Genomic DNA, 56,779 nt, shown 5'->3' with positions numbered 1-56,779 from the left:
CGCGTCAACGGTTCGTCCTCGACACGTCGCTGTTCATTACCGAGGAGATCCGTCGCGACGACGACGAATCGCTCGAGGACGCCGTGGTCCGCCTGCTCGATCTCGTCGCGACCGCGCGGCTCGAACTCAACATTTCCTGTTACGTGCCGCCGTCGATCCACGACGAACTCGCGACGATGCTGCGCGATCGAGACATCGACGAGGCGGTGTTCTCGCGGCTCGACACGTGGGTCGTTCGCAAGAGTCCCGACCGGTACGGCGTCAGGATTCCGGCGAACATCGTCTACAACTTCATCGACGAGATGAGCGACCGCGTGGACCGCGGCCTCCGCGTCTCGGAGAAGGCGATCCGCGAGGTCGAACAGCTCGATCCCGAATCGCTCGCCGGTGGCTCGAACGCCGACGACGGGCGCGAGGAGTACATGACCGACGCCGATCGCATTCTCTCGGACATGCGTGACAAGTACCGTCGGGCGCTCCGGCGGGGCGTGCTCGACTCTCGCGAGGACTTTGACCTGCTGGTTCTCGCTCGAGAGTTAGACGCCGGTGTCGTCACCGAGGATCGGGGCATCATCTCCTGGGCCGACGAGTTCGGCCTCCGGTACGTCCGCGGGGGGCAGTTTCCGACGCTACTCGAGGAGTACCTGCGGGCGACCGGCGTTGAAGACGACGACTGAGAACGGTTACGGGTCACCAGACCAGCCACTCGAGCGCGCAGACGATGGCGGCCAGAAAGACGTGTTCGCCGTCGACGACGAAGCCGTAGTAGAGCGGGCCGCGATCGGGGGTCGCGAAGGGCACGTAGGCGCAAACGTAGGCGTTCATCGCGAGGACGACGAGGAACTCGCGCGGTATCGTGCCCGTCGCCGCGAGGGCGACGACCGCGACGGCGACGGCGACTGTTGCCACCAGCGACCCCACCCGCGTCGCTCGCGGACCGAACAGGTTCGGAACCGTCGGGATGTCTTCTTCGCGGTCGCCCTCGATGTCTTTCACGTCGAATACCACCGCGGCGATGGTGATCATGACCGTCACGTAGGCGAACAGGAACAGGATCTCGAGCGAAGCGAGCCGATCGTAGTAGTAGCCGACGCCGAGCGGGATCGCGCCCCACGCGAGGCCGACGACGAGGTTCTTCACGAGGAAGGTCCGTTTGACGCCGCCGAGGGAGTAGATCAGTGCGACCGCGAGCGGGAGGAACAGGTACGCGGCCCCCGAGAGGTCGAGCGCGACGGCGATCCCGATCGCGGCGACGTAGAGGACGATCCCCGCCGTCAGCCAGAGGCGGCCGTACCGCTTCGTAAACGCCGCGCGCCGCGGGACGTTTCGCTCGTCTTCCTCGAGATCGGTGAACCGATTGACGGTGTAGACGAACATCGTCACCGCGAAGACGATGAACAGCGGCAGGGGCTCGAGCGGGAGGTCCGCGAGGAGTATCGTCGTGACGGCCACGCTGACCGTCGCCAGCGAGATAAAGAGGTTGCTGTGAACCAGAAACCGCAGCACGGCCGTTATCGACGACAGCCACCCCGACTGTCGACGAGTTGCGGTAGGGTTGGTCACAGGGCGGCCTCTACGCGTCGGTAGGGAGAGGCGAGCATTGAATGCTCTGCTGGCGGTCGGTGCTCGAGTCAGCGTCGAACTGTTCGGCTCCCGGCGCTCGAGGCCAGTATAACTCTCCTATACCGTGTCTCGTGTTTGCAGCCTATATGCTCGAGTCCGAGGCGTTCCGCAGTCTCTCTCGAACGGACGGTCGATGATGGCATTGAAGATCGACCACTCGTGACGCCGCTGCGGCGTCGGGTTCGGACGCGTGATTGTCTCTTCCCCACTTCACTTGAAAACCCACACAAACGTAGCGAACGAGAACACGCTACGGGATTAACATCGGTCGTGTCGTTGATACACGTCGATGGATACCCGGTGCCGAGTGGAAACTGGCAGGATTTAAGCAAGGTCGGAACGCCCGTTTGAATGGTATGAAATTACACGAGTACCAGGCGAAGCAGGTCTTCGCCGATGCCGGGGTACCGACGCCGGACTCGCAGCTCGCGTCCGACGTCGACGGCGTCGTCGCCGCGGCCGAGGAAATCGGCTATCCAGTCGCGGTCAAGGCACAGGTACAGGTCGGCGGCCGGGGGAAAGCCGGCGGGATCAAACTCGTTGACGACGCGGACGAGGCCCGCGAGGCGGCCGAGTCCATCCTCGGAATGGATCTGAAGGGGTATCACGTGGATCGCGTCCTCGTCGAGGAAGCGGTCGACTTCACGAACGAACTCTACGTCGGGATCACGATGGACCGCGGCGAGGGCAAACCCGTCGCGATGGTCTCGACCAAGGGCGGGGTCAATATCGAGGAGGTCGCCGAGGAGGATCCCGAGGCGATCGCCCGCGAACACATCGATCCCTCCTTCGGGATGCACCCCTATCAGGCCCGCAAGGCCGTCTACGACGCCGGCGTCGATCAGTCCGTCGCGCGTGACGTCTCGAGCGTTCTCACGACCCTCTATCAGCTCTGGGACGACAAGGACGGCGCTGACGCCGAGATCAACCCGCTGATGGTCACCAGCGACAACGAGGTCATTGCGGCCGACGCCGTGATGAACATCGACGAGGACGCGCTGTTCCGCCAGCCCGAACTCGCCGAGATGGAGGAGGCGGCCGCCGGCGGCGACGAACTCGAGCAGAAGGCCGACGAGTACGGCTTCGACTACGTCCGTCTCGACGGCAACGTCGGCATCATCGGCAACGGTGCCGGACTCGTGATGACGACGCTGGATCTGGTCGACCACTACGGCGGCAAGCCCGCCAACTTCCTGGACGTCGGCGGCGGCGCGAAGGCTGCCCGCATCGCGAACGCGCTCGATATGGTGTTCTCCGACGACAACGTCGATTCGGTCGTCTTCAACATCTTCGGCGGCATCACGCGCGGCGACGAGGTCGCCCGCGGGATCAACGAGGCCTTGGAGCAGTTCGACGAGATCCCCAAGCCGGTCGTCGTCCGACTGGCCGGGACCAACTGGGAGGAAGGCATGGAGATTCTGAACGAGGACCTCGTGACGGTCGAACAGACCCTCGAGGACGCGGTCCAACGTGCTGTCGAGTACGCTGGGGAGGTGAACGACCAATGAGTGTACTAGTCGACGACGACACGCGCGTCGTGGTACAGGGCATCACCGGCGGGGAAGGCAAGTTCCACGCCGAACAGATGATGGAGTATGGCACCAACGTCGTCGCCGGCGCGGTTCCCGGCAAAGGCGGCCAGGAGACCGCAGGCGTGCCGGTCTACGACACGGTTCACGAAGCAGTCGACGAGGAGAACGCGGATACGTCCGTCATCTTCGTCCCGCCGGCGTTCGCCGGCGACGCCGTCTTCGAGTCGCTCGATTCGGGTCTCGACCTCGCAGTCGCGATCACGGAGGGCATCCCGACCCAGGACATGGCGCGAGTCAACAAGCGCCTCTCCGAGACGGATACCCGCCTCATCGGTCCGAACTGTCCCGGCCTCATCACGCCCGGCGAGGCCAAACTCGGCATTCTCCCCGGCAACATCTTCTCCGAGGGGAACGTCGGGCTGGTCTCCCGCTCGGGCACCCTGACCTACCAGGTCGTCGACAGCCTGACCAATCGCGGCATCGGTCAGACCACCGCCATCGGTATCGGCGGCGACCCGATTATCGGGACGGACTTCGTCGACGCCCTCGAACTCTTCGAGGACGATCCCGAGACCGACGCCATCGTCATGTGCGGCGAAATCGGCGGCGAGGACGAAGAGGAAGCCGCCGCGTTCATCGACGACTACGTCGACACGCCGGTCGCCGGCTTCATCGCCGGCCGCACCGCGCCACCGGGCAAGCGGATGGGCCACGCCGGTGCGATCGTCTCCGGCTCCGGGACCGGGACCGCCGAGAGCAAGATCAACGCGCTCAACGACGCCGGCGTCCCCGTCGGCGACACCCCCGAGGAAGTCGCCGACCACATCGAAGGTTTCCTCGACTAACGCCGCGGTCTCACTCTCGAGTCGACCCGTGACTGACGCAGCGGGCCGTTTCTCTCCTATTCTCTCGTTTCGGCGACTCGAGCCGACTCGCTTCTCGAGTGACGAGTAGCGTCGCCGTTACCGGCACGGTACGGTCGCCCCGTCGCTCTCCCGCAGCATGATCATGGGCGCGTCATCCGTCAGTGTCTCATATGCCAGTCTGGCTGGAGTGCGACAGCTGCGGGAACGAGCATACGATTCCGGAGCGGGTCGACGATCCCGGCGGTGGAACGTGCTGTCCCGAGTGCGGTGAGCGCCCGTACACGGTTCGGCGGGCCGACATCGTGTGGCACCCGGATCCGTAACGTCTCGAGCGCACCACAGTCGAGCGCACAGAAACGGTCTCCGACAGAACAGTCGAGTCCAGGGAGATCAAACGCCCAAAACGGTCAAGCACCAAAACAGGCGAGAACGCAGGAACGAACGCGTCTCAGTCGTACGGGTATTGCCGTGACCGATTTCGGGGACAGTTAGAAGAGCCCACCAAGGATACCGCGGATTTTGGACAGGAGACCGGCGGAGCCGCCGTTCGTTTCCGCGTGATCCGAAGCGGACTCGCTGTCATCTCTGCCGGTGGCGGGTTCGGACGCGGTGTCGTCCTCCTCGAGATCGGAACTTACGTCGTCGCGCCGGTTCGCGTCGGCGTCGACGCTCGAGTCCGATATCGTCTCGGAACCGTCGTCGGAGATGATCTCGGGTGCCGACGATGTGTCGGATTCGGGTTTCCCCTCGGTATCGTTCGGGGAGGCGGATTCGTCGACGTCGCCGTCAGTGTGGTCCGTGATCGGCTCGGCCGCGTCGGATTGCTCGACAGCAGCCGTATCGTCGGTCGCGTCGTCGATCACGTCAGCAGCCGTATCGTCGGTCGCGTCGTCGATCACGTCAGCAGCCGTATCATCGGCCGCGTCGTCGGTCACGTCAGCAGCCGTATCATCGGCCGCGTCGTCGGTCACGTCAGCAGCCGTATCGTCGGCCGCGTCGTCGGTTGCGTCGGTTGATTCCCAGTCAGGTGTCGCGTCTGCGTTCTCCTCGAGTCGGCCTTCGTCGCCCGTCTCGACGCCGTCCGTCCTCGCGTCGTCTGCGGGGTCGATCCAGAGGAACTCCCCGTCGGTCTCCTTCGACCGGCCGGTGAGCAGGAGATCCGCGAGCTCGTCGTCGTCGGCCAGCAGGTCCGCATCGACCGTCGCGTCGGGCTCGGGGTCCGGCTCGTCCGCGCTTGCGATGATATCGTCCGGGCTCTCGTCCGCGAGAATGTCGTCGGCCCCGTTCTCATCGCCGGCGTCCGTCCGAAGCTGGTCGAAGACGTCGGCGGCCGTCTGATCTTCGACGGCGTCGGACCCGTCCCCGTCGTCGGTCTCGACTCGTTGGTCGCCCCCTGAATCCCCGTCCGACTCGATCTCCCCGAAGAGATCATCGACGCTCGAGCCCACCTCGAACCCGCCGTCGGCCGACTGCGTGTCTGTCGTACTATCAGTCATGAAATCCTTCTGTGCTAGTCGATTATCACGCGACTTTAATTTTTGGAATTTTTTCAGTCACGTGAATTGAGATTGATGACGTATTAGTGTGCTGGCCATCGGCGCGGATCGACGCCCGTGGATGTTGACAATCGACCAGTTGAACGCCGTCGAAGCCGTTGATTCGGCAAACTGTCGATTGAGGGGACTGGGTCGCGGTTCCACCACTCGTCGACAGCCAGTGAGAGTCCGGCACAAGTCCTATTAGTCGGGACGATGAATGCGATGCGTTACCATGACCGGAATCGAGTACGACGACTTTCTGGACCTCGGGTACGAGCCCGCGGCAACGGAACTGATCTGTGAATTCGCGATCGAACCAGCCGCGGACATGTCGATGGAGGCGGCGGCGAGCCGCGTCGCTTCCGAGTCCTCGAACGGAACCTGGGCGGCGCTGCACGTCGACGAGGACGAACTGACGGATCTCGGCGCGGTGGCCTGTGGGATCGACGGCGACGCGGTCACCGTTTCCTACCCCGCGGCGCTGTTCGAGGCTGGCAGCATGCCCCAGATCCTCTCGTGTATCGCCGGGAACATTCTCGGGATGAAGGCCGTCGACTCGATCCGGCTCGAGGACTGTCACTGGCCGGAGTCGATCGTGAGCGGCTTTCCGGGGCCGCAGTTCGGGACGAGCGTCGCCCGGGAGAAACTCGATGCGGGCGACCGGCCGGTGCTGGCGACGGTACCGAAACCGAAGGTCGGTCTCTCGACCGCGGCCCACGCCCGCATCGGCGAGGAGGCCTGGCGCGGCGGCATCGATCTGCTGAAAGACGACGAGAACCTCACCGATCAGGACTTCAACCCCTTCCGAGACCGACTCACGGAGAGTCTCGCCGCCCGCGATCGTGCACAGGAGGAGACGGGCGAGCGCAAGGACTATCTCGTGAACGTGACCGCGGAGACGTCCGAAATGCTCGAGCGCGTCGATCTCGTGGCGGAACACGGCGGCGGGTTCGTCATGGTTGACGTGATCACCGCCGGCTGGGCAGCCGTCCAGTCGGTACGGGAGCGATGCGAGGATCACGGGCTGGCGATCCATGCCCACCGCGCGATGCACGCCGCCTTCGACCGGCTGGACCACCACGGCGTCTCGATGCGCGTCATCGCCCAGATCGCCCGTCTCTGCGGCGTCGATCACATTCACACCGGTACTGCGGGGCTGGGAAAACTCGCGAACGAGGACACGCCGGGGATCAACGAGTGGCTCACGGGCGACTGTCACGGCCTACAGCCCGTGCTTCCGGTCGCCTCCGGTGGTCTTCACCCCGGCGTCGTCGACCAGTTGCTCGAGGCCCTCGGAACGGACATCATCGTCCAGGCCGGCGGCGGTGTTCACGGCCACCCCGACGGCACCCACGCGGGCGCGAAAGCGCTCCGTCAGTCAGTCGACGCCTCGATGGCGGGCGCCAGTCTCGAGGCCTACGCCGACGACCACGCGGAGCTGGCGACGGCGCTCGAGAAGTGGGGTGCTGAGACACCGCGGTGACGCTATAGTAGCCACCGAAAGTCATTGCACGCCCGATCGACCGACAGCTTTCCGATCAGTGTGTGAACCGTTTCAGTGGCTACTATCGTTCTATCCCCGGTCACGCGTCGCTTCGACCGATTACTTCTCATAATCTCAGAGAACTAGACATTCGTCTAGAAGTAAGATAAATATTTATAAATTTGATCGTAATATTCGCTAATGGCATATAGACAATCACGTCGAAGTGACCGTCCGTCGCCGGTGACAGTCCTCACCACGGTGGCGGCTGCCCTGATCGCCGGGGCGGCCCTCGGCGGCGCGTTACACGCGACCGGAAACCTCCGAACGGTGGCCGGCGTGTACGGCCTCGAGGGCGTCGTCAACGAGTGGACGCTGGTTTTCGGTCACAGCCTCGTTGCGGGCGGGCCGTTCGTCGCCATCGTCACGCGACTCTCGAGGGGTCGACATGTCCCGAGTCCCCTCGCGGAGAGCCACCGAAGCCCGTTTCTCTGTGCCTGCGTGGGCCTCTCGTACGGCGCCGTACTTTGGGCCGCCATCGTCGCCTATACGGCCCCATTCGTGTTCGGTTTCGTTACCGGGGACACCTATCCCGTTCCCTTCCACCACTGGGGGAGTTTTTACGCTCTGTTGCTGTTCGGCGCCGTCTTCGGGGCGTGGTACCCGCTGCTCCGGTCGTTCTTCGACGAGCGACGCTGAGCGTACTCTCCGAATGAATTCGATCTTCTTGGGTCGGAGTGCGCTTCACTCGGATAGCGATGTCCGGTCGACGAAGTCGACGATGTGCTCGGCGATTTCCTCGCCGGCGTCCTCCTGCAGGAAGTGGGCCGCCTCGTCGATCCAGACATCGGGCTGTTCGGTCGCAGTCGGGATGTGGTGTCGGAGTGGATCACGGTCGTGGGACGTGATCGGATCCTCCTTCGCGAACAGGACGAACGCCGGTTTCTCCCACTCGCCCAGACGCTCTCTGGTTTCGTCGAACAGTTCCGCGCTGGGATCGTCGGGCGACGTGGGAACGAGGCCGGGGAACGTCCGCGCGGCGGCCATGTATCGCTCGTCGGGGAACGGCGCGCGGTAGGCGTCGACCACGTCCTCGGAGAGGTCGCGGTAGCAACCGTTTCGGACGAGCCTCCCGATATCGAGGTCGTCAGCTGTCGCCACCATTTCGGCGAACTCGTGCCACCTGTCGCTCATCTCCTGTGACCCGTTCGGGACGCCGGTGTTCATCGGCACCAGACGCGCGAACCGTTCGGGCTCGTGGGTCGCGAGTGGGAGTCCAAGGACGCCACCCCAGTCTTGGCAGACGAGCGTGATGTTCGTCAGGTCGAGTTCCTCGACGAACGTCTTCAGCGCGTCGTAATGCATCTCGACGGAGTACTCGTCTCGATCCTCGTACCGGTCGGAGCGTCCACAACCGATCAGATCGGGGACGATTACGCGGCCGCGCTCGGCCAGCGTGGGCATCATCTTCCGATACAGGAACGACCACGTGGGTTCGCCGTGCAGACAGAGGAACGTTTCCTCGGCTTCGTCGCCGTCTGCACTGCCGCCGGTTTCCACGTACGCCATCCGTAACTCGCCGACGTCGACGTACTGCGGTTCGTAGTCGAAATCCGGCACGTCCTCGAATCGCTCCGCTGGAACACGAACGACCATACGCTGTGATATTACATACCACTATTCAAAGGTTGGGGAATCGATGTAAACGCTGTAAGCATTGTTCGGAACGATGGTTTCGACCGTAAACTCCACTCGGCCACGCGCCGAATTTACCCGACGCTGACTGATCGAGGAGTACCCGACAACAGCCACGACTATCCAAAACCATTATAACTCCGTCAACCCCGTCTAGAGGTGTGGTTTACGAGACTGGAAACGAGACGGTCGACGATGCACTCGAGCGGGTGCTGGCCGGCGAGCGCCTCGACCGGACCGACGGGCTTGCGCTGATCGCCCAGCCGGTCGAGGCGCTCGCGGAGGCCGGCGCGGCCGTGCGCGATCACTTCGGCGACGGCACGGTCGACGCCTGCTCGATCGTCAACGCGAAGGCGGGCAACTGCGCCGAGGATTGTGGCTTCTGTGCGCAGTCGGTCCACTTCGACACCGGCATCGACACCTACGGCTTCCTCGGCCCCGAGAAGATCCTCGAGGCGGCCAAACGAGCCGAACGCGACGGTGCCCAGCGCTTCGGGATCGTGGTCGCCGAGAAGGGCGTCTCGAAGGAACACCGCCCCGAAGAGTGGGCGGCGGTCCTCGAGTCGATCCGACTCGTCCGCGACGAGTGCGACCTCGAGGTCGACGCCTCGCTTGGCATTCTCACCGAGGAGGAGGCCGCAATCCTCGCCGCGGAGGGGATCAATCACTACAATCACAACATCGAGACCTCCCCGAACTACTTCCCCGAAATCGTCGGCTCCCACAGCTTCGAGGACCGCGTGAAGACCCTCGAGGTCGCCAAGGCGGCCGGAATGGATCTCTGTGCCGGCGTCATCCTCGGCATGGGCGAGACGCCGACCGACCGGGTCGAAGCGGCTATCGCCCTGCAGGACATCGGCGTCTCCTCGCTCCCGGTGAACGTTCTCAACCCCGTTGCGGGAACGCCGCTGGCCAAACAGGGTGTCGACATCAGCACGTCGGAGATCGTCGAGACGGTCGCGGTGTACAAGCTGCTCCACCCCCACGCGCGGGTTCGCTTGACCGGCGGCCGCGAGGTAAATCTCGAGCCGGACGAACAGCATCTGCCCCTCGAGGCCGGCGCTGACGGCATCCTCACGGGCGATTACCTCACGACCGAGGGCCAATCGCCCGGCGACGACATCGAAATTATCGAGCGTGCGGGGCTCGAGCCCAACCGGGACACGAACGATTTCGACCCAGAGGAGGTAAAGGCACGCCACAGCGGGGCCGCCGAATCGTCGACTGAAACGGCGAGTACAGGCACAGAACCGAGCGATGACTGACGACACACGATTCAAGATCAAACCTATGGACGACATCACGTTTGCGGTACTCGGAACCGGTGGTATCGGCCGACGAGCACTCGAAATGAGCCAGCACAAGGACGCGCTGACGCCCGTTGCGGCGTGTGATCGCCACGGCGTCGCGTTCGACTTCGACGGCCTCGACGTTGATGAACTGCTGGCGGCGACGGAGGGCAATATTGACAACGAAGTCGCAACCGACGGTGGCGCAGCTACTGCCGAAGGCGGCGTCAAACAACACGGCGAGGACAAGGGCGTCGTCGCCTCGAGCCAGGCCCGACCCAGCGAGGATCCGATTCAGGAGAGTATCGATCACGGAGACCGAATCGACGCCGTCCTGCTCGCGCTGCCGAACTACGAACACGACTTCATCCCGCGGACGGCCGACCGCTTCGCCGAGGGCGGCTACTCCGGGGTTATGATCGACGTGCTCAAGCGTTCCCGCGTGATCGACATGCTCGACGACCGCAGCGATGAGTTCGCCGAGGCCGGCATCACGTTCATCTGTGGCGCCGGCGCGACGCCCGGCCTCTTGACCAGCGCGGCCGCACTCGCCGCCCAGTCGTTCGTCGAGGTCACCGATGTCGACATCCACTGGGGCGTCGGCCTCAAATCGGGCTACGAGGATAACCGCGGCACCGTCCGCGAGGATATTGCCCACCTTCCCGAGTACGATATCGAGACCGCCCGGACCCTTTCCGACGAGGAGATCGAGGCGATCATCGACGACCACGACGGCGTCATCGAGTTCGAAGACATGGAACACGCCGACGACGTGTTGCTCGAGCGCGCCGGCGTCTGCGACGCCGCGGACGTCACCGTTGGCGGGATCCTCGACGCGCGAAACGACGAGAAGCCGACGACGACGACGGTTCGCGTGACCGGGACGACCTTCGACGGCGAGACGGCGACCAACACCTTCCAGCTCGGCGACGAGACGAGCATGGAGGCGAACGTTAACGGACCCGCGCTTGGCTACCTGAAAGCCGGCGTGCGACGGAACCGTGCGGGCGAGTACGGCGTCCTCGGTCCCGCCGAACTGATGCCGGGGTTCTGATCGATAGCGAGTGAATCGTCTTTTCATGGGATACGAGTCATGATGATCCGGAGCCCGTCACGTATCGGCCGTCTCGAGGACCGTCTCGGCCGAATTCACCGACCGATCGGAACCGTGAGAGTCAAACCGTGGCGCTGAGTTCGTTTAGCCGAATGGCCGACCGCGGGTTCGACCTCGAGGACCGACTCGAGACGCTCGAAACAAACGATTTGAAACGCGCCCTCTCGCCCGTCGATCGGGTCGCCGAGCGGGGCTATTTCGCCCAACCGTCGGGCGACGAGTTGCCCGTGCTCGAGGCGGGTGAGGCGCTGGTCTTCGCCTCCAACAACTACCTCGGGCTGACCGACGACCAGCGCGTCCAGGACGCGGCCCGGCAGGCCGCCGCGACCGTCGGCACGGGTGCCGGCGCGAGCCGGCTTGTCACCGGCGACACGATGGTCCATCGCGATCTCGAGCGGTTGCTCGCCGAGACCAAGCGCACCGACCGCGCGCTCGCCTTTTCCTCGGGCTACGCCGCGAATGTCGGGACGATCACCGCGCTCGAGCCGGATGTCGTCTTCTCGGATGAGTTAAACCACGCGAGTATCATCGACGCCTGTCGGCTCGCGGACGCCGAGACAGTCGTTTACGACCACTGCGACGTCGAGAGCCTGCGATCGATGCTCGAGGAGCGAGCCGATCGAGCGAGCCGTGACGGTCGCAAACCGGCCGACGAATCGTGGCTGATCGTCACCGATTCGGTGTTCAGCATGGACGGCACCGTCGCGCCGCTGCAGGCGATCTGTGACGCCGCCGAGGCGTTCGGCGCGTGGGTGATGGTCGACGAGGCCCACGCGACCGGGCTGTACGCACACGGCGGTGGCGTCGTGCAGGCCGAAGGGCTCGAGGACCGGGTCCAGATCCAGATGGGGACGCTCTCCAAGGCACTGGCCAGTCAGGGCGGGTACGTCGCCGGTAGTACGGAACTGATCGAGTGTCTGTGCAACGACGCGCGCTCGTTCGTTTTCTCGACCGGTCTCGCGCCGCCGGCCGCCGCGGCCGCGAGCGAGGCGCTGCACGTCGCTCGACACGGCGACGCACGCGAGCGGCTCTGGGAGAACGTCGCCCACCTTCGCGACGGCCTCGAGTCGATGGGGTTCGCGGTCCGGGGTGACTCCCAGATCCTCCCGGTGGTCGTCGGCGACCGCGCGGACGCGATGGCCCTCGCCGAGGGGATCCGCGAACGTGATGTCGTCGCGCCGGCGATCCGGCCGCCCACGGTCCCGGCGGGAACCAGTCGGATCCGCGTCGCTCCGATGGCGACCCACGACCGTGACGATATCATCGACTGCCTCGAGGCGTTCCGCGCGGCGGGCGAGGAGGTGGGGCTGCTGTGACCGCGACGAAGCCGATCGCCGTCGTCGGAACCGGGACGGGGGTCGGGAAGACGGTTATTACGGCCGGACTCACACGCCTGCTCCGTGAGGCGGGACACGATGCGCGGGCCATCAAACCCGCCCAGACCGGTCACCCGCCGGACGACGATGCGGGATTCGTCGCCGCGGCCTGTGGGGACTCGGAAGCCGCGATCTGCCCGCGCTATCTCGAACCGGCGCTGGCACCCAGAGTCGCCGCCGACGTCGCCGACGAGGGCCTCGAGTACGAGACGATCCGGGCGGCGTGCGAGCGCGAGATCGAGGAAACGTCGGTTCCGATCGTCGAAGGAATCGGCGGCCTGCGGGTTCCGCTGGCCGGTGATCGGGACGTGATCGATCTGGTCGCCGACCTCGAGGCCGCGGCGGTCGTCGTCACGCGCTCGGGGCTTGGGACACTGAACCATACCGCGCTCTCGATCGACGCCCTCGAGGCCCACGGAATCGACGTCTGCGGCGTTATCGTCAACGAATACGCCGGCGAGACGATGGCGGAGCGGACGAATCCCGCCGAACTCAAGCGGATGACCGGCTATCCGGTGGAGACGGTCCCGTCGCTCGACGCGGATGCGAGCGACGGCGATAGTGAACCAAGTATCCTCGCTGCCGGCGTCGGCGATGCACTGTCACCGGCGTTCCGCAATCGACTCCCGATAGAAGACTGCTGATCGAACCGTGTGATCAGGCCGACGGTACCGGTCGCTCCTCGTTGGCCGTCGTGGACTCGTAATCGGACGAAATGTCAGTGCCTGCCGCGTCGAGTTCGACCAGATAGGAGACCACTTCGGATTTCCGGTGCTCCACCTCGAGATGGACCCGAAGACCGGTTTTGTCGTCGTACGTTTCCGCACAGAGCGGGCAGCTGTGTGGTTTTGTCACTCGTGGGTCACCATGAGGAACTCTCGTCGTTCACCACTGTAATAGTGTCGATCAATTTATGTATAGATATATTCGCGGCGAATAAAACCGATTCATCAGCATCCGTCGTGTTGTCTTCCGTGCCACAGTACGACTTCAGTCCCTCAGAACCGGCGTTGCCAACGAGCGTCGAGAGACGAGCCCCGCTCAGAAGAAGTCATTCAATCCCGACTGATCTTCGTCCGGTTCGTCGTCCGCTAAGGAGGTCTCCGATGCCGACTCGGTGTCGGTCCCGTCGTCCGACTCCGTCGCTGTGAGCGCCTGTTGCTCGTTCGACTCGTCGCCGTCGTCTCCGGCCTCGGTATCGGCAGTGGCCACAGTACTCCCGTCACTCGAGCGCTCGGCCTCGAAGAAGGCGTTACCCGAGTGTTCGACCGCGGCGTCGGCTTTTAGCTCCGCGGCGTCCTCCACGATCGATTGGACCTTGTTGGTGTCCTTCCCGCTGCCGGTAACGAACGAGACCTCCGACTCGTCGAGATCGTAGGCCGCCGCCATCCGAACGGTCAGATCGCGGTTCTTGCAGTGGTGGGTCATCGCCGAGAGGAAAGGAAGGATGTCCCGGCGAACCGTCGCGACGCTCGCGCCCTCCCGTTCGGCGATGCGTTCGGCGATCGAATCGCGGGTGTTTCGCGTTCCTTTGGTTCGACCGAGTTTCGACCAGTAGCTCGGCGGGCCGTATCGGGTCCACCCGCCTTTGTCGCCGCGCCGCGAGGCGGCGACGCCTGCGGTCATGTTGTCGGTCGCGTAGCGCCAGTAGGAGTAGTCCTGCGTCGCGCGCACCCGACCGAGCCACCGGTCGGCGTTCGAGAGGAATCCGTAGGCGTCGGCCAGTTCCGCACCCTCGTAGTCCTTCGGAACATTGTCCTCGATCCAGTTGAGCAGTTCGTCGGGCGTCTCGTCGACATCGTAAGAGGCTCGCAGCGCTCCCTCCGCGTCTTTTTCCTTGATGAGTTCGTCGAGGAAGTCGAAGATGCCCTCGGTGGTGTCGCGCTCGCTTGTCACCACGTCGTCGACGGTCAGTCGCTCGGCCTCCTCGGCGACCGCCTGCAAGTCGTTGACCGCCGAGCGAAGGTCGCCGCTCGTCGATTCGGCGATCTTCTCGAGGGCCTCCTCCTCGAACTCGACGCCTTCGCGCCGGCAGATGTCCCGTAGCACGGGGACAATCGAGCGCTTCGAGACGTCCCGGAACTCGATCGTCTCGCAGGCGTTGCGCAACGACTGGCTCATGTCGTAGAACTCGTTGGCCACGAGGACGATCGGCTGGTTCGCGTCCTTGACGACGCGCGTGACTTCTCGAGAGCCGCCGTAGTCGGCGTTGCCGTGGAAGTTGTCCGCCTCGTCGAGGATGACGAGCCGTCGACCCGCCTCGCCAGCGGTGAGCGTCCCGCTCTTGGCGGCTTCGCCGGCTATTTTCTCGATGACGTCGGCTCCCCGGCTGTCGCTGGCGTTGAGTTCCATGACGGGCCAGCCCATATCGCTGGCCAGCGCGTGGGCGGCGGAGGTCTTCCCGACGCCCGGGCTGCCGTGAACGATCACCGACTTGCGGTGGTCGTCCCAGCTCTCGGCCCACTCCTCGAGTTTGTCGCGGGCCTTGTTGTTACCGCGTACCTCCGACAGCGTCGTCGGGCGGTACGTCTCCGTCCAGTCGGTCATTGGATACCGGTTGGTGCGAGTCGCGTTTAGGGATTGCGGACGCTACTCTTCGGTGACCGTCTTCAAGTCGAGACGAGGCGTAACGTCCTCGTATGTATCATCGCTCGAGATGATAGTATCCCCGTTGGATTCGACGAGGTGAAGCGCGTCGAACGGTGTGAACCCGTGGTCTTCCACGTACGTCGCCGCCGTAACGACCGTCTCTGCGTCACCGCATACCTCGACGAGGTTGGCGGCGTTCGAGACGACGCGCTCGGTATCACGTTCCTCGCGGTAGGCGACCATCAGGAGTTCGATGAGCGAGAATTGTGACGTCCACAACTCATCCCGGTGTTCTCGGTACACCGACTGGGCGACCTCTCCGAGCCAGTCGTCGTCTTTGATGAGTGCGAGGAGGAAACCCGTTTCCGCGTACATTCAGCGTCCCGCCTCGTCCAGCGCCGCGTCGCGTGCCTCCTCCCGAAGCTCGTCAGCCGTCTTTTCGACATCGTCGAACTCGTCACGGAGCGCCTCGAGCGGGTTCTCTGCGATCGGAATCAACTTGATTCCGTCGTGAAGCTCGACGATTTGGTAGTGGTCGCCGTATCGCTCTCGCAGCCCTTTCGGGAGTGTCAGACGACCCCGGTCGTCCAGTGTCGCATCGGACATACGCGAACGTACTGTGGGCGGAAATAAGAATTTCCCCTCATTTGATGTCTACCCACGCACGTGGTCGGACGAACGGCCAATAGTGGGTTTATCGCTCCGTAGTAATCCGATCAGTGAACGGAACCGTCGAATCGGGACAGCCGATCTGCGCGCTGTGCCGGTGAGCGTTGTACCCCACCTCTAAGCGACTGGCCCCGCTGTGTTTCGATGATGGCGGCGTTCATCGACCTCGTCACACGATCGCTCCGCGAGGCGACGCGAAGCGAGTTCGACCGGCGCGTCGACGAGCAGGCCGGCCGTCTCAGTGACGCCCTTCGGGCGGGACGACTCGACAACCCCAGCTTCGGGCTCGGCATCGAACTCGAGGCCTACGTGGTCGACGAGGAACACCGACTCGCTCGAGTCCCGGACCCCCTGTTCGAGAGCCGCTGTGAGAAGGAGCTCGGCCGACACAACGTCGAACTCCACACCGATCCGAACTCGTTCGACGGCGACGGAATCGAAACGCAGGCGGCGACGCTCCGGCGTGACTATCGAGCCGTTCGACGCGCCGCGGACCGCGACGGGCTCGAGATCGTGCTGGATGCGATGTGGACGACTCCGCCGCCGGATGGCAGTGACGACTACCTCACGGCCGCTCGCGAGAGTGAGGGGATGACGATCGCCGACAACATGACGCGGTCGCCGCGATACTGTGCGATCGACAACGACATTCTGGCGCGAGCCGGCGGATCGGTCACCCTCTCGGTTCCGGGCGTCGAGCGCGCGTTTCCGTCGATCCTCTTCGAGTCGTTGGCAACCTCGATCCAGCCCCACGTCCAGATTCCCGACGTCGAGGCGTTTCCGCGCTACTACAACACCGCAATCCGGACGCTCGGTCCGGTGCTCGCGCTCGCGACGAACTCGCCGCTGCTCCCCCCGGATCTGTACGAGATCGATGATCCGTCCCGCTTGCTCGAGGAAACGTATCACGAACTTCGGATTCCGGTGTTCGAGCAATCCGTCAATCACGGGTGGGAGAAGGTTCGCTTCCCGAACGGAATCCAGCGGACGGTCGACACCGTCGACCGGCTCGTCGCCGACGAGACGTGTGCGCCGTTTCTCCGCGAGTGGCTCGAAGACGGGGCTCGCGAGACGTTCGCGGACCAGTTCTGGGAACTCGATCACAAGCGGGGAACGTACTGGCGGTGGCTCCGCGCCGTCATCGGCGGGCAACCGGTCGAGCGGGGAGACCACTGGTCGGTTCGCATCGAATACCGACCGCTTCCCACGCAGCCGACCATCGCGGAGAACATCGGCTTCCAGGTCCTAGTCGCGGGGCTCGTCCACGGGCTGTGTACGGCCGACCATCCGCTCTCGAGCCTCGATCGAGACATCGCCGAACGAAGCTTTTACGCCGCCGTCGAGGACGGGATCGATGCCGAGATGGCGTGGGTTACTGCGGACGGTGATCGAACGACCGATCTGACTGTAATCTACGACGAACTCTTCGAGTTCGCTCGTCGCGGCCTCCGCGAGCAGGGAGTTTCGTCGGCAACTATCGAGGACTACGTCGGGCCGATCGAGGCACGCTGGACCGATCGGATGACTCCGAGTCGATGGAAACTGGCCCGCGTCGCGGACTATCTCGACGCTGGCGAACGATTTGACGACGCCGTGTACGAAATGCAAGCCGACTACATCCGCCGAGCCGCGACCGACGAGCCGCTCGTCCGGTGGTCCTGAATCGAGAGACGACCAGCGCTTCAGCCCAGCAAATTTTGTCGGTGCGTACTGCAAGCGAACGCGTCGCAATCGGATGGCGTCTCACTCCGCCTCCGCCCTGTCACCCCCTCCCGTAGACGAGAACGGACCGCTCGGACGTATCGTCGTCGGATTCGATCCGAATAGGGAACTCGTGATCGTTCGCAATGACGGGCGTTTCGTACCCCGTCGAGAGGACCGTCCGCTCGCCGGCATCGAGTGACACCGACCGCCGTTCGACCAGTTCCGCGCTGGTACCGACGAGGAGCTCGAGTTCCTGCGTGCCGGCGGCCCCACCGGTGTTTTCGACCGTCACGCTCACCTCGAGGAACTCGCCGGAGTCGATGGGCGTGTTCGTCTCGAGCGGACCGATCGTGAACGTCGCGTCGCCGCTGGTATCGCCGTCGTCGCTGCTTCTATCGTCGCCGCCGTCGGGCTCGATCTCGCTGAGACACTCGCTGGCGCGCGGATTCTCGTGGGTCGCGGACACCCGCTGGTAGTCCGCTTTCCGTGTCGTCAGCGACGAGAGGACGGTGCCGGTACTGCCGTAGTCCGGCACCTCGACGGTAATCTCGTCGGCCCCGGCGTGCACGTTCGATCCGTCCGCAATCTCGAAAACGACCGTTCCCGAGAACGGGGCGTCGACGTCCTCGCCGAAGGTGATGCCGTCCTCGAGGATGGTGTCGCCGTACAGGCCATCGTCGGCGTAGAATCCCGTGCTCGCGAAGGCGACGTCGCCGGCCTCGAACGTGCCGGAAACCGTCGCTCGAGAACAGGAGTCGAACGTCACGTTTCGTTCCGTCTCGCCGTTCGAGTCGTCACTCTCGTTCTCGGTGTCGTCGTCCGAATTCTCGTCTCCCGTGTCCGTCTCGCCGTCGGAACTATCGTTCTCCGCGTCGCTGTCAGCTGCCGAACCGTCGGCTCCTCCCTCGGTCCCGTTCGTCTCCGAGCCGGTCCCGGAATCCAGACGGTCGGAGCCGTCGTTCGTTCCGTTCCCGCCGTCCGTTTCGTTGCCGTTTAGGTCGAGACAGCCCGTCAGTCCAACTCCGAGTCCCGCGGAGGCGATGAGTGTTCGACGGTCCATATCTGGACCAGTCCGCCCCGCACCATAAAATGTAGGAGAAGTGTTATGTCCGATTACAGTCATCGGCCCGGACGTAACGGGTCGGATTGACATGTAACCCGCTCAAGGCGAAAATCGTCGTCGAGTGCTCAGCCCGAAGACTCCTCGGCCTCCGGAACGGCCTCACTGACGGTTACGCTCGAGACGCGAGTTCCTTCGACGGCTTCGACCGTTACCTCGTAGCCGTCAGCCTGTATCGCGTCGTCGACCTCGGGCGGGCGACCGAGACGGCTCAACACCAGCCCGCCGATGGTGTCGAACGCGTCGCTTTCGAACGTCGTTCCGAGAGTTTCGTTCACCACGTCCAGCGGGACGCCACCGTCCATCTCGTAGCGGCCGTCGGCGAGTTCCTCGATCGAGGGCTCGATCGACGCCACGTCGAACTCGTCTTGAATCTCCCCGACGACCTCTTCGATGACGTCTTCGATCGTCAAGATTCCCTCGAAGGCACCCCACTCGTCGATAACGACGGCCAACTGGACGTTTTGCCGGCGGAAATCCGCGAGTACCTCGTCGATCCGGCGCGTTTCGGGGACGATGATGACGTCTCGAGCGAGATCACGCGCGGTCGGCTCGTCGGCCGAGTCCTCGCCCGACTGACCACCGTTTCCGTCCGCGGCCTCGATCGCTTTGAGCACGTCTTTCGCGTGGACGAAGCCGATGACCGGTTCATCGGTCGTCTCGTCGACGACGGGGAACCGAGTGTAGTTCCCGCTCGCAGCAATGCCTCGGAGTTCCGAGAGGGGCATCCCGGCGCGAACTGTGACGACATCCGGCCGAGGGACCATCACTTCGCGCGCGATCGTATCGCCCAGATCGAAGACGGCCTCGATCATCTCGACCTCGTCGGTGTCGACGGCTCCCTGGTCTCCCGACTGCGAGACGATGCGCATAATCTCTTTTGGCGTGTGGCTCTCGTCGCGCTCGGAGGCCGGCGCGACGCCGATGAGTCGCGTAAAGAAGTTCGCCGTCCCGTTGAATACGATGATTCCTGGGATGAAGATGTAGTAGAAGAACTTCATCGGCGCGGCGACGAGCAGTGCGATCCGCTCGGCGTCCGCGATGGCGAGCGTCTTCGGGGCCAACTCACCGAAGACGACGTGCAGGAACGTGATGATACCGAACCCGATCGCGATGGAAACCAGATGAAGCGTGCCAGCGGGAAGCACCGGCCCCAGTACGGGCTCGAGCAGCGAGGCGATGGCCGGTTCGCCGACCCACCCCAGTCCCAGTGAGGCGAGCGTGATTCCCAACTGGGTTGTCGCAAGGTAGTCGTCCAGGTTCTCTTCGGCCTCCTGGACGAGCTTCGCCGAGGACCGTCCCTCTTCGACGAGCGTCTCGATCTGGGTCGGCCGGATCCGGACATACGCGAACTCCGCGGCGACGAAAAAACCGTTCAGGAAGACCAGGAAGAACGCAAAGAGGAGTCGCCCGAACGAGAACGCGAGATCCACCGCTACCATCGGTTCCACCCCGGCGGCTGTGAGCGACGCGGAGGGGTCGCTATCGCCTCGAGTCCCTTCTGCGCCCGACTTCCGATTTGATGGATCCGAACCGTCGATCCGACGGGACAACAACCATCGCTCGGCGGCGAAGACGAGACGGCAGTCCCGCCGCCGGTGAAGACGACCATACAGTCAGTTGGCACACGAGTTACAAAACCGTGGCGCTGGCGATCGGCGAGAGCGTGCGATCCACAGCGTGCTCGAGCGGTTTTCGGCGATCGGTCGACCGTCCCGACGCTGGCCAGCAGTCGGATCCGCTCGCCGGTCGGGTCCCGGAGCCGATAACTACCCGGAACTCGAAGCCGGTCCATGAACGTCGCGATCGTCACCGTCGGCGACGAGATACTCGCGGGATCGACGACCAACACCAACGCGTCGTGGCTGGCCGAGCGGATCACCGAGCGCGGCAGCAGCGTCGATCGGATCCTGACGATTCCCGACGACCGCGAACTCATCGCGGAGTACGTCGCCCGGTGGAGCGACGCGTTCGACGCCGTGATCGTCACCGGCGGCATCGGCGGGACGCCCGACGACGTGACCGTCGAAGCCGTCGCCGATGGCTTAGAGCGCGAGTTCGTCGTCCACGGCGAGATCAAGGAGCGACTGGTCGAGAAAGCGGCCGCGTTCCGGGACGAAAATCCGGAGATGGTCGAGGAGTACGATCTGCAACTCGATATCGACGCGGCGGCCTCGATTCCCGAGGGCGCGACGCCGATCGTCGTCGACGAGGGGTGGGCTCCCGGCTGCATCGTCGAGAACGTCTACGTCCTCGCCGGCATCCCCGACGAGATGAAAGCCATGTTCGAATCGGTCGCCGACGAGTTCCAGGGTGATGCAGTCGCCCGCACAATCTACACGCCGGCCCCCGAGGGATCGCTCCACGAGGCCCTCGAGGGGGTCACCGAGCGATTCGACGTCGCCGTCGGAAGCTATCCGCGCAGCGAGAACCGGCCCGGCCGGATCCGCGTCTCGAGTACTGACCTCGAGACGGTCGAGGCCGCGATCGGGTGGCTTCGGGAGCACGTCGAGACGACCGAGCCGCCGTCGGCCGATGGAGACGTAACGGATTGACGGACGACGAGGCTTCTTTTACGGACAATCTACAGTGCAATCTCTATCTCTGACCGCCTCTCTCCGAGAGACTGAACTGGAACTAGCATACCTCCGACTACGGAAACAGTCCATTTGTTACGACGAGCAGCTAAAAGCATATATATTCGATAGAATCGATAGAAAATACTTGGTAGAGAACGGAGGACGACATCCAAAATGCGACTGACGACACCGGGAGGACTCATAACCCGTGCGACGCTTGCAGCGGCTACCAGTGTCGCAGTGCTCGCCGGTAGTCTTACCGTCGTACTGGTGATCGCGATCACCAGTGGGATGGTGTTCTCCGCGTATGCATCCGATCTGCTGGGTTTCACTCACATTACCCTTCCCAGTGTGGTATGGCCGGTCGTCTGGTCGCTCTGTGGCCTCTGTGCGATCGTTTTGTTCATTCGATCGATTACAAGCGCCGTTCGAACCGGACGCGCCGATTTACTCCATCGAACGACACCTCTCTCGAAGACAGCGGTGGACGAACCGTCGAACATCGAATCTGCAGTTGGTCGTCTCGCGAGGCAAATAGATGTCCCAAAACCGCCGATACGAGTCGATCCGACGGCGACGCCGCTCGCATTCACGACGTCCCGACCGGACGACCCGATTGTCAGAACCAGTCACGACGCGACACCGGTTATCGTCGTCTCGGAGGGTCTCATCGAGCCGCTATCGGAGTCAGAGCTATCGGCAGTCCTCGCACACGAACTCGCCCATATTTCCAACGACGATCGTCGACTACTCACGGTGGTACTCGTCCCCCTCATCGCTGCCGAGACGCTTACACCGGACGAAGGGAGTACGTCAAACGTCTTCGAAGTCTGTGGGCACATCCTCAGTGTTATCGCATTGATCGGAGTCGGTGTCTTCTCCCGCGGTCGGGAACTGGCCGCCGACCGCGCCGCTGCGAAGCTGACCGGCGATCCGGCTGCACTTGCGACTGCGCTCGAGAAACTCGACGAAGCAGCGTCTGCCAAACCGACAGCGGATCTTCGCGACCACGCTCGATCGACAAATGCGATCACTATTCTTCCGACTGTTGGTGATGGGCCCACCAGTACCGGTCTTCGTTCGACACATCCGCCGCTCGAGACGCGCCTCGAACAGCTTCGCTCGCTGGCAGCCGACTGATATGACGAGACGATAGTGACTGATCCGAGCGTCACTGTCGATCCGTGTCACAGGCAGTCCGCGGTCACGCTGATCGGTGGTCCTCGACGATCCGAACGAGAACGGCGGTCAGCCCGGCGACGGTGAGGACGAACCGTTCGCCGGTCGCCGCGACGGGGAAGATCCGCTCGACGCCCGTCGCCGGCTCGTCGCGGGTCGGGTCGAACCCCGTTCTGTAGTGGGTGTTTTCGGTCGTCCCGCGGGCCGTCGACTCGGCGACGTCGCCGGGATCGAGTTCGACGAACGTCTGGACGAGCCCACGCTGGTCGGTGATGAGCAGTGATCCCGAGAGGTCGTAAAACCGGTCGTGGACCGGCCAGAAGAGATTGACGCCGTTGAAGAAGGCGTCGAACAGGACGTGCGCGAACAGTAACGCGGTGAGCGTGGTCCACGCGACGCAGTGGCCGTACGTCCCCCACCGTTCCCGGACGACCGATTCCTCGCGGAGCGTGCCGTCCCACAGCAACAGGGCGGCGGGGACGAGGACGATCCAGACGTTGTGCAACGCCGCGCGGTGCGTTCCGGGGACGACGACGCCGATCAACGTATCGAGATCGAGGAGGGCGCTACCGCCCATCACGAACAGGATCGCTCGCGTGTCGAACTCGTCGCCGAGCAAGGCGACACCGAGCAGTCCCGCGAACGCGACGTGGACGACGGTCGATGGCATATCCCGGCGACTCGAACCGCGGGGGCTTGACTGTTGGGGCACTCGAGCCGCTATCGCCGTCGACCGATTGCTGATCTCGCTCGCCGGTCCAGCTGATCGATCGGCGATGCGGACATCGCTCGCTGACTCCGCCGGTCGAACGATCGACCCGTCTCCGGTAGCTACTTGGATCGACCGCACGACCGTCGCGTATGAGCGGACGCGGACCCAAACGGGAACTCGCGGAGAAAATCGCCGGGGAGATCACGTTGAGTGAGGATCCCGGGGCCACGCTCCGGAAGTGGCGCACCGACTTCAGCGTCTCACAGACCGATCTCGCGGCCGAACTCGACGTCTCGTCGTCGGTCATCTCCGACTACGAGAGCGGCCGCCGGGAGAGTCCCGGCATCGGCGTCGTCGGCCGACTCGTCGAGGGATTGCTCGAGATCGACGAGCAACGCGGCGGCGAGCGAATCAGACAGTACGGTCGGGTCCTCTCGGCGGGCTTCGACAGCGATATCGTCTACGACCTCCGGGAGTATGCCACCTCGCTTCCCCTCACGCGGCTGTACGACGACCTCGAGGCGACCGAAGTGGCCTCGAGCGGCACCGATCAGGTCAGCGGCCACACGGTCATCGACAGCATCGAGGCGATCACCCGCCTCTCGAGCGAGGAGTTCTTTCGGCTCTACGGACAGAGTACGAGTCGCGTGCTCGTGTTCACCAACGTCACGCGCGGGGAGGGCGTCGGCATCGCCCTCCGGATGATCAACCCGACGCCGAACGCCGTGATTCTCCACGGACTCGAGGAGGAAGACCTCTGGGACCACGCGCGGGAACTCGCGCGAATCGACGGCTACTCGCTGGCCGTCACGTCGGCACCGCTCGACGACGTGCTCGAGCACCTCGTGACACTCGAATAGTCCGGGACTCCGTCGTGTGAGCGACTGCTCAGTCGACGGGTGGGGTGTGTCGTCCGGCCTTCTCGACAGATTGGATAGTCGCTAAAACGGATCCGTTATCGCAACTGCGTTCAGGCGATCTGGTCCGAATACTCGTCGGCCGAAAGGAGGGCCTCGAGTTCGTCGAGGTCGTCGGCCTCGATCTCGAGCATCCAGCCCTCGCCGAAGGGATCCTCGTTGACGAGTTCGGGGGCGTCGAACAGTTCGTCGTTGATCGCGACGACTTCGCCGCCGACGGGCGCGTAGAGGTCGGAGACCGCTTTGATCGATTCGACGACGCCGAACTCGTCGCCTCCCTCGAGTTCGTCACCTTCGTCGGGGAGTTCGACGAAGACCACGTCGCCGAGTTCGTCCTGTGCGAAGTCGGAGATGCCCACGCGGACGACGCCGTCTGTCTCGAGTGCCCACTCGTGCGATTCCAGGTACCGTCTATCGTCGGGAACGTCGAAGCTCATTGTACTGTGTCGATGAAGGGTGTAGTTTCAACTCTTGCTTTCTTGGACTGCCCGCGGACGACCACCTGCAGCGTCGTCCCCGGTTCGGCGTACTCGACCGGTACGTAGCCGAGGCCGATCGGTCGCTCGAGGGTCGGACTCATCGTCCCGCTGGTGACGGTGCCGATAACGCGACTCTCCGTCGTGGTGATGTCGTAGCCGTGTCGGGGGACGCCGCGATCGATCAACTGGAAGCCGACGAGTCGCTCCTCGACGCCCGTCGCCTCGATCTCCGCTAGGGCGTCCCGACCGACGAACTCGGTCTCGAGGGCGACGGTAAAGCCGATGCCGGCCTCATACGGCGTCCGCGGGTCGGTGTCCGCGTCGAAATCTTGGCCGGCGAGGAGCAAGCCGGCCTCGATACGGAGCGTATCGCGCGCGCCGAGCCCGCAGGGCTGGCACTCCAGCGCCGTCCAGATCTCCTCGGCTGCCGCCCAGGGGACGAGCAACTCGAACCCGTCCTCGCCGGTGTAGCCCGTTCGGGCAGTCCAGCAGTCGACCCCGCCGATCGTCGCGTACCGGGCTTCGAACCGCTCGAGGTCGCTCACCGACTCTTCGGCGACGCCTTCGACCAGGTCGACGGCGTTCGGGCCCTGCACGGCGTACATCGCGTACTCGTCGGTCCGGTTATCGACGGTTGCCTCGAGGTCCCACTCGTTGCGGTAGCTGAGCCACCGTTCGTGGGTCGTCTCGTCGGTGCCGGCGTTGGGGACGAACAGGTACGTCGCCTGCCCATCTTCATCGGGGAGCCGATAGACGACGGTGTCGTCGATGATGATCCCGTCCTCGTCAGTGATCGCGGCGTACTGGGAGTCGCCAACCGCGAGCCGAGAGACATCGTTCGACGTCAGGCGTTGCATCAACGCCGTCGCGTCCGGGCCGGTGACGTGAATCTGGCCCATGTGCGAGACGTCGAAGACCCCCACGTCCTCCCGGACGGCGGCGTGCTCGGTCCGAATCGAATCGAACTCGACCGGCATATCCCAGCCGCCAAACTCCGTGAACTTCGCTCCGCGCTCGTCGTGTAACCCACGTAACGGCGGCGTCTGAAGCGGCATACTCGAGATATCTGCCGCGGAGTAGTAATGTCTTTTCGTCGGTCGGACTCGCTGGCGATTCCGGTATCGTCGCTACTGACAGTTACTGCACAGTTGATCGCCTGTCGGCCGCGTGACATTCGCACAAACCGTTTCAGTGTCTCTTTCGGGAGCAACTGTCCGGTTCGCAAACGCGGACCATCGCTCGTCGAGGCGGATTACCACCCTCGTTTGCGCAACCGTTTGTCGTTACAACAGCACGAACTATCGTCTCCGGTTGCCGAAGGTATATGCCTAAAACTAATGTAGACTCCGTCGTATGAGTTCTCCGAAACTCGAGCCACGGGCCGACTGGAACCGAATGTACATCGACGGCGAGTGGCGTGACGCCACCGGCGGCGAGACGATTCCCGTGGAGAACCCGGCGAAACAGGAAGTATTTACGGAAGTACCGGCGGGAACCGAAGACGACGTCGACGCTGCCTACGAGGCGGCCGAGGCCGCCCAGTCCGACTGGGCGGCGACCCCGCGGGAGGAGCGCAACGAGATCGTCCAGAACCTGCTGGACGAACTCAACGCGCACTTCGAGGAGATTGCCGGCCTGCTTGCGACGGAGGCCGGCACCCCGGGCTACCGCGCGATGGGCGAGTTCGCGACCGCGACCGGCGACGTGGAGATGGCGCTGGAACTCGAGCCACCAGCGGAGGAGGTTCGGCCGTCCTCGTCGATCGAGGACAAGGACAATCATATCGTCCACGAACCGGTCGGGGTCGTCGGTATCATCTCGCCGTGGAACTTCCCGCTACACCTCTCGCTTCGGGCCCTCGCACCCGCGATCGCGCTGGGTAACACCGTCGTCCTGAAGCCGGCGACGGACACCCCGATCACCGGTGGGCTGCTCATCGCGAAGCTCTGCGAAGCGGCCGGCGTTCCCGACGGCGTCGTCAACGTCGTCACCGGACGCGGCTCGGCGATCGGCGATCGGATGACCGGCCACCCGACGCCGCGCGTCATCTCCTTTACCGGCTCGACGGCCGTCGGCAAGGGCGTCGCCGAAAACGCCGGCGAGAACCTCGCGCTGCCTGCCCTCGAACTGGGCGGCAACGCGCCCTTCGTCGTCACCGACGAGGCAGACCTCGAGCGAGCTGCACGCGCCGGCGCGTTCGGTTCCTTCTTCCATCAGGGACAGGTCTGCATCTCGATCAACCGCCACCTCGTCCACGAGTCGCTGTACGACGAGTACGTCGACCTGCTCGTCGACCACGCCGAATCGCTCGTGATTGGCGACCCCTCCGAGAGCGAGGACGTGACGTTCGGCCCGGTCCAGAACGGGACTCAACGCGACGAACTGGTCGAGTTCATCGACGGGACGCTCGAGGCGGGTGCCACTCTCGAGACCGGCGGCGAGGCCGACGGCCTGTTCGTCGAGCCGACCGTCCTCTCGGACTGTACGAACGACATGCCGACGGCGTGCAACGAGCACTTCGGTCCCGTCGCTCCCGTGATTCCGTTCTCGGACGACGAGGAGGCCATCGAACTGGCCAACGACACCGAGTACGGCCTCTCGGCCTCGGTCTTCTGCGAGAACGTGGATCGCGCCCGCGACCTCGCCGATCGAATCGAGGCGGGCATGGTCCATATCAACGATCAGCCGATCAACGAGGACCACAACGCGCCCTTCGGCGGGGTCAAGCAATCGGGTCTCGGCCGGTACCACGGCGAGTGGATCGTCCGGGAACTCACCGAGCCGAAGTGGATCTCGGTGCAAGGCGAGGAACGAGACTACTTCGTCTTCGAGTAATCGAACGATAGGGAGCGGCTTTCACCCGTTTTACAGCTATAGTAGCCACTGAAACGATTTACACACTGATCGGACAGCTGTCGTTCGATCAGGCGTACAATGACTTTCAGTGGCTACTATAGTAGCCGACTGCTCGGTCGAGGCGAGTAACAGATCGCTTCGGACTGGTCACACTGCGTGCGATAGCGCACGCTGGGCCGCGGTGAACGAACTGACCCGTGAGGAGACGGACAGTCGGCTCGTGAGCAGACGGTGCAAAGCACCCGTGTGGAGAATCGGCCGGGAGGGCATGGAAATTCCCGTTGCCCCGATAGCGCGACGTTCGTTTCCGTTCAGAGTAGCCTGAGTATGCTGGTTCATTCACGGACTCACCAGACAGGCCCACGCGGCGTTTCGTCACATCTATCTCGCGGCCGCGGAAAGCACGGGTTATGTTTGACCGCGTTCGCGCTCGTCTCGCCCAACTCGGGGACTCACAGACCACCGCCGAGCCGGCAGTCGGTCTGTTCGTCGACGGGCCGAACGTCTTCCGCGACGAGTTCGATGTCGACCTCGACGATCTGCGCGACGCGGCCCGCGAACTCGGCCGCGTCGGCGTCATCCGACTCTACCTCGACGAGCACGCGACCCCGGGTCTCATTCAGGCCGCCGAAGCCCGCGGCTTCGAAGTGATCGTCACCAGCGGCGACGTCGACGTCAAACTGGCCGTCGACGCGACCGCGCTCGCGGGCGACGGCACCATCGATCGCCTCGCCATCGCCTCGAGAGATACCGACTTCAAACCCGTTCTCGAGTACGCGGGCACCGTCGGCGTGGAGACGATCGCGATCGCGCCCGGGACGCACGGCCGCTCCGACGCGCTTCGGAACGCGGCCGACGAAGCGGTCACGCTCGAGCCGTGACGGCGAGGGACAGGAAAATCAACCGCTGTAGGAACTCTCTCCGACGATTTCGAGGAGTTCGCCGCGACCCGTCGCGGTCGTTTCGTCGAATTCGGTCACGCGCACCCGCACCTGTTTCTCGACCGTCTCCGGGCCGGCTCCGTCGATCACCAGTTCCGTGTCGCCGATGTACGCCCGGCCGCTGGTCCCGTTCGTCTCCGCGACGAAGACGTCGATTTCGGATCCGGTCTCGAGCGTCGGTCGGTTCGCACGGAACTGCCAGCCTTTGAGGTACTTCTCGAAGAAGCTCATACGCGCGCCACCTCCTCGCTCTCGCGATCGATGACGTACTCGCGGCCGAACCCGGTCAGCGCCGCGAGAACGAACACCGAGACGAGCAACCAGCCTTGGAAGACGAACGGGACGACGTCGATCGGCGTGACGACCATCGACTGGTCGAACCAGTCGTACTCGCCGGGGAGGTTCTGCATCGCGCTGTAGCCGGCGAGCACGCCGCCCGACCACGGGAAGATGTAGCCCAGTGCGGCTGTCTGGCCGTCCAGGATGTTCGCTCGCCGGTAGCCGTTCAGATTGAATCGCTCCCCGATCTTCGAGATGTAGGGTCCGATCGCGACCTCGGCCGCGGTGTTGATGGTGATGATCGCGTTGATCAGCGCCGCGGAGCCGACCATCGTGAGTTCGGCGTTGCGGACGTTCGTCGCGAGGTTCTCGATCGACCACTCGAGCAACACCTCGAACGCGCCGCCGCGGATCATGATCTGGGCCGCGCCGATGATCAGCAACACCAGAATCGACAGCTCGAGGAAGCCGGCCACGCCGTTCATCAGGCTCCCGCCGACGCCGACCGCATCGGGATCCTCGACAACCGTGAGGATCGGCAGGCCCGATAGCGGTTCGGCCAGCGGCGCGTCCGGCGGCGCGTTGAACATGACGATACCGCCGAGCCCCTCGAGGCCGAAAATGAGGTTGAACGCGACTGCGATGACGATCCCCCACGAGATGGCCTCGACGATGTGGCGGCCGGCGATGGCCGCGACGATCACGGCCAGCATCGAGACGACGTGAATCAGGCCGATTGCTTCGCTTCCCTCGAGGAAGATCGTCTGCGCTTCGGCGCCGATATCGCGGCCGTCCATCGCTCCGCCAGCGACGACGTAGCCGAGGAAGGCGACGGTCGCGGCGATGATGATGTACTTGAATCTCGAGGCGACGACGCCCCCGATGTCGGCGTCTTGCGTGACCGCGCTGACGATCGTCGTGTCACTGACGGGCGCGAGGTTGTCGCCGAAGATCGCACCGGAGAGGATCGCGCCGAACAACAGGACGGGATTCGCGCCGAGCAAGACGCCGGCGGGGAAGAACAGTCCGACGAAGGCGACGGTCGCGCCGTAGCCCGTCCCGATCCCCGTCGTGAAGACGGCGGCGAGGACGAACGTGATCGCGGGGAACAGGGCGGCACCGACGCCCGCGCTGTCGGCCAGCCAGACGAGGCCGCCGACGAAGCCGCCGTCCTGTAACAGCTGGGCGAACATGCCGGCCCAGATCCACGCCACGATCGCTGTCACCGCGACGGGCTGGGTCATTCCCTCGAAGATCGTGTTGGCGTAGGACTCCCAGTTCCCCCGGACGAAGAACATGCCGACGATGAGCCCGACGAGAATTCCGACGATGAGCCCGCCCGTGTCCCCGATCCGCCAGAGTGCGGTCTGGACGATGGCCCAGACGATGAAAAACGCGATCGGGAACGCGCTCATCCCGCGGCCGCCGTAAAACTCGACTCTCGGCCCGCTCTCTTGATCCGGCTGTGTGAACTGATCTGCCGGTCCGTCACCGGCCGGCCCGTCCCCAGTGTCACTCATACGTGATCACGCATATTGATACATTGCGGCACTAATTACAGCCGCCATAATAACTATTACCGACAGGTGCGCTCACCGGCGCTCATTGTCCGATACCTCTCCTACGGGTGGATAATCATTGCATTGATGGTCCATGTTGACATCTTTCCGGCGATCGAGGCGCGTCCATCGTCCGTCGAAATGACTCGGAAATCAGTGACTTTTCGAGCGCGGAGCGCTCACTAGCAGGTATGATCGACGAGACGCCGGTGCTGGACGACCACCTCCACCTCGATCCCGACAGTCACCGAGGCATCGACGCCGTTCGTGACTTCGCCCGCGTCGGCGGCACCCACCTGCTCGTGGTGAACAAACCCTCCTGGCACCTCGGCGTCGAGGCCGAGACCGGCGAGGACTTCCGCGAGGTCTTCGAGCGTACCGTCGAAATCGTCGATGAGTCCTCGAGCGAACTCGAGGGCCGAGCGTGGCCCGTCCTCGGCGTCCACCCCGGTCTCGTTTCGCGGCTGGTCGACGACCGCGGGTTCGCGCCCGAGGACGCCCGCGACCTCATGCGGGCCGGAATCGATGTCGCGGCCGAGTACGTCGAGTCGGGCGACGCGCTGGCGCTGAAATCCGGCCGGCCACACTACGAGGTCGACGACGACGTCTGGGACGCCTCGAACGCAGTCATGCGCCGCGCGTTCGACCACGGGGCCGACCTCGAGTGTGCCGTCCAGCTCCACACCGAGGCCAGCGAGGATCTGACAACTGTCGCGGAGTGGGCCGAAGCCGCCGGCATGCCGGCCCACCGCGTCGTGAAACACTACGCAGGCGGCCGCCTCGAGGGGCCCACACCGAGCGTGATGAGCGAGAAGGATCGCCTCGAGACCGCGGCCGAGCGCGGCGAGCCGTTCCTGATGGAAACCGACTACATCGACGATCCGGATCGGCCGGGAGCGGTGCTCGGACCCAAGACGGTCCCACGGCGGGTTCGGTGGTTGCTCGAGAACGGTCACGATACCGCGGTTCGGATCGCCCACGTCGAGACGCCAAAGCGAGTCTACGGGATCGACACGGAAGCGACGCTCGAGCGAACGGAGTAATTGCTGATTACGGTTCGACTGTTCGGGGAACTAACAGCAGGAAGCGCCGTATCTGGGCCACTAGGTCGGTCGTAGTCGGGTATTGTGTATTCGTTCGGTCTCACTAAACAGTCACTCACGGCGGCTAGTGTAGAGAAAGGCATTTCAAGCGGCCGGTGTAGGTGTCTGTATGAGCAATCCCCCGACCGAGTTCTACTCGGAGGAACGCTGGCAGAACTGGATCGGTCGAATCAACGACGAAGAGATCGATCCGGAAGACGAATCGTCGGCGCGGCTCCTGCTCAATCTGCAGGACGACACGGCAATCGCGATCGCGAAGATTGTCGCTGCCTACGACGACGACGAACTCGACCAGGAGGATGCGCTCGAAGAGATCGCGGACGTCCGCGAGATCGTTCTCAGCGAGGTCGATATCGAGGACGAAGAGAAGCTGATCCTCGTCGACGGCGTCCAGACGAGTCTGGTCTGTGTCTTCTTCGCGGCCGAGGAGTATGTCGCCAACGGACCTGCCGACGAGGGCAGCGTCAGCGACTACCTCGGCGCCGCGGCCGACGCCGAGGCCGAAGAGGATCTCGACGCCGCACTCGGCTATGCGGCCCAGGCCGGGACGCTCATCATCGACGGCAACGAGCTCGACATGACCGTCGCCGAGGACCTCGAGTACGGACTGGTCACGGAGTGGATCAACGGCCTCGACAGCCTCCAGAGCGCGATGAGCGATCCGGAAGTCGTCGAAGAAGACGAGTAACGAGTCCGCGCGGCCGCTCGGGCGATACGTTTGTTTTGGGCGGTGAGTTCGCCGTTCCGTAGCCACCAGACGTTTACGTTATCACGACTATCCTCGGCTATGTCATTGCGGAGAGACGAGCGTGCAGTGACCGTCCAGATAGGGGCGGTGTTGCTGCTTGCTATTATTTTCGCTGCGCTCGCGCTCTATCAGGTCAACACCGTTCCCGCCGAGAATCAGGCGATCGAGAGCGAGCATAACAAGCAAGTCCACGGCGAGATGCAAGAGCTGCGAAACGCAATTCGAAACGTCGGTACGACCGGCGGTTCGGAGTCGGTGTCGGTCACGCTCGGTACCAACTATCCGACCCGTACTTTTCTGACGAACCCATCGGATCCAACAGGAACACTTCGGACGAGTGAGACCGGAACCGTCCGTATCGACAACGCCGAGTTCGAGGGATCGTACACTGGGGATGCGGGTGCACTTCTGGGGACGGACCACGAGACTCGGACGCTCCGCTACGACCCGTCGTACAACGAGTACCGCAATGCACCGACGACTCGACTAGAGCATGGCTTCGCGTTTAACGATTTTAGTGACGCCACGGTCGCGCTCACCGAGCAACCGCTGATCGACGGTGACAGGATCACTATCGTCCTCGTCGAAGGCAACCTGTCGACGTCCTCGAGCGGCGCGACGACCGTTGATACCAGAGTGATAAGTGGCCCGACTGATCCGATCGATCTTCGAGATGATGGTGACAATATCACAATCACGGTTCCGACGGCGTCGCCGACCGCATGGAACGAGACAATCGGCACCAAGTTCGGGTCGGACTCCGGCCAGGCGAAGGCGAAAGTTACGGACTACTCTGGCGGAGCGTTGACTGTCGAACTCGCAGCCGACTCGGAGTACGAACTCCAGATGGCACGGATCGGTGTCGGGGATGCGACTGCTTCCGAGGATGATTCCTTCAACGTTCAGGATAGAACCAGCGATCCGACGAGCGGCCCGGCCTATATCGTCGACTGGAAGGACCCATCGTCGGAGCCGGGTGCCAACGGCGATAATTGCAATTCTGAGTCCTGTGTCGTCACGGCCGATACAACGTTGACGATGGAAACAAGCGGAACTGCTGTCAATGCCAGCGTCGATTATGCAGTAAGTGATCATACTGTAGGCTCCCTCTCGAGATACACCGGAACCACTGCGAACGACGGGACGAATACGACGAGATTTCAAATATATCCGGACGCAAACAACGGTGACACAGTCACCGTGTACACCTCAAGCGGCAGTGACAGTGATTCGATTGAACTCGAGATATCCCGTGATGCGACTGCTGAGACGTACGACATTCGCTCAGTGTCACTCTCTTCAGGAGGTGGTAACGATATCGATGTTATGGTCGATGTAGACACGACAGACTCGGGGGCTGATATGGTTATTACCAGCAGGAAGGATAGTGGTATCCGTGATAGCACAACTGTTACTGCTAGCAGTGGAACGTATACCATCAGCGGTGGTAATCAGGTCAATGAAGTTGAGGTTAAATTGCGTGATTCCGGAGGGACAACCCGAGACTCGCGCACAGTACCGTGGAATGGCTAATTCCCTTCCGTATTCGAATCGACGATCGTCGAAACACCGAACGACAATACCTTGTATCATCACCTGTATTGACGAGACATGACTGCAGTCGGCATCGACGCCGTCGAGATCTGGACCGGGAACCTCAAACTGGACCTCCCCGGCACGTTCGCCCCGGAGAAGGGCGAAGACCCGGAAAAGTACACGAAAGGGCTCGGGCTCAACGCGAGTTCGTTCCCCGATAGCTACGAGGACATCGTCACGATGGGGGCGAACGCCGCTCACCGACTGATGCAGCGGAAAGGACTCGAGCCGGCCGATATCGGTCGAATCGACGTCGCGACCGAGAGCGCCTTCGACAACTCGAAGCCGGTTTCGACGTACGTCGCTGGCTGCCTCGAGCAGGTGTACGACGACGACTTCCACCACGCGAACAAGGGCGAGCGGAAGTTCGCCTGTATCGCGGGGACCCAGAGTCTGGACGACGCCTACAACTGGATCCGCGCGGGCCGCAATCGCGGTCGCTCGGCGCTGGTCATCGCGACCGACACCGCACTCTACGCGCGCGGCGACGACGGCGAGGCGACCCAGGGGGCCGGCGCCGTCGCGATGCTCATCAGCGAGGACCCGAACCTCGTCGAACTCTCCGCCGAGCAGGGCTATGGCTCGGCCGACGAGACGGACTTCCTCAAGCCGAACCAGCAGTTCCCGTCCGTCGACGGCAAACGCTCCGTGCAGGTCTACCTCGCACGGATGCGCGAGGCCCTCGAGGACTACGAGAGCGTCGCGGGCGAGGTCCACGAGGAGGACTTCGTCTACGCGCCGTTCCACACGCCGTTCCCAGGGATGGTCCGGAAGGCGGCGTTGCTCGCGTTCCGCCACATCACCCGGAACACGGAAATCGAAGACGAACTGGCCGAGGAAATCGGTCGGCAGCCCCGACCCGAGGCATTCGACTCCGACGAGGAGTACCACGATGCGCTCCGGGAGTACATGGACCTCCTCAAAGACACCGACCGCTACGCGGAGTGGTACGACACGACGATCGATCCGACGCTGACCATCGCCCGCGAGGTCGGCAACTGGTACACGGGCTCCGTCCACGTCGCCCGCGCGAGTGCGCTCAAACACGCTCGCGAGCAGGGCCGGGAGATGACCGGCGAAAAGATGCTCATCGGCTCCTACGGCAGCGGTGCACAGGCGGAGATCCACTCCGAGACGATTCGAGAGGGGTGGGCCGAAGAGATCGACGCCCTGAACGTCGACGAACAGCTCGCGGATCGCTACGAGATGTCGTGGGATGACTACGAGGAGATCCACGACGCCCACAATCACGAGATGGACGTCGACGTCGAGGAGTTCACGACGCCCGCCGAGGAGTTCGTCTTCGACGGCTGGGGCCGCATGGGCGAGCGGAAGTACCGATACGTAGAGTAGCGAATGGAACGCTGCGGAGAGGACCGAGCATCCGCGAGCGAAGCGAGCGGTTTGCTACGAGAGAGCATCGCTCTCTCGGCATCAATCGAAACCGAAGGTTTCGCGGACCTCGCGGAGCTTTGCTCCGCTCAGTCACGAAAGCGCGCTGAGCGCTTTCGAACGACACCGCCGGATCGGGGTGAAACCCCGTGACGGCGGTCTTTTGGCATCATCAGAATCGCAAAGCGGTTCTGATTAGCAGTCAGAACGCGTTGCGTTCTGACAGCATCAACGGGTTTTGCCGGGGTTCGACCGAGTGAGTGAAACGAACGAGGGAGGATCCCGGTAAAAGAGGTTGTTGAACTGAGTATTCGTTAGGGGTGTGAGGAGAGTCTGTGAATTGTTCCAGAGTTCTTGGAAATCAAACTGGTCGCAAATCGTATCAGTGGACTAATTTATAGGGGTATTGCATACCCGGACATGCCAGACAGCCCCGAGCCACCGGACTGGATCGTCGAGCAGCCCGGATTGACCGTGTTCGCACTGTTGAGCGGTCTCCTCGCACTGTTCGTTCTCCTCCCGTATCTCCAGTACGTCTTGTTTGGCGTCGTTCTCGCGTACATTCTGCTGCCCGTCCAGCAACGCCTCGAGCAGTACATCAGACCCACGTTCGCGGCGATCACGGTGGTGATCACCACGTTACTCGTCGTGTTGATCCCGCTCGTCTACGTCATTTCCGTCGCGGTTCGACAGTCGCTCGGGCTGGTCCGCTCGATCAGGCAAGGCGAGATCGACGTCGAGACGGTCGAGGGAGTGCTCGAGACCAATGGCTATGCCGTCGATCTCGTGGACCTGTACGAGTCGAATCAGGGTCGAATCGCGACCGCCATCCAGGAAGCCACGTCGGGGGCGATCGGTCTCGTCGGTAGTTTGCCGAGTATGTTCATCGGTCTGACCGTCACGCTGTTCGTTCTCTTCGCACTGTTGCGGGACGGGGAGCGACTCGTCGCGTGGTTCCAGTGGGTGTTGCCGATCGACAACGAGATTTTGGACGAACTCAGCACGGGGCTGGATCGGCTGATGTGGGCCTCGGTCGTCGGGAACGTCGCCGTCGCGGCGATTCAGGCGGTGATGCTCGGGGTCGGGCTAGCGATCGCCGGCGTCCCCGCCGTCGTTTTCCTCACCGTCGCGACGTTCGTTCTGACGCTGCTCCCGCTCGTCGGCGCGTTCGGAATCTGGATTCCGGCGGCGGCCTACCTGGTCGCGATGGGGCGGCCGACCGCTGGCGCGGCGATGACCGTGTACGGGCTGCTTGTCACCTTCTCGGATTCGTATCTGCGCCCCGCGCTGATCGGCCGGACCAGCGCCTTCAACTCCGCTATCGTCGTCGTGGGGATTTTCGGCGGCCTCATCGCCTTCGGTGCCGTCGGGCTGTTCATCGGCCCGGTCGTCCTCGGGGGCGCGAAACTCACCCTCGATTGCTTCGCTCGATCGCACACCGATCAGCCAATCGCGGGAGCCATCACTGAAGGTGAGGGAATAGACGCTGGCCCCGCGGAACCGGCCGGCGAACCAGAATCCGCGATCGAGTCGGACGAGGGCGGAGATATCGAGCCAGCGGCCGACCCGGACGACGACTTGCGTTCCGACTCGTAATCGAACGTACCACAGCTGACGCCGTTACTCGTTCTTCCACTCGCCGGGTTTTGCGCCGTGAATCTCTCCTTTCGCCTCCCGCCCCCCAGGCCACAGCCCGAGTGCGATTACGGTCACAAAAAAGAGACCGAGGACTGCCGCCACGACCGTACCGTGAATCCCCGGTAACTCGGCGGCTTCCGTCCACTGTTGCTCAGGGGTAAACATCGTGACTTTGAACAGCCAGCCGACCCCGGCCACCGTGAACAGGAGCCCGTACACGCGACGAATACGCCGAGAGAGGGCCTCTCGAGTCGATACCTTGAACGTCGGATGCCGAAGATCGTCGCTCAGTTCCTCGCGCCAGGCCGGATGTTCCACGCCGACGGGTTCGAGGGCGTTCGCGAACACGTTCTCCTGAATGAACCGGACGCGGGCGCGCCAGTGGTCGTAAAACCGGTAGCGCCGGACTTCGTAGAACAGGAAAATCGAGAGGACGAACATCCCGATCAGGAGCAAGAAGGCGGGCATGTTCCGGCTCGAGAAGACGATCGAGAGCAACGCGGCCAGGAGCGTGATCGCCCAGTCGGTCGTCCGATCGATTCGGTCCTGCGCGCTGTTGGCCTGGCTGACCTCTCCGCGATAGAAGTGAGGGAGCACGCCGAGCAGTGAGTCGGTGTCGGCCGCGGCCGTCGCACCGATCTCCTGATCGCCGCGATCGAGCGGGCCGTCTCGAGCGTCCCGGTCCTCCCCACCGTCTCCCTCGAGTTCCCCGTCTCGAGTCTCACTGTCGTCCGCACGTGTCTCATCGCCTGCGTCGACCATGCGCCCCTCCGACACTGGCGTCTGCTATAGTGGTCCGTGTAGCGCCTGCAGGGTGGAAGAGACGGTGACGACCGGCCCGTCAGTCCGAAACGAGTGTGTTCATAACCCCGTGCCCGCTAGAGACGTGTATCGTGTCTCGGATCGAACGACGCAATCGACGCGGGTGGGGGCAGACCGGAGCGATCGATCGGGACCACCGCTAATCATGCACGGATCACACGCCACGGGGAGTCCGTACGCTCCCCACACGAACGAGGACCGCGCGGCGATGCTCGAGGCGGTCGGTGCGGGAAGCGTCGAAGACCTCTTCGACATTCCGGCCGACGTCGCGTTCGAGGACCAATTCGGCATCGACGCGCGCACGGAACGGGAAACGCGACGACTGGTTCGATCTATCCTGGATCGCAACGACGACGTGACCGAACTGCTCGGACGCGGCCACTACGGCTACTACATTCCGTCGCTGGTCGACCACCTCGCGGACCGCTCCGAGTTTCTCACGTCGTACACGCAGTACCAGCCGGAGATCTCCCAGGGGTTCCTGCAGGCCCTGTTCGAGTACCAGTCGCTGCTGGTCGAACTGACCGGCCTCGCGATCGCGAACTGCTCGATCTACGACGCGGCGACGGCGCTCGGCGAAGCCGCCACGCTGGCCGACCGCGTCCGCGATACGACGGGCCACCGCGTGCTCGTTCCCGAACTCCTGCGGGCGGAACGGCGGAGCACGCTCGAGAACTACGTGGCTGGGACCGATCTCGTCGTCGAGGAGTATCCAATCGACGACGGGAACGTCGACTTCGCGGGGCTCGAGGCGACCGTCGACGAGGAGGTCGTGATGATCTACGCCGAGAATCCGACCGTGCGCGGGACGATCGAGGAGCACCTCGCGGCGGTCGGCAACCTCGCTGACGACAACGACGCGCTCTACACGCTCGGCTCGGATCCGATCGCGCTGTCCCTGCTCGAGCGGCCCGTCGACATCGGTGCCGACGTCGTCGTCGGCGACGCGAGCGTGCTCGGTCTCCCGACGAGTTACGGAATGGGACTCGGTCTCTTCGCGACGCGCGAGGAGTACCTGCGCCAGGTTCCCGGCCGACTGGTCGGTGTCAGCGAGGACGCGACCGACCGCCGGGCGTTCACGCTCACCCTCCAGACTCGCGAACAGCACATCCGCCGGGAACGCGCGACGAGCAATATCTGTACGAACCAGGCCTGGGTCGCGCTTCGAACTGCGATGCACGCCGCCGTTCTCGGGTCGACCGGGATGGTCGATCTCGCGAAACGCGATGTCATCCGGGCCCGGGACCTCGCGGAGCGCCTCGACGACATCGTCGGCGTCAAAGCGCCGGTCCACGACCGCCACCACGTCCGGGAGTTCGTCGCCCGCGTCGACCAGCCCGCACGGGCCGTCGCCGAGGACCTCGAGCGACTCGGCTTTGCGGTTCACGTCCTCGGTGACCACGAGATTCAGCTCTGTATCGCCGGCGTTTCCGACGACCGGATCGATCGATTCGTCGAGGCCCTCGAGGAGGTGGCACGATGAGCGACGACGGATCCGACGACCGCGACGCCGCACAGTCGCGCTACGACCAGGCCCGATACGTCAAAAACGGCGAGTACGAACCGCTGCTCTCCGAGAAGGATCAGACGCGGGTCGAGATCGGCGCCAGTGGGGACGACGGCAACGGCGCCGGTAGCGAAGACATCGGCTCACCGCTTCCCGACGACCTGACGCGGGACTCGCTCGAGTTGCCCGAACTCTCCGAACCCGAACTGGCGCGCCACTACACGCGGCTCTCGCAGATGATCTACGGGATCGATAGCGGGCCCTACCCGCTGGGGTCGTGCACGATGAAGTACAACCCGAAGTTTACCGAGGACGTGGCCGCGCTTCCGTCTGCCGCAGTCCACCCGGATCGGGCCGAAGGGTCCGTCCAGGGGACGCTCGAACTCCTCTATCGGCTGCAGGACTACCTCGGTCGGATCGGCGGGATGGACGCGGTGACGCTCCAGCCGCCCGCCGGCGCGGCCGGCGAGTTCGTCGGAATCCGCGTCGCTGCGGCGTACCACGAACACAACGACGAGGGGCATCGGGACGAGGTCATCATCCCAGAGAGCGCCCACGGGACCAACTTCGCCAGTGCTGCGCTCGGTGGCTACGACGTCGTCTCCCTGCCCAGCGACGACGAGGGACGGGTCGACCTCGAGGCGCTCGAGGCCGCCCTCTCCGAGCACACCGCGGCGCTCATGCTGACTAACCCGAACACGCTCGGGCTGTTCGAGCGCGACATCACCGAAATCGCGGCGATGGTCCACGACGTCGGCGGCCTGCTCTACTACGACGGGGCAAACCTGAACGCCCTGCTCGGGCGCGCTCGGCCGGGCGATATGGGTTTCGACGTGATGCACTACAACGTCCACAAGACGTTCGCGACGCCCCACGGCGGCGGCGGGCCGGGTGCTGGTCCAGTCGGCGTCGTCGACGAACTCGCCCCGTTCTTGCCCGCGCCGCGCGTCCGCGAGCGCGACGAGGGCTCGAACGAGGGGGATCCGGTCTACGAGCGGTTCGATCCCGACCACACGATCGGCAAGGTCCACGGGTTCGACGGCAACTGGCTGGTGCTCCTCAAGACGTTCGCCTACATCGCCCGCCTCGGCGACGAGGGACTGGCAGACGCGAGCGCCTCCGCGGTGCTCAACGCGAACTACCTCGCAGAACGGATCGAGTACGACATCCCCTACGGCCCGTTCCACCACGAGTTCGTCGCCAGCGCCGGCGAACAGGACGCCGCCGACGTCGCGAAGCGGATGCTCGACTACGGCGTCCATCCGCCGACGACCAAGTGGCCCGAGATCGTCCCCGAGGCCCTGATGACCGAACCGACCGAAATCGAGAGCAAGGACACCCTCGATCGGCTCGCCGCCGCGTTCAACGGAGTCGCCGGCGAGGACGATTCGACGCTCGAGGCCGCGCCGGAACGCACTACTGCCCGTCGAATCGACCAGACGAGCGCCGCGCGGAACCCGCGACTGTCGTGGCAGGCGCTTTCGGACGACTCCTAAGCGATCGATCGGTTCGCGGTCTTCGTTCTGTCGTACGGTTTCGATCGAGTCACCGCCCCGTCGGTACGGTCTGTGGATTCGGTCGCCGTTTCGTCGACGGGAGGGGGATCAGCAGACGTCTCCGCAGAAAACGCGAGCAGAGGCGGTTGGTTTCGGGATCGACTCTATGCCGTACTCGAGTCCACGGCTGTTCCGTTGTCGCCGATCCGGACGAATCCGTAGTCGCAGTCAGGGCAGTGCCACTTGACCTTCTCACCGAGGTGGAGCATCGTGCTGGCGGCGCGGTAGAACGTCTTCTCGCCCCCACAATCGGGACACTCGTGTACGAGTTCCAGAGCCATACGTGACCCTAGAGAGCGAAGCGAGTTTAACGTACTGATTTTCGAGGCCTGAATCGAATCTCCGGAGTGGACACGACTCGCGGCGCGTCGAGTGACAGGGAAGTTAAGTGCGATCCCTCCGTCGGTTCAGCCATGTCGATCTACACCGGTCGCGGCGACGACGGGCAGACGGACCTTCGAGACATGACTCGCGTCTCGAAATCCAGCGCCCGCATCGAGGCCTACGGGACCGTCGACGAACTCAACGCCCTGCTCGGGACGATCCGACCGACCGACCACGACGATATCGACGATCGGCTGGCGGCGATCCAGAACCACCTCCACGTCGTTCAGGCGGACTTCGCGAATCCCGATCCGGACGAGGACGACCCCGCGATCCGTCCCGATCACGTCGAGACCGTCGAGGACTGGATCGACGAGTACGACGATGAACTCGAGCCCTTGACCTCGTTCATCCTCCCGACCGGTAGTGAACACGGGGCGGCGCTGCACCACGCTCGCACGGTCTGTCGACGAGCGGAGCGGCGGGCGGTCGCGCTCGCCGGCGAGGAGGAGATCAACGAGGATGCGGTCCAGTACCTCAACCGGCTCTCGGACGGCCTGTTCACGTTCGCTCGAGTGGTTAACGCTCGCAACGGTGAACCGGAAGACGCGCCGGACTACTAGATGCAACCGGTCAGAAAATCGGCTTTGATTTCCGTGGCAGCTATTTTCGAGACGACGGCTCTGGTACTCGATATCGGCTCGATCAGTATCGTCTCATCGCGGACCGCGTCTGGCCCCGAACGGCGTGGAACTACGAGCGCTCGGTTTCGGTCATCGGCGGTAATTCGATAGCGACGAGATCGTGTCCCGTCTCTCGTCGGTGGTCGGTTCCGATTCGCGTCGCTTCGTCGCGGCCGTCTGCCGATTGCTCGTATCCACAGCCGTTGCATTCCACGAGGAACTGTTTCCGCTCTCGGGAGCCAGAGGCCGTCTCGTTCGTTGCCATACTCCACTAGTTGACGACCGACTGCTTGAACTGCCCTCCAAAACAGATTGGATTTCGTCGCCGGTCGACACGGCGCGCGGACTGGGTTTCGGTCAATACGCTCTCTCTACTGGCCGCAGAGACGACTTCGTTTGTCCGGACGGGTTACAGACCGATATTCAACGCATGGCCCCACGTCTCGCCGGCGATGACCAGCATGATCAGGGACGCGCCCAGCAGTTCGACGTTCTTGAGGAAGTGGGTCATCTCGCCTTGCCGTTGGTCCTCGGGCACCGCCCAGAAGTCGTGCATGAACGGCGTCACGACGAGGAAGAATACGGCCAGCATCCCCGCGGCGACGACTGGATAGACGCCGAAGACGATGCCGAGCCCGCCGAGAACCAGTATCACGCCCGACGCGACGACGCCGAACCCGGCCGCGGGAACCCCCTTCGACTGCGCGTAGCCGGACAGCATCTCCGTCGCCACGAAGTGATTGAGTCCCTGGTACACGAGGAGACCACCGAACAGGAGTCGTCCGGCGAGCAGGAGCGCCGCGCCGATGCCGCTCTCGAACGCCATCAGCGACTCACCGCCGTCCGCGAGGACGTCGATGGTCGTGAGTAACTCCGCTGCAGTCGGGTCTGCGCCTCGAGTCGCGATAGTAGTTTCATTACGTTAGCTGGTTCGTATCCGAACCCGATATAGTCTCGCTAACGGAAGCGTTACCGGGTGAAACGCCCGTTATCGTAGGATCTGGGTCGTCGAATGCTGCCGTGCGACATGGGCTGCTCGAGCCCGAGATCCCATCCGCTTCGAGCGCTCGGGCTCGAGCGGACAACCACGGTAGCCGTTCGTGAACCCGGGTCACTTCACTCACCGGCTCGAGGTCCTGTCACGACGCTGTTGTACCGCACGCTCGAATTTTGTTGCCCGCGAAAGAACTATATTCTTGTCCGGCCTTTCTATGGGAGAGAATCACATGAACAAACACTTCCACGACAGCCTGTACTACCTGCGACGAGCCGCCGAGCACGCTCAACTCGGCGTAATGGAGCAGACGGACGAGGTCTCGGATCGGGTCCGATCGTTGCTCGGCCAAGAGCGCGACCCGGAACCCGGCCGCATCGACCGGGTCCGCGAGGACGTGACCGGCCTCGAGCGACGAGCTAAGACGAGGGGTTTCGCAGCGCTCGATTCCGCGCGTAATCGCGTGGGCCGCTCGAGGGCGGTTACGGACGACCGCTGAAAGGAAGCCTTAAGTCAAACGCACGGGAATTCCCTCGTGCGGGTTGGTGATCTAGTTGGTTATGATACCTCCTTCACACGGAGGAAGTCGGCGGTTCAAATCCGCCCCAACCCATTTTTCCGACGCATCGACGAGGAGCGTAGTGACGAGTCCGCGTCGGAAAAATTGTAACGGACGGATTTGAGCCCAGAGGGCGAGCGAAGCGAGTCCTCGTGGTTCAAATCCGCCCCAACCCATCAAACTTCTCACTGGTTTTGAAGGACAGTGTAGCCGAGTTGTCTAGCGATTTTCTGTTAAAAGTGGATTCAATTTCATGCAGTCAGCACTTCTTTTTGCCCGAACCCAGTGACGGGATACGGTTCGCTCAGAAGGACGTGCTCTATAGTAGCCACTGAAACGATTTACACACTGATCGCAACGCAGTCGTGCGAGCAGGTGTGCAGTGACTTTCAGTGGCTACTATAGGTCATAGAACCGTTCCCTGTTTCATTGGATAGTCGCAGAGTGCGTTAGCGGCTGCCGCCTTATCGAACTTAAAGAAGCAGATCCGCTACGATGTTTGTTATGAACGGAAGTGATCAATACACGATATGTATAGAACTCCGTTCAGAAATGGTGTTTACTCTTTTGATAGATATCGTCATCCCTCAAGCGTAACATGTTGGCAATTTCCCGTTAACAGAATAGTCGGGGATTCCCCCGGATCACCTTTAATCCAGACTTCGATACCTTTCCAGTTCCCTTTAGAACACTGATTGGTCGGGTCATTGAATTCCGGCCACGGCTGTTCGAACTGTTTTCCATCGACAGTCACGACGACGGTATGTGGATCGGTTGCCTCAGGGAACGTTGCGTCCTCATGAGCTTCATTGTCGTCGGAAAGGGAGTAATCTCGTTCGAACACAACCGCTCCATCATCCTCTTTGATCGTGACGGTGACATCACGGACAGCATTTCGATTATGCAAATAGACACTCACAGTGTGCGCGGGTTTCTCTGCGCTAATCACATCGCTACACCCGGCAATCCCTCCGATTCCACTCACCGCTATCAGGCTGAGAATAGTGCGACGAGAGGGCATATCAGATATGTTCGGTAACTAACACCACCTCTGATAAGAGCCTTTGGGCTGAATTCCAGGCGCTGTTCAAATAAGGTCTGAAAAGCGAGGCGGTCAAAATTCTAGGTGTCCATGCCCGAATTCAGCCGCCTCAACGGCGCTAGTAGCGGCATTCAATTAGATTTTGTGGAGCGAGAAGCGACACCGCGCGAGCTGATGCGATTGAGTATCCAGCTCCATTTGTCGAGATTATCACTTTCGGATACTGTTTCTGTCTTAGAGAGATTCGGTGACGAACGGGCGAGATCGACGATCCATAATTGGGTACAGAAAGCCAATCTACAGCCGACAACGGGAAGCCAACGGGATCACGTTGCGCTCGACGGAACTGTGATCCAACTCGACGATCAGCGCTACTGGCTGTATGCTGCTGTCGACCCTGAAACGAACGAATTTCTCCACGTTAAGCTCTATCCAACGCGTACAACCGTACTTACGGAGATGTTTCTGAGTGAACTGAGAGAGAAACACGATATCTAAGATACCGTGTTTCTTGTCGATTCAGCACCGTGACTTAAAGCCGCACTCCATCATCTTGGGCTCCGATTTCGATACGAAAAATATGGAAATCGGAATGCCGTCAAACATCTATTCAAAGAGATAAAACGACGTACCACTCAGTTCGGAAATTGCTTTAGAAACGCCGATCCAGCCACCGCTGAAACATGGTTGCAGAGCTACGCATACTGCTGGAACCAGCTAATCTGAACAATGCTGCAGTTGCATGTCCAAACTCGCTCTCCGACCTGCTCGCTTCTCAAAAGCGCGTAGACTGACTCGATAAACTCGAGTTCCGAGTGTTCGTCCGTGTGAAACACGTAATTCCGCTCTCCTCGCAGTGGTCCTGCAACGTTCCGGGCCACCCATCCTCCGTCTCGGAATCGTTCAGGTGGCCACCGGTACCCGCGTGATAGCCGTGTCGACATACCGGGACGCGAACATCGCCGAACCAACGGTGGTCACACCACACCGAGGTGCCATCTGTCCCACGGAAAAGCGGAAATCGCATCTGAGTACCCGGTTCGAGACACAGGCACTGTCTCACTACGCCTCGTTCGAATAGAGGACAGTAACCGACCTGTATCTATATATTCCTCGAGTAACGTTTCAGCACGTAATGGGGTGGCAGCACACGATATACGCCTATCCGATCCTGTTCGCGACCGCTGTCTCACTCGGTCTGGGGGCGTACGCGATCAGGAGTCGACGTGAGCACGGCCACAGCCCAGTACTTCTCATATTCGGGACGATGAACGTTGCAGTGGCTATCTGGACCGGATTTTCGGCGATTAAACTCCTGAGTACGACCCCGGAAGTGAAGTTTCAACTGTACAGACTGCTGTACGTTGGAAGCGAGTTGATCGCTCCGTTGCTCCTCCTGTTCGCGCTCGCGTACACTGATCGAACGGACTGGCTGCGTCGCCGCGTCGTCGTCGGGTTATTCGTCGTTCCGGTCGCGTTCCTGCTGCTCCTCTTTACGAACCCGTACGATCTCGTTATCGTCGAAACGCGGATCGTTAAGATCGACGGGCTAGTTGTCTGGCGGGCCGAAAACGGCCCGGCGTACGTCGTCCTCAGTTATGTGTACGTGTTGACCCTCGCACTGCTCGCGCTCGGAATTATCGCCCACCAAGCCGTCCGTCTCGGCCGTTCCTATCTCCCACAGGCCGCGCTACTGGCGATCGCCATCGTCACGCCGATGACCGCGAGTTTCCTCACCTCGGCCGGCGTCGCACCGTTCGACCACGACGGTGTCAACCTCGTGCCCGCCACGGCAGCAGTTTCGTCCATCGCCCTCGGAATCGCGACGTTCAGGTACCAACTCCTGGATCTCCCGCCGATCGCGTACTCGACTGTCGTCGAACGCTCCCCGGACGGCGTCCTCGTTCTCGACTCGGCCGAGCGAATCGTTCACGCGAACGAGACCGCGTACTCGTTGCTCGGACTGTCTGCGTCCATCGTCGGCCAACCGGCCCATGCTGAACTGCCGGCGCTCGACGTGACTACTGCGTCGAGTCGTACGGTCGAGTTCTCCTCGGACTCCGGACGAACGGAGTATCTCAACGTGCGGTCCCAACCGCTTCGACAACACGACGACATCGTCGGATGGGTACTCGTCCTCAGGGATGTCACCGAACGACGGCGGCGGGAACGCGAACTCGAGGCGTTTACCGGGGCGATTTCCCACGATCTTCGGGCACCACTACGAACGACGGAAGACTACCTTCGCCTGCTCGATGAGTCGCTCGAGGAGACGGCCGACGAGGACTGCGAGGAACTGATCGCGGTCGCACGGCGAAACAATCGACGGATGCAGGAGATGATCTCCGGGTTGTTACAGTACTCCCGAATCGGGCCGTCGGCGACAGCCTTCGATTCGGTCGACTGCGATCGGGTCGTCTCGGCGGTCCTCGAGACGCTCCGGTTCGAAATCGAGGAACAAAACGCGACCGTCGTCGTCGGGGATCTGCCGACCGTTTCGGGCGTCGAACACCTGCTCAGGCGACTGTTCCAGAATCTACTGGAGAACGCACTGACACACGCCGATAGCGGATCGCCGGAAATTCGCGTGACGGCGAGTCGGCGAGACGACGGGTGGCGGTTCCGCGTCCGCGACGACGGCAGCGGGATCGAACCGGACGAACTCGATCGGGTCTTCGATCTCTTCATGCAGGGCTCTGGCACCGACCCCGAATCGGGCACCGGGATGGGGCTCGCGATCTGCAGGAAAATCGTCGAACAACACGGAGGGACGATCGACATCGATTCGGAGCCCGGGGAGGGGACCGAGATCGCGTTCACGATTCCCGACGGCGAACAGGCGCGAACGCGGGAGTTGTGGTGAGGCCGACTCGCGGATTGCCAGCCCCTGACCGGTCGTGAGCGGTCGGCGTCGCTATGATCGGCGGACCCGCTCGAACGTCGTCGTCACCGTCGTTCCGGCGGCGTAGGTGTCCTCGACCGCGATCTCGCCGTCGACGTCCTCGAGGACGGTCGTAACGAGATACAGTCCGATCCCCATCCTCGCTCCGTCTTCGTATCGGGAGGACGGGTTGACGAGCAGTTCGCGCTGAGCGTCGGGAAGCCGAACCCCGTCGCCGGCGATTGCCACCGATACCCGGTCGTTCGACGCGTCGACGCGTACGCTCACGGGTGACGACTCCCGGCGTGCGCTATCGACGACCGTCGACAGGAGGTGCGTGAACGCCGACTCGAGCATCGGCGTGCCGTAGACCGTCATCGGGTCGTCAACGGCGTCGGTTCGTTCGATCGTGATTGGGACGTCGGACTCCCGCCGGACTCGCGTGACCGCCGCGTCAAGCACCGCGTTCAGATCGCGTGGCTCGCGTTGGAGGTCGTCCGGCGACAGGACGTCCATCAGGTCCGCGGACGTGTCCGTGAGTTCGACGAGGTGCTCGGCCGCGTCGAGCAACGCCTCGAGGGCCGCTTCGTCGCTCGAGTCGACTCGGTCCCGAAGCTGGTCGCCCCGACCGACGATCATGCTCGCGTCGTTTCGGATGTCCGTTCTGATGATCCGATTCAACAGTGCGAGCCGATGGTTTCGGTCGAGGAGTTCGCGCTGATTCCGCTTGCGTTCGATGGCATACCGGAGCGTGCGAACCAGCACCGTCGCGGTGATCGATCCCTTGACCAGATACTCCTCGGCGCCGCGCTGGATCGCCTCGACGCCGATTTCGGTCTCGTCGTGCCCGGTCAGCACTACGATCGGTACCGCCGGCGCGCGCTCGACCATCCGATCGACCGTCTCGAGCCCCGAGCTGTCGGGCAGCATGAGATCGAGGAGAATCGCGTCGGGCGTCCGTCGCTGCACTCGATCGAGTCCGTCGACGAGGCGATCGACGTGATCGAGTTCGTCGATCACGATCGGCCCCGTGGTCTCTCGGGGTTCGGTCTCCGACTGGTAGTTGCTCACTAGCCGCTGGACGAACCGGGCGTCGTCCGGGTTGTCCTCGACCAGCAGAAGGTCGACGCCGCGTTCGTCCCCGGCAGTCATAACCCCGTTCGCGTGACTCGAGCGGGGAGCCGCCGCGAGACGATCGAAGTCCGTGTGCGCAAGCGGTTGACGAATGTCCGACTATTTCGTTGTCGCACCATTAACTGACACCATGTAGAGTTTCGTGACTGTTTTCACAGGCAACAATTTTATAGCTAGGGGTGAAACGAGAAACATGGGCCGCCCACGGGTCGATGTCTCGGCCGATGCCCGCGTGGCACTCGACGCCCTGTCGCTGCTCTCGAATAAATGGCATCCGGTCGTCGTCGTCGCCTTGACCCACCACGGTCCCAGCGGATTCAACGAGCTTCTGGACGTGATCCCCGACATCTCAGGAAAGGTCCTCTCCGAGACGCTCGAGACGCTCGTCGAGGCGGAGCTGATCGAGCGGACAGTCATCAGCGAGTCTCCGCTTCGGGTCGAGTACGGACTCACGAGCGCTGGCAAAGAGATGGAACCGATCTTCGCGGCGCTTTCCGAGTGGGGGACGCGCCACCTCGAGACGGACGCGCCGACGGTCCTGATCGCGGACGGTGACCGGCGGCTTCTGGACATGTACGGCGACTGGCTAAGCGACCAGTACGAGGTGGTGCGCGCGCCCGACGGACGAGCGCTCGAATCCGCGCTCGAAGACGGACCGACCGTCGTCGTCTTCGAACTTGGACTTCCGGGAGCGGCTCCCGACGACGTGATCGAGTCGGTCGGCAACCGCTGTCGGACGATCGCTCTCGTCGGTGACCGGCCGACGTTCGATCTCTTCGCGCTCGAGTGCGACGACGTGCTCCGGAAACCGATCGTTCGAGAGACCGCACTCGAGGCGATCGAGACGCAATTATCGCGGATCGACGAACCCGACGAACAGCGCGAACGGGCGGCGATCACCGCCAAACTATCGTTGTTTCGGTCAGTGTACTCTCGAGACACACTCGAGTCGAATCCGCAGTACCTCGAGGCTCGTTCTCGGCTCGAATCTCTCGAGTCGGCGGCCGACGAGTGATGCGGGATCGTCCCCCTCGACGAACCGACTGGCCGGCGGTTTCCGTGATGGTCGTTCCACTCGTATCGGTTCGTCTCACTGGTGGCTCTCCACCCGTGCTCGGCCCGGATTCGTCGACTGCGTTTTTCGATACACTATCGGATGCGATATGCTCTGCGAAGTAACTTACTTCAGACTCAGCTTGGCGCTTACGGGCTGGTTAGCTTGCGTTTAGTATGCTTCAATTCGTGTGACTGTCACGAGGGAATGGGAAAATGGCACGATCACAGCTCGAGCCAGTGACGGAGCGATCTCGGGGCGGGAAATCGGGAGACCGAACCGAGTCGACGACCGACGATCGAACGGCGAGCGGAGACGCGTCGATGGTATCGAGTGATACGGCGGAGCGATCACCGACACTGCCGGTCGACGACGTGTTCGGAATTCTGTCCAATCGTCGGCGTCGACACACGATCACGTATCTGAACGAAAACGGGAGCGAGCCGGTTCCGATCCGCGAGCTCGCCGCCTCGGTCGCCGCTCGCGAGAACGACACCTCGGTCCAGGACGTGACGTACAAGGAGCGAAAGCGAGTGTACACGTCCCTCCACCAGTTACATCTGGAGAAGATGGACGATCTGGGTATTGTCGAGTACGACAGGGACAGAGGGCTGATCGAACGGACGGAGACGACCGAACGGTTCGGGACGTATCTCGACTCGGTCGCCGCTGACGGTATCGCGTGGAGCGACGTGTCCATCGCGGTCGCGACCCTTTGTCTGGTCGGTGTCGGTCTCGCCTGGTCCGGGCTGGTACCGATCGGTTCCCGCTCCGGATTCGCCGTCGCGTTCCTCGTCGCGGCCGTCTTCGCACTCGTCTCGAGCGCCCACGCCGTCGACGCGCGTCGAGAGCGGTGACGAACGAGGATCGCTCGTCTAGTAGCCAGTGACAGTCACTGCACGCCCGATACCTTCCGAACGGGGCTGCGGTACTCGAGGATCGATTCAACGGTCGGTCGGTGAGGGCCACGCCAGTGTTTCAGCGGGTCTCTGACGATCGAAGTACCCGCAGTAGCGACCCGCGTTTTTGCCAGAGTTGATAGCCCGTCGAGAGCCCGAAGAGAACGAGAAACGCGACCCCCCAGAGGAGCGGATCGACGATCGCCACGCCGGGCAACTCCCCCAGGGACGCAACGACGACGAAGAGACCGACGACGCCGAGCGACCGGTAGTATTCGGCCCAGCTGAGGCCGATCGGGGTCTCGACTTCCATGTACAGCGAGATATGACGCGCCCCGTCTCGGGCCGTGACGATCTTTCGATCATCGTCGTACTCGACGACCCCGAGCTCGTCCAGTCGCGGGAGGTGCGTTTGATGGAGCGAGTTGTAGACGCTCTCGCGGACGTTTCGCGGGGCCGGTGACGTGCCCGACTCCGCCGACGCGACCCGCTCCGAGAGTTCGCGCACCGTGATCGAACCGCCCGCCCCCCTGAGTTGCTCGAGCGCTTCGCGACGGCGCGCGCTGCTCAACACCTGATGAATCTCACGTTCCGGAACTGCGAGTGTTCTCGATAGCATCTGTCGACATCCCTCCCCGCTAGTGGGGAGAGTGAATCGGGGATCCGTATGTATGAGCGATATACCGGATCGGAGGACCGTGTTGCCGGTCGTGACTGCTCCCCTGTACTCGAGTATACCGGGTATACCCCACCGAGTCGGTCAGCTGTCGGCGGAAGCGAGAACGGTTCCTTCGCAGTCGTCAGTCGCCCGTCTCAGGCCGTCTGACGCGGGATAACGACCGATTCAATCGATAAAATCGTCCGTTCGAGACGTGGAATTCGAGAGAGAACGCACCGAATCGGTCGTTGAGTGGTATCGAACCGACTCATAGATAAGAGGGTGTCCCTCTGTGGAATAAACCAGCCCCTCCGGGCCGGATCGGCGGATTCGATCGCGGACACCGGGCGGGGAACCCAACCATGACGGACAAACAGATACACTCGCTGTCCAGGCGGCAGCTCCTCGGTGGCGTCGGCGCGATCGGCGTCGCATCCGCGGGGGCCGGCCTTGGCACGACCGCGTACTTCAGCGACGAGGAATCGTTCGATGACAACACGCTCTCCGCCGGCGAGCTCGACTTGCTCGTCGACTACGAACTGTCCTACGATCAGGGAAGCGCCGGCTCCGGCGGGACGAGCGGAACGATCAACGGCGACGTGCAGGTCGTCGACGAAAACGGCGACGACGTCGCGGAGGGTGATGCGGTCTCGCTCACGCTCGACGACGTCAAGCCCGGTGACAGCGGCGGGGCGGAGTTCTGTTTCCGGATCATCGATAATCCCGCGTACCTGTGGCTCAATGGCGAACTGACCGTCAACGACGAGAACGGGTACACGGAACCGGAACCCCAGACCGACAGCGCCGGGGATGTCAATGATCCCGGCGCTCCGGACGGTGCCGGCGAACTCGCCGACAGCATCGAGGCGACACTCTATTACGAGGGCGACGATCCGGCCAACGGCGTGATCGTCGAGGGAACGCTCACCGAGGTGCTCGCCGCGGCGTCGAGCGGCGTGTTGCTCGACGGCGACGGCATCTACGGCGTCGAAGCCGGGGAACAAGCACCGTTCGACGGCGGCGAGGATGCGGATAACCCCTGTATATACCTCGACTGGGAGATTCCGGTCGGGGTCGGCAACGAGATCCAGACCGACCTGGTCGAGTTCGAATTCAGCTTCTACGCGGAGCAGTCGCGTCACAACGACGGCACGAACAACCCGTACAGTAGCTGATCGAACCGCGTCCGAATCACACACCACCTTACCCACGTGACGGACCGAGCGCCTGCCCGGCAGGCTGCTCTGGCCGATATCGGCCGTTGCGGCGGTTCGACTCCGCCGGTGGGCTTCCCCCTAACGGGGAGAGACGAATCATGAAAGAAGACAAATATGGTCTGTCGCGGCGCCAGCTCTTGGGCGGACTCGGCGCAATCGGAGTCACATCAGCCGGTGTCGGCCTCGGCACGACCGCATACTTTAGCGACGATGAAATGCTCGGAAACAACAGTCTCGCATCGGGAGAGCTCGATCTCCTGCTCGACTACAAGACCACGTACCACGGCGGCCCGGGCCGTCTGGAGGACATTCGGGAGATGGGGTACGACGATGCAACGGAACTCGAGGGCGAAGCCGGGACCTACCTCCTTGAGGAGGTGCCCGACACCGGCGATATCGACGAGTGGGACGAGTACGTCCTGAACAACGGGTTCTGTGGCGAAGACGCCCGTGAGATGCTGGTCAACGGTCAGGAAGTCTCACCGATCCATCTCGAGGACGTCAAACCCGGAGACTCCGGCTGCCTCTCGACGAGCCTCCACCTCTGTTCAAATCCGGGGTACATCTGGATGAACGGCGAACTGGTGGCAGACGACGACAACGGGTTGACCGAACCGGAATCGGCGGTCGACGACACCGGCGGCGAGGGCGACGGCGACCTCGCCGACGCCGTCGAAACTCGCGTCTGGTACGACGAGAACTGTGACTGCGAGCTGGATCGGGAGGGAGCGGACGGCGGCGAGATCGACGTCGTCCTCGTCCTGGACCGGTCCGGGTCGATGTCCGGATCGATGGGTGCGATGATGGACGCGGCGAACGGACTCATCGATGAACTGGGCAGCAATGCGAACGTCGGTCTCGTCAGTTACTCGACCAGCGCGTCGCTCGATCAGGAACTGACCGGCAGCCACGGCGACGTCCAATCGGCTATTAACGGGCTGTCGGGAGGCGGGCAGACCCACATCGTGGACGGTGTGGAGGAGGCCCAAGACGAACTGCACAACGGCCCGAACGCTCGGAGCGGTGCCGACAAGATCATGGTCGTAATGTCCGACGGAGAACACAACCAGAGCGGCGATCCCGTCGTCGCTGCGGACGACGCGAAAAGCGACGGCACTGAACTTTACACCGTCGGATTCGGGTCGGCGGACGCCTCGACGTTACAGTCCATGGCAAGCAATCCGTGGGACGTCCACTACTTCGATGCTGCAGACGACGACGAACTGATCGACGCCTTCAGTCAGATCGGTCAGGCCATCGCCGGCGAGCGAGTCATCTTCGAAGGGACGCTCGCGGAGCTCATGGGAATCCTCGAGACGGACCTCGGAATCCCGCTCGATGGCGACCGGGAAACGGAGTACAATGAGGTCGAAGCGGGCGCACCCGCGGCCGGCGACGGCGAGGGTCGTGCGTGCTTCGAACCGGGCGTAACGACGTGCGTCAGTCTCGAGTGGGAACTGCCGGTCGACGTCGGAAACGAGGTCCAGACCGACTCGGTCGCGTTCGACGTCGGATTCTACGGCGAGCAGTGCCGGCACAACGACGGCGCCGGATCGACGGCGGACTGACTGACGATGCGACCCACTCGATGAGCGGCCGTTCGGGGTCGGTGTCCGGACCGGTCTGTATCCGGTCTCGAGCCGGTATATTCGGTATATGGGTCGGTATACTCGGTATACGCGCCGGTATAGGGATCATACATATCGGGTAGTGGTACCCAGAGACCCGACGAGAGCGACACCGAACCAATGGAAAGGGATCCATGTACGAGATGATCGAACGGCGGAGACGACGTGATCCGATGAGTGGCGACGAGTTGCTCGTGAGCGGCGACGAGGCGATGCTACAGCCGACCGGGACGAAACTGGACCGATCCGAATCGATCTCGAACAACCGTAACGCGGTCGGTAGTCACCGCGACGGACGGGGACCGGAGACCCATGACCGATAAACGAACGTCAGATTCCGATACCGACGGAGCCGACAATCGGGGAACCGACGGGGCCGCCGATCGAGGAACCGACAGGACCGGAAACCGGGGAGTCGTTTCCCGCAGGCGACTTCTTTCCGCGCTCGGCGCTGCCGGAGCGACCGGAATCGGAACTGGAGTCGCCGCGGAGCAGTTCCTGGGCGATACCGAGCGGGCCGGAATCGATCTCGAGGCCGGAGCGTTCGACTTGCAGGTCCACTGGGACGTCCTCGAGGGGGCCAGGACGGGGCTCAGTGGTAGCAGCGACGGAGCGGTCCGGATTCCGATCGAGTACGACGCCGATCACCGGAGCGGTGGTATCCGACTCCGCGTGGCTCACACGGCAGTCGACGGGAACAACCCGGCGGCGATCTGGCTCCGGGGATCGTGTCCGGAATCGTTCGGAACGCTCGGCGAAGTCGCGACGGTCACGCTTTCGTCCGCCGATTGCGACACCGGTGAGCCGACTCGCCTCCTGGCGAGCGGCTCCATGCGCGACGTCTTCGAGGATCTCACGACGGGGCTCGCCCTCGACGGGGCTCCCGAATCCGACGGGACGGACTGCTTGCAGCCGGACGCGCCGGTGTGCCTCCGCCTCGAGTGGGACCTCCAGGGCTACGTCGGCGATGAGTCGGCGACCGTCTCGCTCGCGGCGATCGGTAGTCAATGTCGCCACGACGGGCGGTCCTCCCCGCCGTTTTCGCCGGGAGCCGGCTGCCCGCCCGCCGATTCGTGTCCATGCTGTCTCGATGTCGGAAAACTCGAACTCGAGGCAGGCGACCCACCGGGAATCGGGGAGAACGCGATCGAACCGGGCACCTACTCGTTTACCGAGGGAACTGCCGAGTACGAGCTACGAGTGACGGACACCGAAACGAAAGGAAGCGGCGAGACGGTCGCGATGGCGTTCGAACTCGTCTCCGACGACGGCGCGTCAGTGCCCGATCTCTGTCGCGTCGATGTCGCTGGCGGTCCAGGGTTGGGCCCCGGTCCCGGAACGGTAACGTACAGGCCCTCGAGCGAGGGTCCGTTCGAGGCCTCGACAAGTGCTCTGACGGACGCAACCGGCGGACTGCTGTTCGCCCAACACCGGACTGAATCGGGGAGCGACCCGGACGACTATCATGCGATCAGCCACGTGACGGTCGCGATCTGTGCGGCCGACGGGAGGTGCGACTGAAATGAACGACAACGACACGACCGATGGACCGAAGCCGTCCGATGTCGACGGGCCGGCCGAAATCGAAACTGAGAGCGATGAGCCGACCGAGAACGACGAATCGATCGACCCGACCACACCTCGAGGACTCGCGGATCTTCGACCGATGGTGTGGCGGGCAGTGCGAATCGTCGGTCTGATTCTCCTCATCGCGCTCGTTCTGCCGTTCGTCGCGTACGCCGTCCCGCAGGTCGCCGGCGCGGAGCACAGCTTCGTCGTGCTCTCCGGCAGTATGGAACCCTCGATTTCACCCGGAGACGTCGTCCTCGTCGCCGGCGTCCAACCGGACGCGGTCGAAGAGGGAGACGTAATCACTTACCAGCGCTCCGAGGGCGAAAGTCCCACGACCCATCGAGTGATCGAGGTCGACGACTCCGGTACTGAGGTGCAGTTCCGAACGAAAGGGGACGCGAACGATGACCCGGACCAGACCGCGATTGCCGCTGACCAGCTTATCGGCCGGGTGACCGTTACGATCCCCGAGATCGGTCACGTGATCACCTTCGTCAACACGCCGGTCGGATTCGGATTGCTCGTCGCGCTCCCGCTCGTCTCGTTCGTCCTCTCTGAGGCCTGGGAACTCCGTTCGAAGCGTCAGGGCGACGACTCGGACGACCCAGAAGCGTCGGTCGATCCCCCGTCGGGCGGCAGGGCCGAACCGGCCGAAAACGGGAGCGACGGGTCTCGAAACGGCGGAGTGATCGTGACGGAAGGTGACGGTCTGACCCAGTCGACAGATCCGGCACCGGCGTCGCAGTCGACGGACCGATACGTCGTCACGAAATCGGACCTGCTGTATTCGATCGGTGTTCTAGCGGTTCTCGTGGGTTACAGCGGGTGGACGACCTATACGAGCTTCCTTCGAACCGGAGCACCGGCGGTCGTCTCAATAACGGTGTTCACCGGTTCGACGACGACGCTCGTCCTCGCACTCGCGGCGCGCTCGAGGCTCCCCGACGGGTCGAGACTGGACGAGACTGAATCGAACGACTCGGAACCATCGACCTCGGCTGATTCGGACGCGTCCGATTCGGACGGTGTGGTCGAACCGGATGCGACTCGTGGCGAACCCGACGACCACGATGCTGCCACGCCGGAGGCGGTCTCACAGAACGGACCGTCCCCGTCGACGTTCGACTGGCCCGATCCGGACGAACCGGCGGAAGTTACACGAGCCGGGTCTCCGGAACAGACGGAGGCTGACCCACCGAGTCCCGGGACGGGGACGGCCGTCCGCGGCGATGCGATCGATAACGGAGGTCCCAGCGGTGATACCGATGACGAGTAAGCCGCTGGTAGCGACGCTGGTTGCGATCGTGTTCGTCGGCAGCGCTCTGAGCGTCGGCTACACTACGGGCGCGTTCACGGACACCGAAGAACTCGAGGTCACCGTCGCCGGCAACGTTTCGGTCGACGAGTACGAGGGTGGCCCACCCAACGGTGACGCTCGTGGTCCCCCTGATGACCGCGGTCCGCACGACGCTGATACGGAGAGTGCGGCCAATTCGACGGTCACAGCAGGATGTGGTGATAACGAACGCCTCGAGAACGGAACGACGAACGGTGCGGCAGCTACCACGCCGAATCCCTGTGACGGGACTCTCACCGAAACCGACCCGAAGACCGGCTCCAACGAAAGCAGCGGCGACGAAAACGAGACTGAAATAACTAGTCCCAAAACGGAC

At 63.2% G+C, this 56,779-nt stretch carries 54 protein-coding genes, 1 tRNA gene and 2 pseudogenes (1 of these 57 cut by a window edge); 36 read left to right on the top strand and 21 right to left on the bottom strand.

Going from position 1 to position 56,779, the window contains the following annotated elements:
• On the top strand, positions 1-677 hold the 3' portion of the coding sequence (locus ACEWFR_RS15115; protein WP_374061838.1) for an RNA ligase partner protein. Its footprint begins 16 nt before the window's first position; only the last 677 of its 693 coding nucleotides appear in the window; its start codon lies off the left edge, out of view; its stop codon occupies positions 675-677.
• 13 nt (positions 678-690) lie between these two features.
• Here ACEWFR_RS15115 and ACEWFR_RS15110 read toward each other — a convergent pair whose 3' ends face one another.
• A complete protein-coding gene (locus tag ACEWFR_RS15110; protein ID WP_374061837.1) occupies positions 691-1,563 on the bottom strand; it encodes a UbiA family prenyltransferase in 873 nt (290 codons plus the stop codon).
• Between the two features lie 416 nt (positions 1,564-1,979).
• On the opposite strand from ACEWFR_RS15110, the gene sucC reads away from it, so the two are divergent.
• The 3 genes from sucC (at position 1,980) to ACEWFR_RS15095 (ending at position 4,344) form a co-directional block, all read left to right on the top strand.
• Positions 1,980-3,131 (top strand): ADP-forming succinate--CoA ligase subunit beta, encoded by a 1,152-nt coding sequence (gene sucC / locus ACEWFR_RS15105; protein WP_374061836.1) that lies wholly within the window; start codon positions 1,980-1,982, stop codon positions 3,129-3,131.
• Positions 3,128-4,000: a succinate--CoA ligase subunit alpha gene (gene sucD / locus ACEWFR_RS15100; RefSeq protein WP_098726981.1), complete on the top strand. Its 873-nt coding sequence runs from the start codon at positions 3,128-3,130 to the stop codon at positions 3,998-4,000. Before sucC ends, sucD begins: the two co-directional genes overlap by 4 nt.
• A gap of 191 nt (positions 4,001-4,191) precedes the next feature.
• The gene (locus ACEWFR_RS15095; RefSeq protein WP_374061835.1) at positions 4,192-4,344 is read left to right on the top strand and encodes a hypothetical protein; all 153 of its coding nucleotides are present in this window, start codon (positions 4,192-4,194) and stop codon (positions 4,342-4,344) included.
• 165 nt (positions 4,345-4,509) lie between these two features.
• Here the strand turns inward: ACEWFR_RS15095 and ACEWFR_RS15090 are convergent, their stop codons facing one another.
• A complete protein-coding gene (locus tag ACEWFR_RS15090; RefSeq protein ID WP_374061834.1) occupies positions 4,510-5,517 on the bottom strand; it encodes a hypothetical protein in 1,008 nt (335 codons plus the stop codon).
• Positions 5,518-5,791: 274 nt separating this feature from the next.
• Here ACEWFR_RS15090 and rbcL point away from each other — a divergent pair, with 274 nt between their 5' ends.
• Both rbcL and ACEWFR_RS15080 read left to right on the top strand, forming a co-directional pair.
• Positions 5,792-7,042 (top strand): type III ribulose-bisphosphate carboxylase, encoded by a 1,251-nt coding sequence (rbcL, locus tag ACEWFR_RS15085; RefSeq protein WP_374061833.1) that lies wholly within the window; start codon positions 5,792-5,794, stop codon positions 7,040-7,042.
• Positions 7,043-7,243: 201 nt separating this feature from the next.
• A complete protein-coding gene (locus ACEWFR_RS15080; protein WP_374061832.1) occupies positions 7,244-7,741 on the top strand; it encodes a hypothetical protein in 498 nt (165 codons plus the stop codon).
• 45 nt (positions 7,742-7,786) lie between these two features.
• Here the strand turns inward: ACEWFR_RS15080 and ACEWFR_RS15075 are convergent, their stop codons facing one another.
• Complete coding sequence (locus ACEWFR_RS15075) at positions 7,787-8,698, bottom strand: haloalkane dehalogenase (protein ID WP_374061831.1); 912 nt, start codon at positions 8,696-8,698, stop codon at positions 7,787-7,789.
• A gap of 200 nt (positions 8,699-8,898) precedes the next feature.
• On the opposite strand from ACEWFR_RS15075, the gene bioB reads away from it, so the two are divergent.
• The 4 genes from bioB (at position 8,899) to bioD (ending at position 13,160) form a co-directional block, all read left to right on the top strand.
• Positions 8,899-10,002: a biotin synthase BioB gene (gene bioB / locus ACEWFR_RS15070; protein WP_374061830.1), complete on the top strand. Its 1,104-nt coding sequence runs from the start codon at positions 8,899-8,901 to the stop codon at positions 10,000-10,002.
• 25 nt (positions 10,003-10,027) lie between these two features.
• Positions 10,028-11,080, top strand: a complete 1,053-nt coding sequence (locus tag ACEWFR_RS15065) for a transcriptional regulator (RefSeq protein WP_374061829.1) — start codon at positions 10,028-10,030, stop codon at positions 11,078-11,080.
• Positions 11,081-11,232: 152 nt separating this feature from the next.
• On the top strand, positions 11,233-12,456 hold the full coding sequence (locus ACEWFR_RS15060) for an aminotransferase class I/II-fold pyridoxal phosphate-dependent enzyme (RefSeq protein ID WP_374061828.1): 1,224 nt from the start codon (positions 11,233-11,235) through the stop codon (positions 12,454-12,456).
• Positions 12,453-13,160: a dethiobiotin synthase gene (gene bioD, locus ACEWFR_RS15055; protein ID WP_374061827.1), complete on the top strand. Its 708-nt coding sequence runs from the start codon at positions 12,453-12,455 to the stop codon at positions 13,158-13,160. Before ACEWFR_RS15060 ends, bioD begins: the two co-directional genes overlap by 4 nt.
• 13 nt (positions 13,161-13,173) lie before the next feature.
• Here the strand turns inward: bioD and ACEWFR_RS15050 are convergent, their stop codons facing one another.
• From ACEWFR_RS15050 to ACEWFR_RS15035, 4 genes are all read right to left on the bottom strand, one after another.
• The gene (locus ACEWFR_RS15050) at positions 13,174-13,371 is read right to left on the bottom strand and encodes a hypothetical protein (protein WP_374061826.1); all 198 of its coding nucleotides are present in this window, start codon (positions 13,369-13,371) and stop codon (positions 13,174-13,176) included.
• Between the two features lie 186 nt (positions 13,372-13,557).
• Positions 13,558-15,063: a replication factor C large subunit gene (locus ACEWFR_RS15045; RefSeq protein ID WP_374061824.1), complete on the bottom strand. Its 1,506-nt coding sequence runs from the start codon at positions 15,061-15,063 to the stop codon at positions 13,558-13,560.
• A gap of 42 nt (positions 15,064-15,105) precedes the next feature.
• Positions 15,106-15,480, bottom strand: coding sequence for a type II toxin-antitoxin system VapC family toxin (locus ACEWFR_RS15040; protein ID WP_374061823.1), 375 nt, complete (start codon positions 15,478-15,480; stop codon positions 15,106-15,108).
• The gene (locus ACEWFR_RS15035) at positions 15,481-15,711 is read right to left on the bottom strand and encodes an AbrB/MazE/SpoVT family DNA-binding domain-containing protein (RefSeq protein WP_374061822.1); all 231 of its coding nucleotides are present in this window, start codon (positions 15,709-15,711) and stop codon (positions 15,481-15,483) included. It abuts the gene before it with no gap.
• Positions 15,712-15,921: 210 nt separating this feature from the next.
• On the opposite strand from ACEWFR_RS15035, the gene ACEWFR_RS15030 reads away from it, so the two are divergent.
• Positions 15,922-17,436: a hypothetical protein gene (locus ACEWFR_RS15030; RefSeq protein ID WP_374061821.1), complete on the top strand. Its 1,515-nt coding sequence runs from the start codon at positions 15,922-15,924 to the stop codon at positions 17,434-17,436.
• 100 nt (positions 17,437-17,536) lie between these two features.
• Here ACEWFR_RS15030 and ACEWFR_RS15025 read toward each other — a convergent pair whose 3' ends face one another.
• The gene (locus tag ACEWFR_RS15025; RefSeq protein WP_374061820.1) at positions 17,537-18,538 is read right to left on the bottom strand and encodes a hypothetical protein; all 1,002 of its coding nucleotides are present in this window, start codon (positions 18,536-18,538) and stop codon (positions 17,537-17,539) included.
• 128 nt (positions 18,539-18,666) lie between these two features.
• Positions 18,667-20,040, bottom strand: a complete 1,374-nt coding sequence (locus ACEWFR_RS15020; RefSeq protein ID WP_374061819.1) for a hemolysin family protein — start codon at positions 20,038-20,040, stop codon at positions 18,667-18,669.
• Between the two features lie 351 nt (positions 20,041-20,391).
• Between ACEWFR_RS15020 and ACEWFR_RS15015 the strand changes: the two genes are divergently transcribed.
• Positions 20,392-21,153, top strand: a complete 762-nt coding sequence (locus ACEWFR_RS15015) for a competence/damage-inducible protein A (protein WP_374061818.1) — start codon at positions 20,392-20,394, stop codon at positions 21,151-21,153.
• 198 nt (positions 21,154-21,351) lie between these two features.
• Positions 21,352-22,317, top strand: a complete 966-nt coding sequence (locus ACEWFR_RS15010; protein ID WP_374061817.1) for a M48 family metallopeptidase — start codon at positions 21,352-21,354, stop codon at positions 22,315-22,317.
• 64 nt (positions 22,318-22,381) lie between these two features.
• Here ACEWFR_RS15010 and ACEWFR_RS15005 read toward each other — a convergent pair whose 3' ends face one another.
• Positions 22,382-23,026: a metal-dependent hydrolase gene (locus tag ACEWFR_RS15005; protein ID WP_374061816.1), complete on the bottom strand. Its 645-nt coding sequence runs from the start codon at positions 23,024-23,026 to the stop codon at positions 22,382-22,384.
• Positions 23,027-23,217: 191 nt separating this feature from the next.
• On the opposite strand from ACEWFR_RS15005, the gene ACEWFR_RS15000 reads away from it, so the two are divergent.
• Complete coding sequence (locus tag ACEWFR_RS15000; RefSeq protein WP_098726969.1) at positions 23,218-23,928, top strand: helix-turn-helix domain-containing protein; 711 nt, start codon at positions 23,218-23,220, stop codon at positions 23,926-23,928.
• Positions 23,929-24,038: 110 nt separating this feature from the next.
• Here the strand turns inward: ACEWFR_RS15000 and gcvH are convergent, their stop codons facing one another.
• Positions 24,039-24,422 (bottom strand): glycine cleavage system protein GcvH, encoded by a 384-nt coding sequence (gene gcvH, locus ACEWFR_RS14995; protein ID WP_374061815.1) that lies wholly within the window; start codon positions 24,420-24,422, stop codon positions 24,039-24,041.
• Positions 24,419-25,519, bottom strand: coding sequence for a glycine cleavage system aminomethyltransferase GcvT (gcvT, locus tag ACEWFR_RS14990; protein ID WP_374061814.1), 1,101 nt, complete (start codon positions 25,517-25,519; stop codon positions 24,419-24,421). The genes gcvH and gcvT overlap by 4 nt, the downstream gene beginning before the upstream one ends.
• Before the next feature lie 298 nt (positions 25,520-25,817).
• Here gcvT and ACEWFR_RS14985 point away from each other — a divergent pair, with 298 nt between their 5' ends.
• Together ACEWFR_RS14985 and ACEWFR_RS14980 are read left to right on the top strand one after the other, a co-directional pair.
• Complete coding sequence (locus ACEWFR_RS14985) at positions 25,818-27,299, top strand: aldehyde dehydrogenase family protein (RefSeq protein WP_374061813.1); 1,482 nt, start codon at positions 25,818-25,820, stop codon at positions 27,297-27,299.
• A 431-nt stretch (positions 27,300-27,730) separates the two neighbouring features.
• Complete coding sequence (locus ACEWFR_RS14980; protein WP_374061812.1) at positions 27,731-28,201, top strand: NYN domain-containing protein; 471 nt, start codon at positions 27,731-27,733, stop codon at positions 28,199-28,201.
• Between the two features lie 18 nt (positions 28,202-28,219).
• On the opposite strand, the gene ACEWFR_RS14975 is transcribed toward ACEWFR_RS14980, so the two are convergent.
• The gene (locus ACEWFR_RS14975) at positions 28,220-28,492 is read right to left on the bottom strand and encodes a TRAM domain-containing protein (protein WP_374061811.1); all 273 of its coding nucleotides are present in this window, start codon (positions 28,490-28,492) and stop codon (positions 28,220-28,222) included.
• Positions 28,489-30,060, bottom strand: coding sequence for a Na+/H+ antiporter NhaC family protein (locus ACEWFR_RS14970; protein WP_374061810.1), 1,572 nt, complete (start codon positions 30,058-30,060; stop codon positions 28,489-28,491). The genes ACEWFR_RS14975 and ACEWFR_RS14970 overlap by 4 nt, the downstream gene beginning before the upstream one ends.
• A gap of 230 nt (positions 30,061-30,290) precedes the next feature.
• Between ACEWFR_RS14970 and ACEWFR_RS14965 the strand changes: the two genes are divergently transcribed.
• The 5 genes from ACEWFR_RS14965 to ACEWFR_RS14945 all read left to right on the top strand — a co-directional run bounded on the left by ACEWFR_RS14965 (position 30,291) and on the right by ACEWFR_RS14945 (position 36,534).
• Positions 30,291-31,142, top strand: a complete 852-nt coding sequence (locus tag ACEWFR_RS14965; RefSeq protein WP_374061809.1) for a TatD family hydrolase — start codon at positions 30,291-30,293, stop codon at positions 31,140-31,142.
• Positions 31,143-31,311: 169 nt separating this feature from the next.
• Positions 31,312-31,890, top strand: a complete 579-nt coding sequence (locus ACEWFR_RS14960) for a DUF2150 family protein (protein WP_098726961.1) — start codon at positions 31,312-31,314, stop codon at positions 31,888-31,890.
• 126 nt (positions 31,891-32,016) lie between these two features.
• Positions 32,017-33,483 carry a hypothetical protein gene (locus tag ACEWFR_RS14955; protein WP_374061808.1) on the top strand — a complete coding sequence of 489 codons (1,467 nt, stop codon included), beginning with the start codon at positions 32,017-32,019 and terminating at the stop codon, positions 33,481-33,483.
• Positions 33,484-33,561: 78 nt separating this feature from the next.
• Entirely contained in the window at positions 33,562-34,899 is a 1,338-nt protein-coding gene (gene hmgB / locus ACEWFR_RS14950) for a hydroxymethylglutaryl-CoA synthase (protein WP_374061807.1), read from the top strand.
• 459 nt (positions 34,900-35,358) lie between these two features.
• On the top strand, positions 35,359-36,534 hold the full coding sequence (locus tag ACEWFR_RS14945; protein ID WP_374061806.1) for an AI-2E family transporter: 1,176 nt from the start codon (positions 35,359-35,361) through the stop codon (positions 36,532-36,534).
• Positions 36,535-36,558: 24 nt separating this feature from the next.
• On the opposite strand, the gene ACEWFR_RS14940 is transcribed toward ACEWFR_RS14945, so the two are convergent.
• Complete coding sequence (locus ACEWFR_RS14940; protein WP_374061805.1) at positions 36,559-37,338, bottom strand: DUF2270 domain-containing protein; 780 nt, start codon at positions 37,336-37,338, stop codon at positions 36,559-36,561.
• Positions 37,339-37,543: 205 nt separating this feature from the next.
• On the opposite strand from ACEWFR_RS14940, the gene gcvPA reads away from it, so the two are divergent.
• Positions 37,544-38,881, top strand: coding sequence for an aminomethyl-transferring glycine dehydrogenase subunit GcvPA (gene gcvPA, locus ACEWFR_RS14935; RefSeq protein WP_374061804.1), 1,338 nt, complete (start codon positions 37,544-37,546; stop codon positions 38,879-38,881).
• The gene (gene gcvPB, locus ACEWFR_RS14930) at positions 38,878-40,401 is read left to right on the top strand and encodes an aminomethyl-transferring glycine dehydrogenase subunit GcvPB (RefSeq protein ID WP_374061803.1); all 1,524 of its coding nucleotides are present in this window, start codon (positions 38,878-38,880) and stop codon (positions 40,399-40,401) included. Before gcvPA ends, gcvPB begins: the two co-directional genes overlap by 4 nt.
• Before the next feature lie 164 nt (positions 40,402-40,565).
• Here gcvPB and ACEWFR_RS14925 read toward each other — a convergent pair whose 3' ends face one another.
• Positions 40,566-40,742, bottom strand: coding sequence for a hypothetical protein (locus ACEWFR_RS14925; protein WP_337680968.1), 177 nt, complete (start codon positions 40,740-40,742; stop codon positions 40,566-40,568).
• Between the two features lie 132 nt (positions 40,743-40,874).
• Between ACEWFR_RS14925 and ACEWFR_RS14920 the strand changes: the two genes are divergently transcribed.
• Positions 40,875-41,408, top strand: coding sequence for a cob(I)yrinic acid a,c-diamide adenosyltransferase (locus tag ACEWFR_RS14920; RefSeq protein ID WP_374061802.1), 534 nt, complete (start codon positions 40,875-40,877; stop codon positions 41,406-41,408).
• Positions 41,409-41,538: 130 nt separating this feature from the next.
• Here ACEWFR_RS14920 and ACEWFR_RS14915 read toward each other — a convergent pair whose 3' ends face one another.
• Complete coding sequence (locus ACEWFR_RS14915; protein ID WP_337680965.1) at positions 41,539-41,733, bottom strand: hypothetical protein; 195 nt, start codon at positions 41,731-41,733, stop codon at positions 41,539-41,541.
• Between the two features lie 144 nt (positions 41,734-41,877).
• Positions 41,878-42,294: a DoxX family membrane protein gene (locus tag ACEWFR_RS14910; protein WP_374061801.1), complete on the bottom strand. Its 417-nt coding sequence runs from the start codon at positions 42,292-42,294 to the stop codon at positions 41,878-41,880.
• Between the two features lie 400 nt (positions 42,295-42,694).
• On the opposite strand from ACEWFR_RS14910, the gene ACEWFR_RS14905 reads away from it, so the two are divergent.
• Both ACEWFR_RS14905 and ACEWFR_RS14900 read left to right on the top strand, forming a co-directional pair.
• Positions 42,695-42,961, top strand: a complete 267-nt coding sequence (locus ACEWFR_RS14905; RefSeq protein ID WP_374061800.1) for a hypothetical protein — start codon at positions 42,695-42,697, stop codon at positions 42,959-42,961.
• A 40-nt stretch (positions 42,962-43,001) separates the two neighbouring features.
• Positions 43,002-43,075 (top strand) — tRNA-Val (locus tag ACEWFR_RS14900).
• 526 nt (positions 43,076-43,601) lie between these two features.
• On the opposite strand, the gene ACEWFR_RS14895 is transcribed toward ACEWFR_RS14900, so the two are convergent.
• Positions 43,602-43,970, bottom strand: coding sequence for a hypothetical protein (locus tag ACEWFR_RS14895; RefSeq protein ID WP_374061799.1), 369 nt, complete (start codon positions 43,968-43,970; stop codon positions 43,602-43,604).
• Positions 43,971-44,153: 183 nt separating this feature from the next.
• Here ACEWFR_RS14895 and ACEWFR_RS14890 point away from each other — a divergent pair.
• Both ACEWFR_RS14890 and ACEWFR_RS14885 read left to right on the top strand, forming a co-directional pair.
• A pseudogene (locus tag ACEWFR_RS14890) lies at positions 44,154-44,789 on the top strand (IS6 family transposase).
• Between the two features lie 409 nt (positions 44,790-45,198).
• Positions 45,199-46,926 (top strand): histidine kinase N-terminal 7TM domain-containing protein, encoded by a 1,728-nt coding sequence (locus ACEWFR_RS14885; protein WP_374061798.1) that lies wholly within the window; start codon positions 45,199-45,201, stop codon positions 46,924-46,926.
• A gap of 51 nt (positions 46,927-46,977) precedes the next feature.
• On the opposite strand, the gene ACEWFR_RS14880 is transcribed toward ACEWFR_RS14885, so the two are convergent.
• Positions 46,978-48,096 (bottom strand): response regulator, encoded by a 1,119-nt coding sequence (locus ACEWFR_RS14880; protein ID WP_374061797.1) that lies wholly within the window; start codon positions 48,094-48,096, stop codon positions 46,978-46,980.
• A gap of 175 nt (positions 48,097-48,271) precedes the next feature.
• Here ACEWFR_RS14880 and ACEWFR_RS14875 point away from each other — a divergent pair, with 175 nt between their 5' ends.
• Both ACEWFR_RS14875 and ACEWFR_RS14870 read left to right on the top strand, forming a co-directional pair.
• A complete protein-coding gene (locus ACEWFR_RS14875) occupies positions 48,272-49,093 on the top strand; it encodes a winged helix-turn-helix transcriptional regulator (RefSeq protein WP_374061796.1) in 822 nt (273 codons plus the stop codon).
• Between the two features lie 254 nt (positions 49,094-49,347).
• Complete coding sequence (locus ACEWFR_RS14870; RefSeq protein WP_374061795.1) at positions 49,348-49,989, top strand: hypothetical protein; 642 nt, start codon at positions 49,348-49,350, stop codon at positions 49,987-49,989.
• 121 nt (positions 49,990-50,110) lie between these two features.
• Here the strand turns inward: ACEWFR_RS14870 and ACEWFR_RS14865 are convergent, their stop codons facing one another.
• Positions 50,111-50,650 carry a hypothetical protein gene (locus tag ACEWFR_RS14865; RefSeq protein WP_374061794.1) on the bottom strand — a complete coding sequence of 180 codons (540 nt, stop codon included), beginning with the start codon at positions 50,648-50,650 and terminating at the stop codon, positions 50,111-50,113.
• 401 nt (positions 50,651-51,051) lie between these two features.
• On the opposite strand from ACEWFR_RS14865, the gene ACEWFR_RS14860 reads away from it, so the two are divergent.
• The 6 genes and pseudogenes from ACEWFR_RS14860 to ACEWFR_RS14835 form a co-directional block, all read left to right on the top strand.
• On the top strand, positions 51,052-51,864 hold the full coding sequence (locus ACEWFR_RS14860) for a SipW-dependent-type signal peptide-containing protein (RefSeq protein WP_374061793.1): 813 nt from the start codon (positions 51,052-51,054) through the stop codon (positions 51,862-51,864).
• A 140-nt stretch (positions 51,865-52,004) separates the two neighbouring features.
• Entirely contained in the window at positions 52,005-53,474 is a 1,470-nt protein-coding gene (locus ACEWFR_RS14855; RefSeq protein WP_374061792.1) for a VWA domain-containing protein, read from the top strand.
• A 233-nt stretch (positions 53,475-53,707) separates the two neighbouring features.
• Positions 53,708-53,857 (top strand): hypothetical protein, encoded by a 150-nt coding sequence (locus tag ACEWFR_RS14850; protein WP_374061791.1) that lies wholly within the window; start codon positions 53,708-53,710, stop codon positions 53,855-53,857.
• Positions 53,847-55,055, top strand: coding sequence for a hypothetical protein (locus tag ACEWFR_RS14845; RefSeq protein WP_374061790.1), 1,209 nt, complete (start codon positions 53,847-53,849; stop codon positions 55,053-55,055). Before ACEWFR_RS14850 ends, ACEWFR_RS14845 begins: the two co-directional genes overlap by 11 nt.
• A gap of 1 nt (position 55,056) precedes the next feature.
• Entirely contained in the window at positions 55,057-56,382 is a 1,326-nt protein-coding gene (locus ACEWFR_RS14840; protein ID WP_374061789.1) for a signal peptidase I, read from the top strand.
• A pseudogene (locus ACEWFR_RS14835) lies at positions 56,372-56,779 on the top strand (hypothetical protein); the annotation flags it as partial. The gene ACEWFR_RS14840 and the pseudogene ACEWFR_RS14835, both read left to right, overlap by 11 nt.

This window comes from Natrinema sp. H-ect4 (genome assembly GCF_041894845.1).
Taxonomy (GTDB): Archaea; Halobacteriota; Halobacteria; order Halobacteriales; family Natrialbaceae; genus Natrinema.
Note: the sequence above shows the minus strand (reverse complement) of the source record. Positions and strands in the feature narration are given on the sequence as shown.

Coding starts and splice junctions, on each gene's coding strand:
- ACEWFR_RS15025 (WP_374061820.1), bottom strand. CDS start 18,538: ATGGACCGTCGAACACTCATCGCCTCCGCGGGACTCGGAGTTGGACTG.
- ACEWFR_RS14865 (WP_374061794.1), bottom strand. CDS start 50,650: ATGCTATCGAGAACACTCGCAGTTCCGGAACGTGAGATTCATCAGGTG.
- ACEWFR_RS15095 (WP_374061835.1), top strand. CDS start 4,192: ATGCCAGTCTGGCTGGAGTGCGACAGCTGCGGGAACGAGCATACGATT.
- ACEWFR_RS14980 (WP_374061812.1), top strand. CDS start 27,731: ATGTTTGACCGCGTTCGCGCTCGTCTCGCCCAACTCGGGGACTCACAG.
- ACEWFR_RS15000 (WP_098726969.1), top strand. CDS start 23,218: ATGAGCGGACGCGGACCCAAACGGGAACTCGCGGAGAAAATCGCCGGG.
- ACEWFR_RS14985 (WP_374061813.1), top strand. CDS start 25,818: ATGAGTTCTCCGAAACTCGAGCCACGGGCCGACTGGAACCGAATGTAC.
- ACEWFR_RS14925 (WP_337680968.1), bottom strand. CDS start 40,742: ATGGCTCTGGAACTCGTACACGAGTGTCCCGATTGTGGGGGCGAGAAG.
- ACEWFR_RS14885 (WP_374061798.1), top strand. CDS start 45,199: ATGGGGTGGCAGCACACGATATACGCCTATCCGATCCTGTTCGCGACC.
- ACEWFR_RS15020 (WP_374061819.1), bottom strand. CDS start 20,040: ATGGTAGCGGTGGATCTCGCGTTCTCGTTCGGGCGACTCCTCTTTGCG.
- ACEWFR_RS14975 (WP_374061811.1), bottom strand. CDS start 28,492: ATGAGCTTCTTCGAGAAGTACCTCAAAGGCTGGCAGTTCCGTGCGAAC.
- gcvPA (WP_374061804.1), top strand. CDS start 37,544: ATGCACGGATCACACGCCACGGGGAGTCCGTACGCTCCCCACACGAAC.
- ACEWFR_RS14945 (WP_374061806.1), top strand. CDS start 35,359: ATGCCAGACAGCCCCGAGCCACCGGACTGGATCGTCGAGCAGCCCGGA.
- ACEWFR_RS14915 (WP_337680965.1), bottom strand. CDS start 41,733: ATGGCAACGAACGAGACGGCCTCTGGCTCCCGAGAGCGGAAACAGTTC.
- ACEWFR_RS15080 (WP_374061832.1), top strand. CDS start 7,244: ATGGCATATAGACAATCACGTCGAAGTGACCGTCCGTCGCCGGTGACA.
- ACEWFR_RS14850 (WP_374061791.1), top strand. CDS start 53,708: ATGAGTGGCGACGAGTTGCTCGTGAGCGGCGACGAGGCGATGCTACAG.
- ACEWFR_RS14880 (WP_374061797.1), bottom strand. CDS start 48,096: ATGACTGCCGGGGACGAACGCGGCGTCGACCTTCTGCTGGTCGAGGAC.
- gcvPB (WP_374061803.1), top strand. CDS start 38,878: ATGAGCGACGACGGATCCGACGACCGCGACGCCGCACAGTCGCGCTAC.
- ACEWFR_RS14855 (WP_374061792.1), top strand. CDS start 52,005: ATGAAAGAAGACAAATATGGTCTGTCGCGGCGCCAGCTCTTGGGCGGA.
- sucC (WP_374061836.1), top strand. CDS start 1,980: ATGAAATTACACGAGTACCAGGCGAAGCAGGTCTTCGCCGATGCCGGG.
- ACEWFR_RS14960 (WP_098726961.1), top strand. CDS start 31,312: ATGAGCAATCCCCCGACCGAGTTCTACTCGGAGGAACGCTGGCAGAAC.
- ACEWFR_RS14840 (WP_374061789.1), top strand. CDS start 55,057: ATGAACGACAACGACACGACCGATGGACCGAAGCCGTCCGATGTCGAC.
- rbcL (WP_374061833.1), top strand. CDS start 5,792: ATGACCGGAATCGAGTACGACGACTTTCTGGACCTCGGGTACGAGCCC.
- ACEWFR_RS14875 (WP_374061796.1), top strand. CDS start 48,272: ATGGGCCGCCCACGGGTCGATGTCTCGGCCGATGCCCGCGTGGCACTC.
- ACEWFR_RS15010 (WP_374061817.1), top strand. CDS start 21,352: ATGCGACTGACGACACCGGGAGGACTCATAACCCGTGCGACGCTTGCA.
- ACEWFR_RS14970 (WP_374061810.1), bottom strand. CDS start 30,060: ATGAGTGACACTGGGGACGGGCCGGCCGGTGACGGACCGGCAGATCAG.
- ACEWFR_RS15065 (WP_374061829.1), top strand. CDS start 10,028: ATGGACGACATCACGTTTGCGGTACTCGGAACCGGTGGTATCGGCCGA.
- ACEWFR_RS15045 (WP_374061824.1), bottom strand. CDS start 15,063: ATGACCGACTGGACGGAGACGTACCGCCCGACGACGCTGTCGGAGGTA.
- ACEWFR_RS14870 (WP_374061795.1), top strand. CDS start 49,348: ATGGCACGATCACAGCTCGAGCCAGTGACGGAGCGATCTCGGGGCGGG.
- ACEWFR_RS15035 (WP_374061822.1), bottom strand. CDS start 15,711: ATGTCCGATGCGACACTGGACGACCGGGGTCGTCTGACACTCCCGAAA.
- ACEWFR_RS15015 (WP_374061818.1), top strand. CDS start 20,392: ATGAACGTCGCGATCGTCACCGTCGGCGACGAGATACTCGCGGGATCG.
- ACEWFR_RS14845 (WP_374061790.1), top strand. CDS start 53,847: ATGACCGATAAACGAACGTCAGATTCCGATACCGACGGAGCCGACAAT.
- ACEWFR_RS15030 (WP_374061821.1), top strand. CDS start 15,922: ATGGCGGCGTTCATCGACCTCGTCACACGATCGCTCCGCGAGGCGACG.
- ACEWFR_RS15075 (WP_374061831.1), bottom strand. CDS start 8,698: ATGGTCGTTCGTGTTCCAGCGGAGCGATTCGAGGACGTGCCGGATTTC.
- sucD (WP_098726981.1), top strand. CDS start 3,128: ATGAGTGTACTAGTCGACGACGACACGCGCGTCGTGGTACAGGGCATC.
- ACEWFR_RS14965 (WP_374061809.1), top strand. CDS start 30,291: ATGATCGACGAGACGCCGGTGCTGGACGACCACCTCCACCTCGATCCC.
- ACEWFR_RS15090 (WP_374061834.1), bottom strand. CDS start 5,517: ATGACTGATAGTACGACAGACACGCAGTCGGCCGACGGCGGGTTCGAG.
- hmgB (WP_374061807.1), top strand. CDS start 33,562: ATGACTGCAGTCGGCATCGACGCCGTCGAGATCTGGACCGGGAACCTC.
- ACEWFR_RS14905 (WP_374061800.1), top strand. CDS start 42,695: ATGAACAAACACTTCCACGACAGCCTGTACTACCTGCGACGAGCCGCC.
- ACEWFR_RS14940 (WP_374061805.1), bottom strand. CDS start 37,338: ATGGTCGACGCAGGCGATGAGACACGTGCGGACGACAGTGAGACTCGA.
- gcvH (WP_374061815.1), bottom strand. CDS start 24,422: ATGAGCTTCGACGTTCCCGACGATAGACGGTACCTGGAATCGCACGAG.
- ACEWFR_RS15005 (WP_374061816.1), bottom strand. CDS start 23,026: ATGCCATCGACCGTCGTCCACGTCGCGTTCGCGGGACTGCTCGGTGTC.
- ACEWFR_RS14920 (WP_374061802.1), top strand. CDS start 40,875: ATGTCGATCTACACCGGTCGCGGCGACGACGGGCAGACGGACCTTCGA.
- gcvT (WP_374061814.1), bottom strand. CDS start 25,519: ATGCCGCTTCAGACGCCGCCGTTACGTGGGTTACACGACGAGCGCGGA.
- ACEWFR_RS14910 (WP_374061801.1), bottom strand. CDS start 42,294: ATGGCGTTCGAGAGCGGCATCGGCGCGGCGCTCCTGCTCGCCGGACGA.
- ACEWFR_RS15060 (WP_374061828.1), top strand. CDS start 11,233: ATGGCCGACCGCGGGTTCGACCTCGAGGACCGACTCGAGACGCTCGAA.
- ACEWFR_RS15040 (WP_374061823.1), bottom strand. CDS start 15,480: ATGTACGCGGAAACGGGTTTCCTCCTCGCACTCATCAAAGACGACGAC.
- ACEWFR_RS14860 (WP_374061793.1), top strand. CDS start 51,052: ATGACGGACAAACAGATACACTCGCTGTCCAGGCGGCAGCTCCTCGGT.